Source organism: Gloeocapsopsis sp. IPPAS B-1203 (assembly GCF_002749975.1).
Taxonomy (GTDB): domain Bacteria; phylum Cyanobacteriota; class Cyanobacteriia; order Cyanobacteriales; family Chroococcidiopsidaceae; genus Gloeocapsopsis.
On the sequence record NZ_PEIG01000018.1, the window covers coordinates 1 to 57,671 of the forward strand.

Annotated in this window: 47 protein-coding genes and 1 pseudogene (1 of these 48 running past the window's edge); 27 read left to right on the forward strand and 21 right to left on the reverse strand. The window is 42.2% G+C overall.

Translation table 11 applies throughout. The features are described 5' to 3' along the window. From CSQ79_RS23405 to CSQ79_RS23415, 3 genes are all read left to right on the forward strand, one after another. On the forward strand, positions 1–273 hold a 273-nt coding region (locus CSQ79_RS23405; RefSeq protein WP_502693961.1), incomplete at its 5' end, for an NADH-quinone oxidoreductase subunit D-related protein. Then, positions 273–1,460, forward strand: a complete 1,188-nt coding sequence (locus CSQ79_RS23410) for a class I SAM-dependent methyltransferase (RefSeq protein WP_099703526.1) — start codon at positions 273–275, stop codon at positions 1,458–1,460. The genes CSQ79_RS23405 and CSQ79_RS23410, both read left to right, overlap by 1 nt. An 844-nt stretch (positions 1,461–2,304) precedes the next feature. Next, positions 2,305–2,751 (forward strand): CAAD domain-containing protein, encoded by a 447-nt coding sequence (locus tag CSQ79_RS23415; protein WP_099703527.1) that lies wholly within the window; start codon positions 2,305–2,307, stop codon positions 2,749–2,751. Positions 2,752–2,987: 236 nt separating this feature from the next. On the opposite strand, the gene CSQ79_RS23420 is transcribed toward CSQ79_RS23415, so the two are convergent. From CSQ79_RS23420 to cpcD/petH, 3 genes are all read right to left on the reverse strand, one after another. Further along, entirely contained in the window at positions 2,988–3,977 is a 990-nt protein-coding gene (locus CSQ79_RS23420) for an S-layer homology domain-containing protein (RefSeq protein WP_099703528.1), read from the reverse strand. A 115-nt stretch (positions 3,978–4,092) separates the two neighbouring features. Further along, entirely contained in the window at positions 4,093–5,409 is a 1,317-nt protein-coding gene (locus tag CSQ79_RS23425; protein ID WP_289501493.1) for a homoserine dehydrogenase, read from the reverse strand. A 214-nt stretch (positions 5,410–5,623) separates the two neighbouring features. After that, the gene (cpcD/petH, locus tag CSQ79_RS23430; RefSeq protein WP_099703530.1) at positions 5,624–6,928 is read right to left on the reverse strand and encodes a bifunctional rod-capping linker CpcD/ferredoxin--NADP reductase PetH; all 1,305 of its coding nucleotides are present in this window, start codon (positions 6,926–6,928) and stop codon (positions 5,624–5,626) included. A gap of 527 nt (positions 6,929–7,455) precedes the next feature. Here cpcD/petH and CSQ79_RS23435 point away from each other — a divergent pair. From CSQ79_RS23435 to CSQ79_RS23445, 3 genes are all read left to right on the forward strand, one after another. Then, positions 7,456–8,469, forward strand: coding sequence for a phosphoribulokinase (locus tag CSQ79_RS23435; RefSeq protein ID WP_099703531.1), 1,014 nt, complete (start codon positions 7,456–7,458; stop codon positions 8,467–8,469). 111 nt (positions 8,470–8,580) lie between these two features. After that, positions 8,581–11,310: a valine--tRNA ligase gene (locus CSQ79_RS23440; protein ID WP_099703532.1), complete on the forward strand. Its 2,730-nt coding sequence runs from the start codon at positions 8,581–8,583 to the stop codon at positions 11,308–11,310. A gap of 90 nt (positions 11,311–11,400) precedes the next feature. Next, positions 11,401–11,841 (forward strand): HmpF-related protein, encoded by a 441-nt coding sequence (locus CSQ79_RS23445; RefSeq protein ID WP_099703533.1) that lies wholly within the window; start codon positions 11,401–11,403, stop codon positions 11,839–11,841. A 63-nt stretch (positions 11,842–11,904) separates the two neighbouring features. Here the strand turns inward: CSQ79_RS23445 and CSQ79_RS23450 are convergent, their stop codons facing one another. Then, positions 11,905–13,944, reverse strand: a complete 2,040-nt coding sequence (locus CSQ79_RS23450) for an ABC1 kinase family protein (protein ID WP_099703534.1) — start codon at positions 13,942–13,944, stop codon at positions 11,905–11,907. Positions 13,945–14,249: 305 nt separating this feature from the next. Between CSQ79_RS23450 and recN the strand changes: the two genes are divergently transcribed. Then, the gene (gene recN / locus CSQ79_RS23455; RefSeq protein ID WP_099703535.1) at positions 14,250–15,983 is read left to right on the forward strand and encodes a DNA repair protein RecN; all 1,734 of its coding nucleotides are present in this window, start codon (positions 14,250–14,252) and stop codon (positions 15,981–15,983) included. A 79-nt stretch (positions 15,984–16,062) separates the two neighbouring features. Here recN and CSQ79_RS23460 read toward each other — a convergent pair whose 3' ends face one another. Continuing rightward, a complete protein-coding gene (locus CSQ79_RS23460; protein WP_099703536.1) occupies positions 16,063–17,478 on the reverse strand; it encodes an AAA-like domain-containing protein in 1,416 nt (471 codons plus the stop codon). 1,377 nt (positions 17,479–18,855) lie between these two features. On the opposite strand from CSQ79_RS23460, the gene CSQ79_RS23465 reads away from it, so the two are divergent. From CSQ79_RS23465 to CSQ79_RS23515, 11 genes and pseudogenes are all read left to right on the forward strand, one after another. After that, positions 18,856–19,719: a type 1 glutamine amidotransferase domain-containing protein gene (locus CSQ79_RS23465; protein ID WP_099703537.1), complete on the forward strand. Its 864-nt coding sequence runs from the start codon at positions 18,856–18,858 to the stop codon at positions 19,717–19,719. Positions 19,720–19,768: 49 nt separating this feature from the next. After that, a pseudogene (locus CSQ79_RS23470) lies at positions 19,769–21,474 on the forward strand (thiamine pyrophosphate-binding protein). Between the two features lie 192 nt (positions 21,475–21,666). Next, complete coding sequence (locus CSQ79_RS23475) at positions 21,667–22,077, forward strand: nuclear transport factor 2 family protein (protein WP_099703538.1); 411 nt, start codon at positions 21,667–21,669, stop codon at positions 22,075–22,077. Positions 22,078–22,140: 63 nt separating this feature from the next. After that, positions 22,141–22,836 carry an EthD domain-containing protein gene (locus CSQ79_RS23480; protein ID WP_099703539.1) on the forward strand — a complete coding sequence of 232 codons (696 nt, stop codon included), beginning with the start codon at positions 22,141–22,143 and terminating at the stop codon, positions 22,834–22,836. A gap of 36 nt (positions 22,837–22,872) precedes the next feature. Next, entirely contained in the window at positions 22,873–23,079 is a 207-nt protein-coding gene (locus tag CSQ79_RS23485) for a VOC family protein (protein WP_099703540.1), read from the forward strand. A 328-nt stretch (positions 23,080–23,407) separates the two neighbouring features. Then, positions 23,408–24,919: a GMC oxidoreductase gene (locus CSQ79_RS23490; protein ID WP_099703619.1), complete on the forward strand. Its 1,512-nt coding sequence runs from the start codon at positions 23,408–23,410 to the stop codon at positions 24,917–24,919. Between the two features lie 9 nt (positions 24,920–24,928). After that, positions 24,929–26,413 carry an ankyrin repeat domain-containing protein gene (locus tag CSQ79_RS23495; RefSeq protein ID WP_099703541.1) on the forward strand — a complete coding sequence of 495 codons (1,485 nt, stop codon included), beginning with the start codon at positions 24,929–24,931 and terminating at the stop codon, positions 26,411–26,413. A 254-nt stretch (positions 26,414–26,667) separates the two neighbouring features. Further along, positions 26,668–27,234 carry a DJ-1/PfpI family protein gene (locus tag CSQ79_RS23500; RefSeq protein WP_099703542.1) on the forward strand — a complete coding sequence of 189 codons (567 nt, stop codon included), beginning with the start codon at positions 26,668–26,670 and terminating at the stop codon, positions 27,232–27,234. A gap of 26 nt (positions 27,235–27,260) precedes the next feature. Further along, a complete protein-coding gene (glgX, locus tag CSQ79_RS23505; protein ID WP_099703543.1) occupies positions 27,261–29,354 on the forward strand; it encodes a glycogen debranching protein GlgX in 2,094 nt (697 codons plus the stop codon). Between the two features lie 170 nt (positions 29,355–29,524). Beyond that, positions 29,525–31,654 (forward strand): N-acyl-D-glucosamine 2-epimerase, encoded by a 2,130-nt coding sequence (locus CSQ79_RS23510; protein ID WP_099703544.1) that lies wholly within the window; start codon positions 29,525–29,527, stop codon positions 31,652–31,654. A 131-nt stretch (positions 31,655–31,785) separates the two neighbouring features. Further along, on the forward strand, positions 31,786–32,826 hold the full coding sequence (locus CSQ79_RS23515) for a ligand-gated ion channel (protein WP_099703545.1): 1,041 nt from the start codon (positions 31,786–31,788) through the stop codon (positions 32,824–32,826). 29 nt (positions 32,827–32,855) lie between these two features. Here the strand turns inward: CSQ79_RS23515 and CSQ79_RS23520 are convergent, their stop codons facing one another. The 6 genes from CSQ79_RS23520 to CSQ79_RS23545 all read right to left on the reverse strand — a co-directional run bounded on the left by CSQ79_RS23520 (position 32,856) and on the right by CSQ79_RS23545 (position 37,768). Then, positions 32,856–33,431 carry a DUF2808 domain-containing protein gene (locus tag CSQ79_RS23520; protein ID WP_099703620.1) on the reverse strand — a complete coding sequence of 192 codons (576 nt, stop codon included), beginning with the start codon at positions 33,429–33,431 and terminating at the stop codon, positions 32,856–32,858. Positions 33,432–33,698: 267 nt separating this feature from the next. Continuing rightward, complete coding sequence (locus tag CSQ79_RS23525) at positions 33,699–34,175, reverse strand: DUF4079 domain-containing protein (protein ID WP_099703546.1); 477 nt, start codon at positions 34,173–34,175, stop codon at positions 33,699–33,701. Between the two features lie 11 nt (positions 34,176–34,186). Then, on the reverse strand, positions 34,187–34,468 hold the full coding sequence (locus CSQ79_RS23530; RefSeq protein ID WP_099703547.1) for a hypothetical protein: 282 nt from the start codon (positions 34,466–34,468) through the stop codon (positions 34,187–34,189). Between the two features lie 67 nt (positions 34,469–34,535). Beyond that, the gene (locus CSQ79_RS23535; RefSeq protein WP_099703548.1) at positions 34,536–35,435 is read right to left on the reverse strand and encodes an NAD-dependent epimerase/dehydratase family protein; all 900 of its coding nucleotides are present in this window, start codon (positions 35,433–35,435) and stop codon (positions 34,536–34,538) included. A 26-nt stretch (positions 35,436–35,461) separates the two neighbouring features. Next, positions 35,462–36,832 carry an MATE family efflux transporter gene (locus tag CSQ79_RS23540; protein WP_099703549.1) on the reverse strand — a complete coding sequence of 457 codons (1,371 nt, stop codon included), beginning with the start codon at positions 36,830–36,832 and terminating at the stop codon, positions 35,462–35,464. Positions 36,833–37,057: 225 nt separating this feature from the next. Further along, on the reverse strand, positions 37,058–37,768 hold the full coding sequence (locus tag CSQ79_RS23545; RefSeq protein ID WP_099703550.1) for an SDR family oxidoreductase: 711 nt from the start codon (positions 37,766–37,768) through the stop codon (positions 37,058–37,060). A gap of 97 nt (positions 37,769–37,865) precedes the next feature. Between CSQ79_RS23545 and CSQ79_RS23550 the strand changes: the two genes are divergently transcribed. The 5 genes from CSQ79_RS23550 to CSQ79_RS23570 all read left to right on the forward strand — a co-directional run bounded on the left by CSQ79_RS23550 (position 37,866) and on the right by CSQ79_RS23570 (position 41,038). Continuing rightward, positions 37,866–38,402, forward strand: a complete 537-nt coding sequence (locus tag CSQ79_RS23550) for a LysR family transcriptional regulator (protein ID WP_099703551.1) — start codon at positions 37,866–37,868, stop codon at positions 38,400–38,402. A gap of 261 nt (positions 38,403–38,663) precedes the next feature. Then, a complete protein-coding gene (locus CSQ79_RS23555; protein WP_099703552.1) occupies positions 38,664–39,023 on the forward strand; it encodes a type II toxin-antitoxin system RelE/ParE family toxin in 360 nt (119 codons plus the stop codon). A gap of 2 nt (positions 39,024–39,025) precedes the next feature. Further along, a complete protein-coding gene (locus CSQ79_RS23560; protein ID WP_099703553.1) occupies positions 39,026–39,349 on the forward strand; it encodes a helix-turn-helix domain-containing transcriptional regulator in 324 nt (107 codons plus the stop codon). Positions 39,350–39,500: 151 nt separating this feature from the next. Continuing rightward, a complete protein-coding gene (locus CSQ79_RS23565; protein ID WP_099703554.1) occupies positions 39,501–40,364 on the forward strand; it encodes an AraC family transcriptional regulator in 864 nt (287 codons plus the stop codon). Positions 40,365–40,546: 182 nt separating this feature from the next. Next, entirely contained in the window at positions 40,547–41,038 is a 492-nt protein-coding gene (locus CSQ79_RS23570; protein ID WP_099703555.1) for a hypothetical protein, read from the forward strand. A 55-nt stretch (positions 41,039–41,093) separates the two neighbouring features. Here CSQ79_RS23570 and CSQ79_RS23575 read toward each other — a convergent pair whose 3' ends face one another. The 3 genes from CSQ79_RS23575 to CSQ79_RS23585 form a co-directional block, all read right to left on the reverse strand. Further along, positions 41,094–41,387: a TMEM165/GDT1 family protein gene (locus tag CSQ79_RS23575; protein ID WP_099703556.1), complete on the reverse strand. Its 294-nt coding sequence runs from the start codon at positions 41,385–41,387 to the stop codon at positions 41,094–41,096. Further along, positions 41,387–41,782 carry a TMEM165/GDT1 family protein gene (locus tag CSQ79_RS23580; RefSeq protein ID WP_099703557.1) on the reverse strand — a complete coding sequence of 132 codons (396 nt, stop codon included), beginning with the start codon at positions 41,780–41,782 and terminating at the stop codon, positions 41,387–41,389. The genes CSQ79_RS23575 and CSQ79_RS23580 overlap by 1 nt, the downstream gene beginning before the upstream one ends. 94 nt (positions 41,783–41,876) lie before the next feature. Beyond that, positions 41,877–42,227, reverse strand: a complete 351-nt coding sequence (locus tag CSQ79_RS23585; RefSeq protein WP_099703558.1) for a YkgJ family cysteine cluster protein — start codon at positions 42,225–42,227, stop codon at positions 41,877–41,879. A gap of 205 nt (positions 42,228–42,432) precedes the next feature. Between CSQ79_RS23585 and psb30 the strand changes: the two genes are divergently transcribed. Then, positions 42,433–42,573, forward strand: coding sequence for a photosystem II reaction center protein Ycf12/Psb30 (psb30, locus tag CSQ79_RS23590; protein ID WP_289501499.1), 141 nt, complete (start codon positions 42,433–42,435; stop codon positions 42,571–42,573). Positions 42,574–42,790: 217 nt separating this feature from the next. On the opposite strand, the gene CSQ79_RS23595 is transcribed toward psb30, so the two are convergent. From CSQ79_RS23595 to cysH, 7 genes are all read right to left on the reverse strand, one after another. Beyond that, positions 42,791–43,351, reverse strand: a complete 561-nt coding sequence (locus CSQ79_RS23595; protein ID WP_099703559.1) for a sugar O-acetyltransferase — start codon at positions 43,349–43,351, stop codon at positions 42,791–42,793. Positions 43,352–43,356: 5 nt separating this feature from the next. Continuing rightward, on the reverse strand, positions 43,357–44,025 hold the full coding sequence (locus CSQ79_RS23600; protein WP_099703560.1) for a VOC family protein: 669 nt from the start codon (positions 44,023–44,025) through the stop codon (positions 43,357–43,359). A 66-nt stretch (positions 44,026–44,091) separates the two neighbouring features. Then, positions 44,092–46,191, reverse strand: a complete 2,100-nt coding sequence (gene recJ, locus CSQ79_RS23605; RefSeq protein WP_099703561.1) for a single-stranded-DNA-specific exonuclease RecJ — start codon at positions 46,189–46,191, stop codon at positions 44,092–44,094. A 372-nt stretch (positions 46,192–46,563) separates the two neighbouring features. Further along, positions 46,564–48,813: a two-component system response regulator gene (locus tag CSQ79_RS23610; RefSeq protein WP_099703562.1), complete on the reverse strand. Its 2,250-nt coding sequence runs from the start codon at positions 48,811–48,813 to the stop codon at positions 46,564–46,566. Then, on the reverse strand, positions 48,810–51,572 hold the full coding sequence (locus CSQ79_RS23615) for an ATP-binding protein (RefSeq protein ID WP_099703563.1): 2,763 nt from the start codon (positions 51,570–51,572) through the stop codon (positions 48,810–48,812). The genes CSQ79_RS23610 and CSQ79_RS23615 overlap by 4 nt, the downstream gene beginning before the upstream one ends. 424 nt (positions 51,573–51,996) lie before the next feature. Further along, a complete protein-coding gene (gene sbcD, locus CSQ79_RS23620; RefSeq protein ID WP_099703564.1) occupies positions 51,997–53,301 on the reverse strand; it encodes an exonuclease subunit SbcD in 1,305 nt (434 codons plus the stop codon). A gap of 246 nt (positions 53,302–53,547) precedes the next feature. Continuing rightward, positions 53,548–54,273, reverse strand: a complete 726-nt coding sequence (cysH, locus tag CSQ79_RS23625) for a phosphoadenosine phosphosulfate reductase (RefSeq protein WP_099703565.1) — start codon at positions 54,271–54,273, stop codon at positions 53,548–53,550. Positions 54,274–54,385: 112 nt separating this feature from the next. Between cysH and CSQ79_RS23630 the strand changes: the two genes are divergently transcribed. The 3 genes from CSQ79_RS23630 to CSQ79_RS23645 form a co-directional block, all read left to right on the forward strand. Continuing rightward, on the forward strand, positions 54,386–54,658 hold the full coding sequence (locus CSQ79_RS23630; protein WP_099703566.1) for a glutaredoxin family protein: 273 nt from the start codon (positions 54,386–54,388) through the stop codon (positions 54,656–54,658). A 153-nt stretch (positions 54,659–54,811) separates the two neighbouring features. Continuing rightward, the gene (locus CSQ79_RS23635; protein WP_099703567.1) at positions 54,812–56,308 is read left to right on the forward strand and encodes a UDP-N-acetylmuramoyl-L-alanyl-D-glutamate--2,6-diaminopimelate ligase; all 1,497 of its coding nucleotides are present in this window, start codon (positions 54,812–54,814) and stop codon (positions 56,306–56,308) included. 127 nt (positions 56,309–56,435) lie between these two features. Then, on the forward strand, positions 56,436–57,671 hold the 5' portion of the coding sequence (locus tag CSQ79_RS23645; RefSeq protein WP_099703569.1) for a DICT sensory domain-containing protein. The gene runs 171 nt beyond the window's last position; only the first 1,236 of its 1,407 coding nucleotides appear in the window; it begins with the start codon at positions 56,436–56,438; its stop codon lies beyond the right edge, outside the window.

The window sequence follows — 57,671 nt, forward strand, 5'->3', positions numbered from 1 at the left end:
AATGGCTTTGATTACCAGTATATTGGCAAGAAAGTCGCACCCACGTTCAAAATCCCCAAAGGCGAACATTATGTTCGGATAGAAAGTGGCAAAGGTGAGTTAGGCATCTACATCATGGGTGATGATCATGTCTTTCCTTGGCGGTGGAAGATTCGTCCAGCAGATTTCAATAACTTGCAGATTTTGCCGCACCTTTTGCGGGGTGTCAAAGTAGCTGATATTGTGACAATTTTGGGTAGTGTAGATATCATCATGGGTTCTGTAGACCGTTGATGACGCAATCGGTGAGTGATTCTAATCCAGCGTTGTGTGAGGCGATCGCGCTGCGGATCGCCCAAAGTCCGCAGCACCGGATTACCTTTGCGGAATATATGGATTTAGTGCTGTACCATCCTCAGTACGGCTACTACAATACTCATGCCACGAAGCTTGGTAAGCAAGGCGATTTTTTTACTTCACCACACTTGGGCACAGATTTTGGCGAATTACTCGCCGAACAATTTCTCCAAATTTGGGAAATTCTAGAAAAACCTGTTCCTTTTACATTACTGGAAATGGGAGCAGGGCAAGGTATCTTAGCGTTAGATATCTTGAACTATCTCGAAGGGTGCTATCCAGATTTTTTAGCGGCACTCAGTTATGTCATTATTGAGCGATCGCCTTCTTTAATTCAAGAACAGCAACAGCGACTTCAAAAATACCATAATCATATTCAGTGGCAGACACTCGAAGAAATTCCAGTAAACTCGATAGTTGGTTGCTGTTTTTCTAACGAATTAGTAGATGCGTTACCTGTACATCAAATTGTCATCGAAAACGGACAATTACGCGAAATTTATGTCACAACCCAGACAGCAAGTACTTCTCACGCAACATTTACAGAAGTCGTAGGCGAACTTTCAACAGCGAGAATCATCGAATACTTTGACTTAAACAAAATTGCCTTACCTTCTCCTACCTATCCTGAAGGCTACCACAGTGAAGTCAACTTAGCAGCTTTAGATTGGTTGAAAATGGTAGCAGCACGCCTACAAAGAGGTTACTTGTTAACCATTGATTACGGCTATTCAGCTAACCGCTACTATAATCCCATTAGGCAAGGAACGCTACAGTGTTACTATCGCCATCATCGCCACAACAATCCATATCTATATATTGGGCAACAGGATATCACTGCTCATGTAGATTTTACAGCGCTGCAAGCATGGGGTGAATTGTGTGGTTTAACAACAGTAGGTTCAACTCAGCAAGGATTGTTCTTGATGGCTTTAGGGTTAGGAAATCGCATTGCTGCACTGAGTACGTCGCCACAGCAATCACTAGAAAAACTGCTACAGCGCAGGGATAGCTTACATCAACTCATCGATCCGATGGGGCTTGGTGGATTCAATGTCTTAGTACAATCTAAAGATGCGATCGCGGATACGCAATTAAAAGGTTTAAGTTTGCCTTTAATCTGAGCCACGGATCGCAAGCAATCTGCTAAAGTTGGCAAGAGAGGTAAATGTAATCTTATGTCTTGTTGCGCTGATTAAGCTTCTATTCTTCAATCCAGCCTCGAAGACTCTGTTTGCTAACTAACTGAACTTAGAAATTTGATATCCTTCAGTTCGAGACTTTCGCACTTGGAAACTCTGGACGTGTAGTTCTTTCAATGAAAGCACGATCTTTCGCAAGTGTGAGTAATTTTTCTATAACAGTAATTAAAGTAAATCTAAAGTTCTCAAAGGAGACAAGATGAACACTCATGACTTGTTAATGCTGATATTACTACTTACTCCTGGTATTCTTCTTTCAGTTTTGATTATGGCTACTTTTGCGGCTGGAGGCTGATATTGGCTTGGAATGTAGTGTATTTGTACTTTAAAGTGTTACCTCAGTGCGAACGTTAATTTTAGTACAGTAAGCTAAACAGCACATCACTTATCATATAGCCACAGCGCATAGCCATCAGATAATGATTTTCACAACGCGCTGGAAGAGAAAAACAGATGATATGCTAAGCAAAACTAGTTTTAGAGCAGTAATTGCATAAAAAACAGTAATTGAAGGCTGAAAATTTAGTAAAATCAGCTATCTTAGTTTAAGTGTTTACACGCAAAAGGAGGATATATTACTCTGTCTTCTGACTTGATTTACAATATCACCTCTCTATCTTGGAGTTGATGAAGCAGATTTGTGAGTCAAGTATTGTAAAAAGAAATCGAAAAGACTTTATCTTTGTCAATCTTAGCGGTGCTATACGTTTAAAGTATCACCGGAAAACACTCGTCAAAGTTGTCATTTGAAAACAACGTTAAAACTATGGAATCACAAGTGCAACCACCGGAATACGCAAACCCTACTTCTTCGGAAACGATAGGGGTATCAGATTCAGCACCTTCAGGATCTTTAGCCTTGCCACCTTCTACACAAGACGAACAATGGCGGCGAGTTGGATCGCAAATTTCTGAATTTCTCGCACAGCTACCTGAGTACATTGGCAGATTTTTCAACGAGTACAAGCAGCCAATTATCACTGTTGGTTTAATCCTGGCAGCTATCATTACCGTCAAGGTAGTTCTAGCTGTATTAGACGCACTGAATGATATTCCACTACTCTCACCAACTTTTGAATTGGTGGGTATTGGTTATTCAGTTTGGTTTGTGAATCGATATCTACTTCAAGCTTCCAAACGGCAAGAGTTATCACAAGAACTGCAATCGCTTAAAAAGCAAGTAATCGGCAGTCAACAACTACCAGAATCATAAATAGGTCTGAAATTACCAGCATAAAAGATATAAGGGCGAGGGGATTTGTGTCTTAGCAAAACCTACGCCCATTTATTGTGTCAGGCATTTATCTTATAGTGATTTATGTCTTGAAGCTAACGCTTTTGACTACAGCTATCGAAACAAAACCGATCTCTACTGGTTTTTTCTTTATGAGTCCACGTCAAGAGACCTAGTTTGTATAGCTGCGAAGAAAGTTGCTAAGTATTTTGACGTCACTGTTGCACTACATATTGAGATTGAATTGGTTCGACTCTACCTGCACGAACTAAAGCTTGGTAAATAGAGGCAGTCACTTCAGCACGACTAGCATCGCGGTTTGGTTCTAGGACATTGGTTTCAGGATAATTAACGACTAAACCAGCATCAGTTGCAGCAGCTACCTGTTCAACTGCCCACTTAGGAGTTTGATCGGCATCTCCAAATATACCCAGTACTTGAGTAGGATTTTGTGGAGTTGGTAGATTTAAACCACTGGCAAGGGCAACTAATACTTGGGCACGAGGAATTTGTTGTTGTGGTTGAAAGATATTTCCTGGGTAGCCTTGCATAAAGCCACTTCTAATCGCACTACCAATCGCTGGAACTCCCCAGAAATCAGCAGGGACATCAGTAAAAGCGATCGCCTGTTCTCCAGGACCTAGCTGCTGATCAAAAGCAGCTTGTAAGATCGCCGCAAATTCTGCACGCGTTACGGGTTCATCGGGACGAAAATAGTCGCCAGCAAAGCCACTGACAATCCCACGTGCCGAAAGTTCGTCAATGAATGGACGCGCCCAGTGATTTTCGGGAACATCAACAAAAGCAATTGGTTGCAGTTGTTCTGGAGTAGGAGAAGGAGTCGGTGTTGGTGTCGCTTGGGGAACGGGTGCTGGAATTGGAACAACGCCAGCAAAAGGTCGTGGTTGTGCGGGTGCAAGTGCTTCAGGTGACGGTATGGTAGGAGCTACTGTAGGGAGTGGTATTATCGGTGCAACAGTTGCAGTTGGTGTTGGAGTTGGGGCAACAGTAGGACTAACAGTGGGTGAGGGCGATGGAGTTGATAGCCCAGGAAGACCAACCCAGTCAAAACCGCGATCGCGACGACCAATTGACCAAAATAAAATGGCTCCGATGGCGCTAAAAGCAACCAAAATGGCGATAAACTCGTCAAATCCTAAGGGACTTCTTGGCGATGACGGTGGGTCGGGAGGGAGATTTGTCATCTGAATTACCCAGATAAGCGTAAAATCTAACTCTTAAAAAATTAACCTACAGGTGCAAATTTTGAAATACTCCATTTTGGAGAGTTTTACTGAAAAATCGCGGATAAATTTGCTTTTAAAGAACTCGTAGTACGCTAGGAATGCTGTCTACTGCTTCGAGGGTGCGAATTTCATCCAAAGATGAGTGAAAATTGCCTTCGCGGACATTGTGGGTGACAACAACAATTTCGGCTAGATCGCCTTGCAAACCAATTTGGACGATCGATTCTAGGCTAACGCCGTAGTTGCCAAAGCAAGTTCCTAATTTCCCGATCACACCAGGGCGATCTTTGGTGAGAAAACGAGCATAAAATCGCGTTGTCAGTTCAGCCATTGGGGCGATCGCACAATAATCTTGATGCGAACAAGCAAGTAAAGGATTGGATTGCGTTTGTACCTGATTACTTTTTGTTTTCAAGACTGCGGCAATATTCATAATATCTGAGACAACAGCACTCGCCGTCGCCCCAGCCCCAGCCCCAGGACCATAAAACATCACTTGTCCTAAGGGTTCACCTTCGATCAGAATCGCGTTATAAACTCCATTAATACTTGCTAAAGGATGCGATCGTGTTACCAGTGTGGGGTGCACTCTTACTGAAAGTGCTGAGGTAGGTTGTGTCCGTTGAGCAATCGCTAGCAGTTTAATAACAAACCCCAGTTTATCGGCATACGCAATATCTGCTTGGCTAACGCTACGAATTCCTTCACTATAAACTTCTTGTAGCTTGATACGTCCGCCAAATGCCAAAGAAGCTAGAATCGCAATTTTGTCTGCGGCATCTAAACCATCAACATCTGCACTCGGATCGGCTTCAGCATAACCAAGTTTTTGAGCATCGGCTAAAACTTCATCAAAGTCACTGCCTTCAGTTTGCATCCGTGTCAGGATGTAGTTTGTTGTGCCATTAACAATCCCTGTTACTGCCTGAATGCGGTTAACGCTTAAAGCTTGCTTGAGTGGTTGAATCACAGGGATACCGCCGCCCACTGCTGCTTCTAGCATGACGTAAACTCCAGCCGCATTTGCCGCTGTAAAAATTTCATCTCCGTAACGCGAAATTACGGCTTTATTGGCAGTAACAACGTGTTTGCCGTTCTCAATTGCTTTAAGGATGAGCGATCGCGCGGGTTCCAATCCCCCTAAAACTTCAACAACAATATCAATTTCCGGATGAGAGACTATTGATTCTAGATCAGTTGTCAATATCTCTCTAGGGAGGTTTAAAGTACGGTCTTTATCAAGCGATCGCACTCCAATTCGATAAATTTCAATTTCTTCTAATAATGGATGGCGTCCAGCAGTATCAAATAGTACCTGTGCAGTACCCGTGCCGACGGTTCCTAATCCTAGTAAACCAACCTTAATCACAGTTTTTTCGTACCAGTTCACCAAAATTGAGGAGTCAGGGGTAAGGGGTCGGAGGTCAGGGAATTATCTTGATGATATTCCTGAAATCGTGACATCTTATACCTTGAAATACATCTTCAGGCATAAATTTCTTGGTCTTCTCCACGAATAAATCCGCTTTTTTGAAAACCAATTATTATGCTACAGGAATACACTTTTGTTCTTCCCCTAACCTCTGACTTCTGATTCCTGACCTCTAGTACGTTTCTACGTGCCAGCGACCAGCCTTTTTCATTTGCTTTTGGTAGTCCATCCAGTCAACGCCGTCTTTAGCAGCAGCAGCTGATAGCGCCTCATCGATGCCACCTTCCATGCCTTTCAAACCGCAAATATAAGTATGGGTGTTATCCTGTTGAATCATTTTCCATAATTCATCAGCATGTTCAGCCACGCGGTCTTGAATGTACATTCTACCGCCTTGAGGATTCTTCTGTTCGCGGCTAATAGCGTATGTCAAGCGGAAGTTATCAGGATATTTTTGTTGAATTTCTTCGAGTTCTTCCTTGTATAGGACATTGGGAGTCGTAGGAATTCCAAAGATTAACCAAGAAAAACCCTTAAATTCATAATCTGGGTTTGCTGCTTTTTCCTCATCCTTAAACATGCGCCACAAGTAGGCCCGAAAAGGTGCGATACCTGTTCCTGTAGCAAACATGATGACATTAGCGTTGGGGTCGCTCGGTAGCAGCATTTCTTTACCGACAGGTCCGGTAATTTTCACATCTGCACCAGGTTCGAGATGACACAGATAAGTTGAGCAAACACCGTAGACAGTTTCTCCTGTTTCTGGATGCTTGTATTCTAGTTGCCGGACACAAAGCGATACCGTTTTATCGTCAACATGATCTCCATGCCGTGTTGATGCAATCGAGTATAACCGTAGTTTTTCTGGTTTACCCTTTTTATCAGTTCCAGGGGGAATAATACCAATACTTTGACCTTCAAGATATCGTAAATCTCCTTCAGAGATATCAAAGATCAGGTGCCGGACAGTACCGATACCACCTTCACCAACTAACTCTTCATTCGAGACACACTTACCAACAAAAGGAGCATTCGGGCGATAGATGTTAACTGGAACATCAGCGTGCGATTCTTTAGCCTTTGCTTGAGTCATAGGCTTGCCTTTTTTTTCAGAATTTAGCTTTTGATCATCTGATTTGATGGCATTACCTTCGCTTGTAGTAGTCGTAGATGTGGCTACAGCGCCATTTCCTTGACTTTTACTTGCTTTCATCTTCATTACTGAAGAACCATTTACTGCGCCATCAGCGCTCAGGGAGTGAATGCTAGCAATTTTGCCGCCCATCCGAGTGATCCGCCGCATTTCTTGATTCATACGGCTGTAAGGCACTCTGATAAAGACACTACCGCTTTGACGGATGGGATAGTTAGTTTTGTCAGTTTCTTCGTTCTGACGTAATCCCACTACTTCGTAAATAAAAACGCGGCTACCAGATACTGTATTGGCAGCACCATCAGCGGCGCTTGAATTGTACATCGATGAATTTTCTCCGAACCCTACTTAACTTGTTACTGAACAAATCTGCCCACAACAAATTTTACTGCCGGACTTGGTAGTAAAAAATATTTAAAGACATTAGCTTTGTTCATATGAACCCCTACGACGCTCACTCGCTATTGATCAGCAATTGCAGCAATGACACCTGAGCTTTTATCACCCTATCGGGTAAACAACTTGCATAATGTCAAGAGTGAGTCAGTTTTGAATTTTTTTATAAAAATGCGCAACTAAACCTTAGCATAAGTACTGAGACAGAAGATAACGCTTACATCAGCCTTGTAGAGTAGTTTACATTCTGGTAGGATCTACTATAACAGTAGGACTAAATACTTAACAGCTATATCTCCCGTCTCCCAAGTTGGGGATTGCTGGAGTGTAACGCAAATATGCTGTCTCCTGTAAAGAGTTCTGTGGACAAGCCACCACAGAAAGCGGATCAACAGAATAACCTTTGGGCTAGCGAAAACTTAGCAATTGACTCATCTTGTTGTTAGAGGACACCTATGACCAGTAAGCCGGACCGCGTGGTTCTAATTGGCGTTGCCGGAGACTCCGGATGCGGGAAATCCACATTTTTACGCCGTTTAACAGATTTATTTGGAGAAGAATTTCTCACAGTTATCTGTCTCGATGACTATCATAGTTTGGATCGCAAACAGCGTAAAGAAACAGGAATAACTGCACTTGACCCTAGAGCAAATAATTTTGACCTAATGTACGAGCAGATTAAAGCGCTCAAAAATGGTCAAGCGATTGATAAACCGATTTATAACCACGAAACCGGCATGATCGACCCGCCAGAACGGGTAGAGCCGAATCATATCATTGTGGTCGAAGGTTTACATCCGTTGTACGACGAGCGAGTGCGATCGCTCCTCGATTTCAGCGTTTATCTTGATATCAGTGACGAAGTCAAAGTCGCGTGGAAAATTCAACGCGATATGGCAGAAAGAGGTCATCGTTACGAAGACGTGATGCAAGCCATCAATGCCCGTCGTCCCGACTTTGAGGCGTATATTGAGCCACAAAGAGAATTTGCTGATGTGGTTTTGCAAGTGTTGCCCACCAATTTAATCAAAGACGACAAAGAGCGCAAAGTATTGCGGGTACGAATGCTGCAGCGCGAAGGTAAAGAAGGCTTCGATCCAGTGTATCTATTTGACCAAGGTTCAACAATTCACTGGACGCCTTGTGGTCGAAAACTGACCTGCTCATATCCTGGAATGCGATTATTCTACGGCTCAGATGTTTACTATGGTCGCTATGTTTCGGTGCTAGAAGTCGATGGTCAATTCGACCGATTGGAAGAAGTCAGCTACATTGAGACGCATTTGAGCAATACTTCAACCAAGTATCCTGGCGAAATGACGCATTTATTGCTACAGCACCGCGAGTATCCTGGCTCGAACAATGGTACGGGATTGTTCCAGGTGTTAACAGGCTTGAAAATGCGGGCGACTTATGAGCGCTTGATGGCAGCTAAAAATAAAGAAGCAAAGGTTGCTGTTCAGGTTTAGAAGTGAGTGCTTCATAAGTTTTCTGGGGGCGCAGCACAATGCGTCCTTTTTTTTCTTCCATCACCCTGTGGCAAAATCTTATATAAGCTGTCCTCATTTAGTCTTCCCTCCATGACCGCAACTGTGACAAATCTGCCCAGCCTCTACGAACCCTTCTCCACTGAAGCCAAATGGCAGAAATCGTGGGAAGAAAACCAAGTTTACACAGCTAGCCCTGAAAATGGCGGCGAACCATACTGCATCGTGATTCCTCCGCCAAATGTTACGGGTAGTTTGCACATGGGACACGCCTTTGAAAGTGCCTTAATTGATACGCTGGTGCGCTACCACCGCATGAAGGGACGCAATACGTTGTGGCTTCCTGGTACGGATCACGCGAGTATTGCGGTGCAGGCAATTTTAGAAAAACAACTGAAGGCTGAAGGCAAAACGCGCTACGACTTGGGACGCGAGAAGTTTCTCGAACGCGCTTGGCAATGGAAGGCAGAATCAGGTGGCACAATTGTTAACCAGCTACGACGTTTGGGTGTGTCGGTAGATTGGTCACGGGAACGCTTCACAATGGATGAAGGCTTATCGAAGGCGGTTTTAGAAGCTTTTGTGCGGTTGTATGAAGAAGGGCTGATTTATCGCGGAAACTACTTAGTAAATTGGTGTCCGGCTACGCAGTCGGCAGTGTCTGATTTGGAAGTGGAAAGTCAGGACGTTAACGGGCATTTATGGCATTTTCGCTATCCATTAACTGATGAATCGGGTTATGTAGAAGTCGCGACTACGCGCCCTGAAACAATGCTGGGCGATACAGCAGTGGCAGTTAATCCGAATGACGATCGCTACAAGCATTTGATCGGCAAAATGCTGAGATTACCAATTCTCGGTCGGGAAATTCCTGTAATTGCGGATGAATTGGTTGAGATGGAGTTTGGTACGGGGTGCGTTAAAGTGACTCCCGCGCACGATCTGAATGATTTTGAGATGGGCAAGCGACACAATTTGCCGTTTATCAACATTATGAACAAGGACGGTACGCTGAATGAAAATGCCGGACTGTTTCAAGGACAAGATCGATTTGTTGCCCGTCAGAATGTGGTGCAGCGGCTAGAAGCGGATGGTGTTTTAGTTAAGGTAGAGGAATATAAACACACAGTACCGTATAGCGATCGCGGTAAAGTTCCCGTTGAACCGCTACTTTCAACGCAGTGGTTTGTCAAAATTCGCCCCTTAGCCGATCGCACTCTGGAATTTCTTGACGATCGCAATTCACCGGAGTTTATCCCGCAGCGTTGGACAAAGGTTTATCGCGACTGGTTGGTTAACCTCAAAGATTGGTGTATCTCGCGTCAATTGTGGTGGGGGCACCAAATTCCTGCTTGGTACGCTGTCAGTGAAACGAATGGAGAAATTACTGATACAACGCCGTTTGTCGTAGCGCAGAGTGCGGCAGCTGCTCAAGAAAAAGCGACTGCACAATTTGGGAAAAATGTCAAGCTAGAGCAAGACCCTGATGTTTTAGATACGTGGTTTTCTTCAGGATTATGGCCATTTTCGACTTTGGGCTGGCCTGAGCAAACTCGTGACTTGGAGTTTTATTATCCTACTTCCACCTTGGTGACAGGCTTTGACATCATTTTCTTCTGGGTTGCCCGCATGACAATGTTGGCAGGACATTTTACCGGACAAATGCCATTCAAGGATGTGTATATTCACGGCTTGGTGCGGGATGAGAATAACAAGAAAATGTCGAAGTCGGCAAATAATGGCATCGACCCATTGATTTTGATCGAGAAGTATGGTACTGATGCACTTCGCTACACTTTGATTAAAGAAGTTGCAGGCGCAGGGCAAGATATCCGGCTCGAATACAATCGCAAAACGGATGAATCAGTCTCAGTAGAAGCATCGCGTAACTTTGCGAATAAACTGTGGAACGCCGCGCGGTTTGTGATGATGAATTTAGACGGGCAAACACCACAACAGTTGGGTTCACCTATTAGCAGCGAATTAGAATTAAGCGATCGCTGGATTCTCTCGCGGTTCTATCAAGTCGTGCAGCAAACAAGCGATTACATTGATAAGTACGGATTGGGTGAAGCAGCGAAGGGACTTTACGATTTCATCTGGGGTGATTTCTGCGATTGGTACATTGAACTTGTGAAATCGCGTCTGCAAAACAAATCAACAACAGCTTCGCGACAAGTAGCTCAACAAACACTAGGATATGTTTTAGAAGGCATTCTGAAACTTCTGCATCCATTTATGCCACATATTACTGAAGAAATTTGGCATACGCTGACACAAGCAGATGCAAATCAATTTTTAGCGCTGCAATCGTATCCAGAGGTCGAGCAAAACTTGATTGATTCAGAATTAGAACAAAAGTTTGACCTACTGATTGGTACTATTCGCACAATTCGCAATCTACGTGCTGAGGCGGATATCAAGCCTGGAATTAAAGTCACAGCAATTTTGCAGAGTGAAAACGCTAATGAACGTGAGACTTTGACACAAGGGCAATCGTATATTCAAGAACTAGCAAAAATCGAAACATTAAATATTACGGCTACTGTAGATCAACTTGAATCAGCGATTGCTGGTGTAATTGGTACGATCCAAGTACTGATTCCACTAACAGGTGTCGTTGATATCGAAGCCTTGCGAGCAAAGCTCAAGAAAGATATTACAAAACTTGAAGCTGAAGTAAAGACACTTTCTACACGGCTCAATAATCCTAACTTTGTTAACAAGGCTCCAGCTGAAGTTGTCCAAGGAGCAAAAGCAGCGCTCACAGAAGCTGAAACACAGCTACAAATTCTCCAAGAACGGCTACGTCGTTTGGCTTAACTTCTCTTGTTTTTTAACGAACCCCTAATAAAGTGTTACAGATAAAATTACTCACCCCTCACCCCTCACCCCTCACCCCTCTATCAGGCAATGCGACATTTGGCTCAAGTGCAAAAACACCAACTTTCTGGTAAGTTGAGTCTCCGGTTACTGGCGGTTCAAGAAGCTGAGTATACTTGGGTCATTCTCACTGAGGAGAAAGTGATTCCTCCTGCTGAAGTACTAACAAGCCCTGATGCTGAACAATTGCATGAAGGTTTACTGGTTTTATTAGAGTTATCTCCTAGAGGGGAAATTAAACAGATTGAAAATGCAACAAACTGGGTGCTGGAGTTAATTAAAACTTATTTAACCAGTGGAATTACACCAACATTTTTGCAGCAGGAAACCGAAAGAGCAGAACAATGGCGGCAGACTTTAACTTTACAAACGCAGGAATTGGCACGGCGATCGCTCGAAGTTGAAGCGCGTCGAGAACAAATTCAAGCTTTAGAAGAAAGTTTGAAGAGGGAGAGAGAAGGAGAGAATTGAGGAGCGAGGAGTTAGTGAATAGTGAAGTTAAAAGAGAGGAATGTCTTCCTCTCTAAATATTACCTACACTTTTGCTTTCGCTGGAATAGAAACAAGTGCAGGTCTGGGTTTAACTTGACCGTTAGTGTATGCTGGTTCGGGTGAGACGAGTACTTCTCGAATCAAACGGGCGATCGCACGCTGGGCTAGGCGGCTAGCAACTTGTTGACCCATGCGCTGTAATTCAGGTTTTAACAGTAACTGTGGTATCTGGGGCGCGATTTTTGAGGCATCAAAGCCTTGCGTGTCTTGAAGGATATTCCAAACACGCTTAATATGTTCTAACGTTTGTTCTTGCTCAACGGATGCATTTGGTGTTTCCTCAATTGCCCAAGCGAGGCGATTAGCTAGAGGCGCTTTAAGAATGCGATCGCGTAGGTTACTTGTGACATTTTGTAGAGTATTCTGACCTAAAGCGTCAATACCTTTAACAATTTCATCCACCAGATTATTGCGAATAAAAGCACCGCGTTCGGAAGAGAGAAACTCAATTGTTTGATCTAGAACTTGATTGAAATCATATTCTTGGCTACTACGTGCATTACGTAATAAGTTCTCTAAGCGATTCCAGCGAAAACTACCGTCTCTAAAGAGAAGATCGCGTAAAGACGCGCGTAATTCTGGGGCTGGATCTGTTAATAAACGCTTGGCAACATAAGGATAAGCTGCACTCAGAACTTTAAAGTTGGCATCGATATTAATGGCAATTCCTTCTAGCGTCACCAGCGATCTAATAATCAAGGCGTAATATGCTGGAACGCGGAAGGGATATTCGTACATTAACGCTGATAACTCATCAGTAATATTTTTAATGTTTAACTCTGCAACACTTGCGCCTAAAGCATTGTTAAAAACTCGTGCTAAAGCCGGAATAATTGGAGTTAAATCGGTGTCTGGGGTGAGAAAATCGAGCTTGACGTAGTCGTGAGCTAAACCCTCAAAATCGCGGTTAACCATGTGAACAATCGCTTCGATCAAACCATAGCGTTGTTGCGGTTTGATTTCGCTCATCATGCCAAAATCGAGATACGCTAGTTTTCCATCAGGAGTCGCTAGTAAATTGCCTGGGTGCGGATCGGCATGAAAGAAGCCATGTTCGAGTAACTGGCGCAGTGAACATTGAACACCAACTTCCACAAGATAACGCGCATCAATGCCTTGGGCGCGAATCGCTTCTGCTTGAGTTAGTTTAGTTCCTACGATCCACTCCATCGTAAGGACACGACGCTGTGTATACTGCCAATAAATCTTGGGAACATAAATATCTTTAATGTGACCATAAAGCTGGGCAAAGCGTTCGGCGTTTTCTCCTTCGTGGATGTAATCCATCTCTTCAAAGATGCGATAACCAAACTCATCTAGAATTGCGACTAAGTCGCTACGCACCCGCTTGATGTTGTTTGCCCATGTAGCAATGCGGCGTAGTATGTAGAGATCTACTGTGATGCATTCACGTAAATCGGGGCGCTGAACTTTAACGGCAACAGTTTCCCCAGTTTTTAACTTGCCTTTATAAACTTGTCCTAAAGAAGCCGCAGCGAGTGGCTGGGGTGATAGTTCGGCGTAGATGTTTTCGGGGCGATCGCCGAGTTCTTCTTCAATAAATTGATAGGCAATTTCGTTGGGAAAGGGCGGGAGTTGATCTTGTAGCTGTGTTAATTCTTCTAAATATAAAGGGGGAACTAAATCAGGTCGAGTCGATAATGCTTGACCAATTTTGATATACGCAGGTCCCAATCGAGTTAGAAGTTCGCGTAACTGAATTGCGCGACGCCGTTCATTTTTGACTGCGCGGCTACGCTGTTTGTCCCACCATAAACCAAAGGCAAAGCTGATAACTGGGAATAATACTCTGAGTATCCGCCCAAACACTTCGAGTGGTCTATGGCGAAAATACTCGGCGATCGCAATGGGATCGTAGCGTATGGTTTCTGGTTCTACGTTACTTGCAATCACTGAATGATGTGGTATTCGTTCCTCTACTACGGTTAGATTATTTCCTTGCATAACTGGGGTTGGCACACGCTCATCAAGTCTTATTGAAGGTGAATATTTTCCGTTCATGAATCTCTAACCGCTGTAGCGGAACTATGTTAATAATTGTAACAAATTTTGCGACAAGCTTCATGTTTTTAGTTGTTTTGTTGGGGATACAGTAATTACCGCGTCGCACAGTTATAAGTTAAGAAACTTCTTTTAACTCAAAACTCTCAAAGTACCTCGTCAAAATGCGTTAGTTTGATTTTGGTATCCAAATCAGCGATCGCCCAAAAAAAGTGAGCGAGCTTGTCGCGCGTTCCTCATAATGAAAGATAGTGTCTCCTAAATTGCCAGCCTGCGGCATCTGCCCTCACGGTGAATTCAACATTATGTTAATCTGCCTGCGGATCGAAAACTTTGCTTTAATTGATCAGCTAGAACTAGAGTTTGGGGCTGGTTTAAATGTTTTAACGGGCGAAACTGGTGCGGGAAAGTCTATTATCTTAGATGCAATCGATGCGGCTTTGGGAGGTAAAGTTTCTAGTCGCGTCATTCGCACTGGTACAAATCGGGCGTTAGTAGAAGCAACGTTCAAACTCGATAGTATGATTCCTTGGTTAACTGCCCAAGAAATCGAATTAATCGATGAAGATTGTCTTGTCTGTAGTCGTGAAATGACGACAACAGGTGGTAGCCTCCGCAGTCGTTCGCGGGTGAATGGTATTCTCGTGAATCGCCAATTAATGGCAGAATTGCGCGATCGCATTGTCGAAATTACCGCGCAAGGGCAAACAGTACAAGTAGGACAACCTGCACAAGTTCGCGATTGGTTAGATGCTTACGGTGGTGCAGCCCATGTACAACAAAGAGAAATTGTCACCGCTGCATTTGCAGACTATCAACAAGCAAAAACCGTACTCGAAAAACGACGACAATCTGAACGCGATCGCTTGCAACAACTCGATTTATTGACATATCAAGTTCAAGAACTGAAAACCGCAAATCTTGCCGAACCTGATGAATTTGAACAACTCGAACAAGAACGCCAGCGATTAAGTCACGTTGTCGAGTTGCAGCAATTGAGTTACCAAGTTTACCAAGCGTTGTATCAAAGCGACGATGACGCGCCTGCTGGTGCTGATTTACTCGCGCAATCAGAAGCAACTTTAACCGATATGGTGCAGTATGATGCGCAGTTGCAATCAATTTTGGATTTGGTCAGTGAAGCTTTAGCAAGTGTAACAGAAGCAGGACGGCAAATTAATGCTTACGGTGAAGGATTAGAAGCCGATCCGCAGCGACTTGTTGAAGTCGAAGAACGCATTCGCGAACTCAAGCAAATTTGTCGGAAATATGGTCCAACACTACAAGATGCGATCGCCTATTATCAGAAAATTGCCGCCGAATTAGAAGAACTGAATAGTAATGAATACTCGGTTGAAGCTTTAGAACAACAAGAACAAAAATATCTCAAGAAATTAAGTCAAGCTTGTCACAAATTAACAGATTTACGCCAAACTGCGGCGGCAAAACTAGAAGCGCGATTGATTGCAGAACTTAAGCCTTTGGCAATGGAAAAGGTACAGTTTCAAGTGGAAGTGACGGCGACATCTCCTACAGCAATGGGCGCAGATAAAATAACGTTCTTGTTTAGTCCGAATCCTGGCGAACCATTACAACCGCTGACAGCGATCGCTTCAGGTGGCGAAATGAGTCGCTTTTTATTGGCATTGAAATCATGTTTTTCCGAAGCCGACGCTGTGGGAACATTAATATTTGATGAAATTGATGTTGGAGTTTCCGGAAGAGTTGCACAGGCGATCGCTGAAAAATTACACCAACTTAGTCAACATCATCAAGTTTTGTGTGTCACACACCAACCTCTAGTTGCAGCAATGGCAGATCGGCACTTTCGTGTTGATAAAGTTGTGGAGGAAACTTCCACAACTTCTGATTTGCGTACCCTTGTGCGAGTCACCGCACTTAATAACTTCATGACACGCCGTGAAGAACTCGCAACTTTAGCAGGTGGTAAATCGGCACATGATGCGATCGCATTTGCAGAATCGTTACTGACGCAAGCTGCACAACGTCGCGTACCTTTGCGAGAATTGGAGCGCTAATAATAGTCTTGATATAGTCAGTATCCTGCTTTGAGAAATAATATCTCTTTAGCCAAACAACTAGACTATCATCGAGTAGCTAGTGATTTAAGCGGCATGCCTCACTACCTGCTTGTGTTGAAGCTAAGCATTGCGTTATCCTTAAAACTTCCAAATTGCCGCTGAAGTAAGCGCGAAAATATTGACCATATAACTTGCAAATGGGTGTTACCTGATTGCCTTGCAAATGCACTAATCCCATACGTTGCAACTTAAAAGCCTGTATTAAATCTATCTCCACTGGCGATGGTGCAGCTACAACCCGACCAAAAGCTATTGCCAGTTCTGGATGCTGTTGTAGATGCCACAATTGCTGTTGCAAGTGATTGCGATAAATTTCAAACGAGATATGAGATGTTTGCAACAATTGCTCCAAGGTGACATCGTGATGCCAAATATGATATAGCGCTAACTGTACCAAATAGGGATGCCCTCCTACTTGAGCTATCAGTTGCTCCGCCTCTTCAGATGACCAATCTAGTCCATACCGCAATGCTAAATCTTGCACTTGAGAACTTGTAAACGCACGTAACTCAATCGGCAACCCCACATTAAACGGCGATTTATTCACATTCAAGGGGATATATATTTGTGTTGAATGCGCAACGACTAACCGGAGTCTTTTCCAAATTTCTCGATTTTTAGCTTCCTCATGCCAAGTTCGCAACATCCCAAAAAATTCGTCAGCTATCTCAGGATATTGGAACAAGAGGTCAACTTCGTCTAACCCTAATACTAAAGGCTGTGTTGTTTCAGCCAGCAGATATTGCTCAAAATACATTTTGCTGCTGATTTTACTGCCAAACGTCTCACTCCAATAGTTTGCTAACTGATTAGGCATTTGTACACTTAATCCAACACTGGCACAGAACCACTGCAAAAATTTATTCAAATCTTGGAAAATTGTCTTATCTGCTAGCTGAAAGTTTAAAAGCACAGTTCGATAGCCTTTTGTTGCTACCTGATCCAAAATCCGCGCCATCAACGAAGTTTTTCCCATTCGCCTAGAAGCTTCGATCCGGATTAGTGCCCCTGGCTGCACAATTGTTTTGTAACAATCAGTGTCACTAGGAAAACGCTCGACATAAAAAGCTGAATATAAAGGTACTTGACTTCCTGGAAATTCCGGTTCTAACTCAAGTGTTGATTGTGCAGTATACATCGCCTCCAATTGCTCAATTTGTCGTGCTGGTTGGAAATAATCACCAGGCTCTAAAGACAGATTGAAAGCCCTAAAGCAGCACTTTAAAGTTTGCTTATCGACTCCAGATTCGCATTTAAATACTTTCATTAGGGTGTCCACAGACAATCCTGTGTACTCGTTCAAGGCTTCGAGTGTATAACGGTTGCCAGCATTTTGCCATGTTTCTGCATGGGATTTAGCTGCTTGGAGTTTCTGAAATCCTTGAGGTGTTAATATTACACCCCGCCTACGCCTGTATTGTTGTCCATTCATCTAGCATCGTCACTCCTTGATTTTAGTTTGATGTGCTTAAGACTTATTTTCATTTTTCCTAAGCACAGTTAGTTGTCCTGCACCAAACTAGCTTTGGTTCTAAATTGCGTTTATGTTTTTTCAAAAAAGAAAAATTATTTTACACTCGATAACATCTCTTGATGAATATTAATAATTTAGTTATATATTGTTTCTATTTGAGTTATGCACATCCGCTAGGAGTTGCTAATAGTAATTGTTCATGACTATAAGCTCTTAGGTTCTCTTCTATGTATTGATTCACGAATCATTTAAAAGCACTATATATCTTGAATACATTCATTCGCTGGAAACGATAACTATTGAACTTACCTTCAAGAGTTGTAGAAAGAATAAAGTTGAGAAGTCGGTGGGCGTAATTATGTATCGCAAATTTTACGTTTTTTAATGGTTAATTGTTGCTCTGCTGATCATTAAATATTGACCGATAACATCTTTTAATTTCTTTTTTTTACTTATTTATTTTGTTTGAAATATTCTATAGATTCAATCTTGTGTACCAAATTCATCAGATTTAATTTGAACGTGATAACAGTTAATAACAACACGTTTTAAACATCTATAAAACTCAATTGCTGTAGTTATTAATATAAGCTAGTTTGTTTAGCACTAACAACCAGAAAAAGTTGGAAAAGGTGCGCACTTCAAACCATTGTTTTTAACGTTTTGTGAAAAAATTGATAAAAAGTAAGATTTAGTTGCACAGATGTCTGAATTAAATTCTGCAGAACGAGTGGCGATTGCTTACTAACACGCCAATACTACGGTAAAAAATCTTGAAGTGAATATAGTGCATAAGTAAGAGAAAAATGTAGTTCCACGCTGCGATCTCTATCACAAGTATTTTAGCAATTGCATCACATTTCATTAATTTATCCATAGAAAAAAACACAATTTCTGCAGATAAGAAAACTTTTCCGATTTTAAGCAAACTTACACTTGCAATCAATTCACTCTAATAACAGTTGAAACCTTTACTGATGCTGGATTTGGGAACTTTCTGAATATAAATCCTTAAATTTGTCCTTAAAAGCCTAAACTTTGGTTGATCAAAATGAGTTGAGAGTAGAAGCTAGATTTAGTTTTTCAATGAATCGATTACAAATCAAATAACTATTTATCAACTTATTATCGCTGAAGATGAAATAAAGTTAGCTAACAAATTTCTTCGCTTTGCGATCGCACTGTTAGTAGTCGTACTTTTAAAGCTTTCAGATGGGTATTTAATCGCTAATTCAACTTATTGCCTAGGATTTCGCTTTTGAGACTGGCGATCGCAGTTACAAGGTATGACAAGCAGACTAATCGCAACAAGATTACGTAAAAGGAGAAGAGTGAGTGAAAAAGATTTTATTTGCTTTATCAGAGTGGGGATATTGGGGCGAAGAACTGATTGGTCCCTTAGAAGCATGTGATTTAGCAGGATACGATATTACGTTCTTGACCCCAAACGGAAAGAAACCAACTCCATTATCAGTCAGTTGCGCACCAGGCTACATCGATCCGCCTTTGGGACGGTCGGTTACGTCAGAAGAAATGGCTGAAAAAACACGCAAAGTGCACGAGTCGGAGCGACTGGATAATCCTAAGAGTCTTGCTGACTGGTTTCCTCAGCGAGCCTACCCCAGTTCTGCGACCTACCTCAGAGACATGGAAGCTTATTACAAGGAAATCGACAAGATTATCACCGAGGAATTAACTGAATACGATGCTCTCGTGATTGTCGGTGGCAGCGGGGCAATGGTCGATTTAGCTAATAACCAGAGATTGCATGACCTTATCTTAGGTTTTTACAAGTTACAAAAACCAATTGCTGCTGAATGCTATGGTGTTGCCTGCTTAGCATTTGCACGAGACTTTAGAGAGAAAAAGAGCTTAATTTGGGGTAAGCACGTCACTGGGCATCCGATTGATTATGACTATCTAGATGGTACGGGATTTGAAGGTCATCATGCAATTGATGGTACTAACAAAGGATTTGGAGATGGGTATATCAACTTTGGTCCTCCCTTCTATCCGCTAGAATTCATTCTCCGCGATGCTGTTGGCTCAGATGGTGCTTTTATCGGCAATGTAGGGCATCAAACATCCGTTCTTGTTGATTTTCCTTTCATTACCAGTCGCTCAACTGCTTCCTCTTGTGAGTGTGGTCGGATATTAGTGCAAGTGCTGGAAACAGGACTGACTCGTTACGGGTGGTAGCCCAATGAAAACGCTGAAAGAGCTACAGACCATGCACAAGGCAGAATTTATGACACGCAAAACTGGATGCTTTGCCATTTTAGAGCAATTTCTGGCAGATGGTATTCGTTACATTTTTGGCAACCCTGGTACTGTCGAGCAAGGTTTTCTAGATGCTCTGCGGGCATACCCAGATTTGAAGTATATCTTGACATTGCAAGAAACAGTTGCAGTAATGGCAGCCGATGGTTACGCGCGGGCAACCCAGAAACCTACTGTAGTTCAGATCCACAGTAGTCCTGGATTAGGGAATGCGATCGGAGCACTTTACCAAGCAAAGCGGGGTCACTCACCACTAGTGGTTATCGGTGGAGATGCTGGAATTAAGTATCAGGCAATGGATGCTCAAATGGCAGCTGACTTAGTAGCTTTCGCTGAACCAGTGACCAAATGGTCAACGATGGTGATGGAACCATCCTCGCTTCTGCGCGTGCTGCGACGAGCGATCAAGATTGCTGCGACTCCTCCTATGGGACCTGTGTATGTTTGCTTACCGCAAGATATTTTAGATGCGCCTGTGGTTGAAGAAGTAAAACCAACTTCGTTCCCTTCTACCAAAGTAGTGCCCGACGAGGATTTACTCAAGGCTGGAGCGACGATGTTGGCAGCGGCTCAAAAGCCGATGATATTTGTGGGCGATGGAGTGGCGTTTTCTGGCGCACAAGATGAACTAACTCGCGTTGCTGAACTCTTAGGTGCAGAAGTGTGGGAAGCCGATGCAGGGGAATTGAATATGAGCCATGTCCATCCTTTGTATCAAGGTGCAACAGGGCATATGTTTGGCGCTCAAAGCTTACCTATTGTATCTAAGGGAGATGTCAACTTAGTTTGTGGAACTTACCTTTTACCAGAGGTCTTTCCTGAACTAGGTGATATCTTCGCTTCTGAGGCTAAGGTGATGCACATTGATCTCAATGCCTACGAGATTGCTAAAAATCACCCTGTTGATATCGGGATGGTCAGCGATCCGAAACTGACACTTGCGAAGTTGGCAACCAACCTAGAAGCAATAATGACAGCAGAACAGAAAGCAGAGGCTAAAGCTCGAACTGCTGAAATTGCTACAGCGAAAGCAGCTAAACGCGAAAGTGAGTTAGAACGCGATCGCCACCTTCAGGATGCGGTACCTCTATATTTGTCTCGTTTTATGGCAGAACTGGCAACGCAACTACCAGAGGATGCAATTATCTTCGATGAAGCTTTAACCAATTCACCTGCGGTGACGCGCTATCGACCAACACTAAACCAGGGCACTACTTCCTGACTCGTGGTGGTTCCTTGGGCGTGGGCATACCAGGAGCGATTGGTGCCAAAATTGCCAACCCTGACAAGATAGTAATTGGCTTTACAGGTGACGGTGGAGCGATGTACACCATTCAAGCACTTTGGACAGCGGCTCGCCACAATGTAGATGCTAAGTTTGTTGTCTGCAATAACAGATCTTACCGCATATTGCAGTTGAATATCCAAGCTTACTGGCAAGAGCAGGGTATTTCAGAGCATGATTTTCCGCTGAGTTTTGATTTGTCTAAACCTGCTATCCGCTTTGATGAAATAGCGCGATCGCTGAGTGTTGAAGCTGTCCGAGTTGAAAAACCAGACGAGATTGCTCCGGCTATCAAGCAAGCTTTGTCACATAAGGGACCATTTCTCATTGACCTGGTTTTAGAAGGTAATGTGCATCCAGAGATGATTGGGGTTAGGTGTGGACAGTAGAACCAGACTCTCAGCGCTGGTTTTAAGTGGTCTTCGTCCTTATTTCAATTTAAATCTCCGCCCATATACCTAAAGCATCACTTTCATCCAAGGATACTAAGGATACTATATGCTCCCCTTTAGACTGTTTTATATCAGCTTATCAACCCCAAACATTGATAGATCTGTCAACTGGTATAAGGATATCTTGCAATTCGAGATCTCAACGCCCGTCATTTTTATGCCCTCGATGGACTCAGTAGCCTTATTCCTGGCGATCCTGGTACTAATTGGGCAGCGACATTCACACCCGATGGCACATTTTCTATTGTCAGAGCCAATGGAGACGTTGTTATTAAAGCGACAGGAACTCAAGAATTACTTCGTGCTTACAAAACTTTTCCAGATGTGCAAACGACTCGGCACTGGATCAATGACCTGATCGTAGAGCCGAATACTCAAGGTGCTAAAGGGGGGTGCTACATCATTGCCATGAATATCAAGAATGACCCCGCTACTGTTATTAGAACCGGAGTTTACAGGGATCAAATCGTAAAAATGGGTAGAAATTGGAAATTTAAAAGCCGGACTCTCATCCTTGATGCAAATAGCCCAGCAGGTTGATTGAGTTTGATTTTCCAGTTAGAACCACCCATCAGGACAGCTAATAACTTCTAAGAGGTTTCCATGATCCATCAACTTATATTTGCCCACCCTAAGCCAGGCATGAGTGAAAAGGAATTTCAGAACTACTGGATTAATGTTCATGCCGTTAAGTATGCTAGCCGAATTCCTCAGATTAAGCGTTACCTAATTGATTCTCGAATTCCATTTGGTTCAGAGCCACAAGACCCGCTTTTTAGTGGTGTCGCTGAAATATGGTTAGAAAATGAAGAAGAGCAGTTAGCTTCACTGCAATCTAAAGAGTTCTTGCAAGGCGCCCGTCTCGACGAACCTAACTGGGCTGCATTCTGGCGCACTGTAGTGTTAGATACAAACACTCACGTCTTGATGGCAGGAGAACCACTTAAAAAGGACTCTACCATGATCAAGATATTCGCTCTGGTTAAGCGTAAAGCTGGAATGCCGTTAGAAGAATTTCGGAAGTACAGCTTAGAAATTCATGGACCTAAAGACCTCAAGCTGCCTGGTTTACGGCGTTATATTCAATGTCACGTACGCGACTCATTCTATACCGTTGGTGAATCAATTTTAGATTGTGTTTCGCAGTTGTGGTTCGACGACATCCAAGCTATTGAAAAAATGCTGGAGTCAGATGAAAACAAAGAATCTGCTGCCGATTTAGCAAACTTTGTTGAACTCAAATATGCTCACAGCTTCATTACAGATGAGCACTGGATTATTGGACCAGAATCCCGCTAGCAATCTAAGACATAGTGTTTGATTTGGACGACAATTATGATACATCAAAGTGAAGTTATAGCTGCTGTAAAGAATCTTGTCGTTTCTATTGCAGTGTTTAATTTAGAAGAAACCGCAAAGTGGTATAAAGAGCAATTAGGTTTTGAGGAAGTCGTCAGAAGAGAGTTTCCAGAATTTGACACTCGGATTTTATTAATAGAGGCAGATGACGTCAGAATCGAGTTAATCGAAGAAAAGAATTAGCATTTTGATTCCTTTAAACCTGCTATAAACTCTTCGATATATTGTTAAAAAGATCAATTTAAAAAAGTTTCTTTTAGAGATAATAAAGTCAGGGATATCCAGTTTATGGAGACATTTAAATCTCTAAATAATTAAAAAATTAGGTGAAAGTAAGCATCATTTAAGGGCTGTTATCGGTCAATAGTCAATGGTTAGTGGAGCAAAGATTAATCATTAATCAGCAGAAACCGATCAATAATTTGCCCACCTACTTAGTAGTAGCACTTATTAAAGACTAATCCTGATTAATTTAGACAATGATTGCTGCAACATGAGCGAGACACAAATCATGACTGATATTAAAGCAATTGTAATTGGCAGTGGCTTTGGTGGGGCTGTAGCTGCATTGCGTTTAGGGCAGGCTGGAATTGAAACAGTAGTACTAGAAAGAGGGCGTCGCTGGACGATTGAAGACCCGACTAAGAATGCGACTTTTGCAACATTTAGAAATCCAGATGGGCGGGCAGAGTGGTTAAATACAGTTACAAAAACCCCAGGTTATGAAGGTATTCCGATTGAAAAATATACAGGAGTGCTCGAAGTACTGGAAAGAGGAAACTACAAGTTTCTCGTAGGTTGTGGTGTAGGTGGTGGTTCTTTAGCCTATGGAGGCATTCTGATTCAGCCACCGCAAAAGCTATTTGAGCAGGTATTTCCTGGCTCGATTAGTTATGAAGAGATGGATGCCATTTATTTTCCGCGAGTACACTCTGTTATTGGTAGTGCACCTATTCCAGATGACGTTCTAGAAAGTGAATATTACCTGGGACTAAAGGTGTTAGAACAACATGCACTCAAGTCAGGATTGCCTTATGTTGAATCAACTAATGGCTTAACTAATGGCATTACTCGATTTCCTATGGGAGTGGATTGGGACATTGTCCGCGAGGAAATTGCAGGAAAAAGGGTTCCCTCGGTAATTGCCGCTGAATTCTGGTTTGGTAACAACAGCGGTGGTAAGAAAACTCTGGATCAAAACTACCTGAAGTCAGCTGAGGAAACAGGTGCAGTTGAAATCCGCACGCATCATCTTGTAACCAAAGTGGCTGAAAAACTCGAAGGTGGGTATGCAGTTGCGGTAAACATTATTGATGATTCGGGTGAAATCATTGACCAGCAAACATTAACTTGCCAGTACCTGTTTATGGCTGCTGGCGTGATGGGAACTTGCGAACTTTTGATTAAAGCTAAAGCCAAGGGCGATTTACCAAGAATCAATCATTATCTAGGTGAGGGATTTGGTAACGATGGCGATACCTATGCCTTCCGCACTAATCTCTCAGAAACAACCAATCCGCATTTAGGTGGTCCAGGCGCGATCGCGGTTCTCAATTATGAAAATCCGATCTTGCCCTGTGTGATGATGCGCGCGCCATTACCAAGATTTGAACAGGATTTTCCCCAAAAGAATGTCATTGGTAGCTTTGTGTTTGCGATGACTCCTGATCGCGGCAACTTTAGCTACGACTCTGCTTCGGATACAGTTCAATTAAATTTCGCCAGCGACCCCAAAGCGAAAGAAGCTGCGAAGTACTTAGCCGAACTACTGAGCGACAAAAACGGTGGCGAAGTGCCTCCGATCGCCTCTCAAACGACTGGTCATCAATTGGGGGGGGCTTGTATGGGTCAAGTTTGCGATGATTGCGGGCGCGTAGTAGGACATCCAAACCTATATGTAGTCGATGGTGCATTAATTCCAGGGTCGAGTACTTGTGTCAATCCGGCGTTGACAATCGCCGCGATCGCCGAACGTTCCCTGGAGCGGATTTTAGCTGAAGACATTAAACATTCATATTTGTAAAGGTCAACTATGAGTCAGGAAGAGACACAGCAAGTCGCCGAGAAGTGGTTTAAGGCACTCGATCAAGCTGATTATGCAACCGCAATGAGTTGTTTGGCAGACGATATCGAATGGATCAATCTTCAACCCGTCAAAGGTGTTAGCGATATCATTCCCTGGATTGGTACGTCCTACGGAGTTGCAGAGGTAACGAAATCATTTCAAACACGCGATCGCATTGCTCAAGTCAAGGTTTTCAAACCCGTCGATCTCATTGTGCAAGGAGATCAGGCATTTGGCACAGTGCATGACATTACAACCGTTACAGCAACGGGACTCACCTTTGATATCACTTTTGCCACCTGGATGCAGATTCGCGATGGCAAGATTGTCAAATGGAAATCTTACTGCGACCCATCACCGATTATTGCAGCATTTCGGGGAGATATGCGATCGCGTTTAATTGAAGCTGTCGAAAATGACGATCTAGAGACAGTGACAAGTCTTTTGCAACAGGGTGCCGATCCTAATACGCGCAATCCAGAAAATGGTTTAACTGTATTAATGACCGCAGCTTGTCATGCCAATGTTGCAACGGTGAAATTGTTGCTCAATGCTAGCGCTGATGTTTTCACGACAGACAGCAAAACTGGAGCAACTGCCTTACATAAAGCTTGCCAAGGCGGTAGTGTAGAAGTTGCTCAGTTACTACTAGATGCTGGGGCATTTATTGATGCTGTAACGCCGACAATGGGGCATACCCCAATTATGGATGCTCTGTGGTACAAGTGGCCAGAATTGGTAAGGTTACTTGTTGAACGAGGAGCAAACCTCTATTTGAGTACCCACTATGGCTTTACCTTAGAAGATCACCTCAACTTTGAACTTAACGTCAATCAAGGCGAAGAGAAGCAGAAGTTTATCGTCATTCAAGAAATCATTGATGCGGGTAGAAAAGCTGCACGCGAAAGCATTGACTCTCAGAAAGTGATGGCAGCAACTAATCAAGGAGATCTAGAGACAGTTAAGCAGTTAATCGAGAATCAAGCTGATGTTAATACCGTCTACCCTCATATGAATTCTTTCCTAGATGGACACACCCCCCTATTAGTTGCTGCACGCGACGGACATATAGAAATTGTCAGAGAACTTCTCAAAGCAGGCGCTAAAGTCAGAGTTGAAGATTGGGTGTTTAAGGGTGCTCCCATCCACAAAGCAACTTACAACGGCAATCCTGAGATTCTAAAAATGCTTGTTGAACATCCTGACATCGATCTTGACGTTCAGGGACCCATCAATGGTTATACCCCACTTCATGATGCCCTATGGCATGGGTATAGCGAATGTGCTGAAATTCTGATCAACGCTGGAGCCAAATTAGAACTCATAGGACACGACGGTAAAACACCATTAAATATCGCCGTTGATGTATTTGGTAGTGATGGTGAAATTCCCCAATTGATTCATTCAAAATTGGCAGACACTAATATAGCGGTTAGCAATTTCTTCTGTTAGCTATTAGCTTCTTTAAAAGCTTGAGCGCGCAATACATGTACTCAATATACTTGTCCTCACCTGAATGGGTCTTGCTATAGAAGTTGAAAAAAACTACGCTAACCTCCTAAATTCCCTCCTTACTAAAACTTACACAAGATCTCTCTGAACCTCTTATTCCTTTGCGAGCTTTGCGTACTTTGTGGTTTGTTTCTTAAATGCTACGTCTATAAAAAAATACTCACATAAACTCAGCCAAAAAAACAAAACAGAATATGAACCTTAAAGGTAAAAAAATCGGCATCTTACTAGAAAGCGACTTTTACGAACACGAGATTTGGTACTACCATTATCGCTTTCCCGAAGAAGGTGCAGAACTCCACTTTTTAACTCGCTTATGGGGTCAACCTTCTCTCACTTTTAAAGGACATGAATATCATGCACCCTTTGAATGTAATGAAAGCTTTGAAGATATGAGCGATGAAGAACTTAAAAGCTATGCAGCGATCATTGTGCCATCCGCTATTGTCTCCGATCGCCTCAGATATACAGATGATATTCATAAACTCCCACCAGCAACCGAGTTTCTCAAGCGAGCATTTGCTGAAAAAAATATCATCAAAGGAATTATTTGTCATGGAATGTGGCTAGTTTCTCCTGTACCAGACTTAGTGCGAGGTCGTCCCGTTACTTGTCACAATAACTTGCACGGCGATGTTATCAATATGGGCGCTATTTACACTGATTACGATGTCGTTGTCGATGAAGATTTGGTTACAGGACGTACAGGCGCTCACTGTCATCTGTTTGCCAAAAAGATTATAGAAATGCTCGCAGCATAAACTTAAGATTACGCAGAAATTAAGCTATGACTTTAACAATAGATGCACCGAAGATAACATATCAAATAGAAAAGGGAAGCCCTCATCCTTTAGGGGCAATTCCAGATAATAATGGAGTCAATTTTTCAATTTTTTCAGAACATGCTACCTCAGTTGAATTATTGTTGTTTGATGAGCATGACGATCCAGCACCAATACAAATTATTGAATTAGATCCAAACGTAAATAAAACATTCCACTTCTGGCACATTTACGTTAAAGGATTGCCCTCAGGAATGCATTATGCCTATCGGATAGATGGTTCTCCCGATCGCAGTGCAGGTCATCGCTTCGACAAAGACAAAGTTCTGATTGACCCATACGCCAAAGGAAACAACAAAACGCTTTGGAAACGGGGTAATGCTTGCGTACCTGGTGATAATCTTGCAACCTCGATGCGTAGCGTAGTTATCGATACCTCAGATTATGACTGGGAAGGCGATCGCCCGCTGAATCGTCCAATGAGTGAAACAATTATCTACGAGATGCACGTTGGCGGGTTCACCAAGTCACCCTCTTCTGGTGTCCAGTATCCAGGAACTTTCACTGGAATTATTGAGAAGATTCCTTATCTCCAAGACTTGGGAGTCACAGCGGTGGAACTGATGCCTGTATTTGAGTTCGACGATACGGAAGTGCGAGAGGTTAACGGTAAGCTGCTCAAGAACTACTGGGGCTATAGTACTATGGGCTACTTCGCTCCGCATACAGGTTATTGTGTCAACCCAGAAGAAGGACAGCACGTCCAAGAGTTTCGTGACATGGTTAAAGCTTTGCATAAAGCTGGAATCGAAGTCATCTTGGATGTCGTGTTTAACCACACTGATGAAGGCAACCATCAGGGACCCATCTTCTGCTTCAAAGGCATCGACAATAGCATTTACTACTATTTGGTTCCTGGAGATAAGCAGTATTATTACGACTACACAGGTTGCGGCAATACGTTTAACTGCAACCATCCGATTCCTGAAAAGCTGATTCTTGAGTCTTTAGAATACTGGGTGCAAGAATTACACGTTGACGGTTTCCGATTTGATGAAGGTTCCGTCTTATCACGCGGTCAAGATGGAACACCGCTGCAATATCCACCCGTAATTTGGAATATCGAATTATCAGAAGTTTTGGCTGATACGAAAATCATTGCCGAGGCGTGGGATGCAGCTGGATTGTATCAAATCGGCTATTTTCCTGGTTATCGGTGGGCGGAGTGGAACGGACGCTATCGCGATGATCTTCGGCGCTTTGTCAAAGGCGATCCTGGAATCATCGGTGCTGTTGCTACGCGAATGACTGGTAGCGCTGACCTCTATCAAAGTCACGGTCACTTGCCAATTAATAGTGTTAATTTCATGACCGCCCATGATGGTTTCACGCTAAATGATTTAGTTTCATACAACAACAAACACAACGAAGCAAATGGCGAAGGCAATCAGGATGGCATCAACGAAAATTTAAGCTGGAATTGCGGTTTTGAGGGCGAAACAAGCGATCGCTGGGTGGAAGATCTGCGCGATCGCCAAATCAAGAACTTCGCCACGATTCTTCTCCTTTCCCAAGGCGTACCGATGATTGTGATGGGAGATGAAGTACGACGCACTCAAAAAGGCAACAATAATGCCTACTGCCAAGATAACGAGATTAGCTGGTTCGATTGGAACTTAGTTACTCAAAACAGCGATATGTTCCGCTTCTGGAAATTGATGGTTCACTTCCGCAAACGCCATTCGATTCTACATCGCGGGCGTTACTCTACAGGTGCAGTGAATGAGCGTGGTTTAGCAGAAATTTCCTGGCACGGCTGTCGATTATACAGTCCTGGTTGGAATGACACTAACGCGCGTGTTTTAGCGTTTACGTTGGGAGGATTCAACGGCGAAGCTGATATTCACGTCATGTGCAATATGTACTGGGAAGAACTTGATTTTGATATCCCACCTGTAGAAGGCAGACAGTGGTATCGAGTTGTAGACACCGCACAAGCTTCTCCTTTAGACATTGCAGACTTGGGTAACGAAACTTTGATTACAGGTAACACCTACTCAGTTCAAAATCGCAGCGTTGTTGTGCTGATTTCTCAATAGACCTCCTGCATGAAAAGAATTGCGAATAATTTCGCTGCTAGATAAACGAAGTCCACCTTTGTGGACTTTGCTTGGGTAGCCCTGACTTCAGTCGAAGGGCATCTGCGATTCATGCAGGAGGTCTTCGGTTCAGATAGCCCCGATCTCTTCATTATTTAAGACAAACAATCATGAATACAATCGACTTTACTTTCTCGGATCTCATTGCTGGATATGTAACGCACTTCGACCAAACTCAAGACACTTTTGGCTTAAAAACCTCTGATGACCGAGAGTTCTTAGTTCATTTAACTTCAACTGCCTTTGGCGAATTGGTACGCAACTTAGGAGAGGCGTATCGCGATGCTACAGCCCAGATGCGCGAGATGTTGATACCAGGACGATTTGTATTTGCCTACGGTATCTTCTACCCAGATGGAGAAAACGGTGACTACAAGTTTGATGCTAAACACATTGTTTTTCTAGGTCGTAGTGAGAATGAGTATTTGTTTGAACAACAAAACTGGTGGATTAAGCAGGTACGGGAATTAGCTAACTTCTACCTGAAAGCTGAGTTTGGCGACGGCGAAATTGACTACTTTGAATACCGTACTAACTTAACTATTACAGGTGATAAGCAAAAATCGGGACGCCAAGAAACTGATACGATTTCCCGTTTGGTTTATGGCTTTGCCTCAGCTTATTTACTGACTGGAGAAGACCGTTTTTTAGAAGCTGCAGAAAAAGGTACGAAATATCTGCGCGAACATATGCGCTTCCGTGATGAAAGCGAAGGTATCTGCTACTGGTATCATGCTGTTGATATTAAAGATGACGGTACTGAGCAAAAAATCTTTGCTTCTGAGTTTGGTGATGACTACGACGCGATTCCTTGCTATGAGCAGATTTACGCCTTAGCAGGTCCAACCCAGACATATCGAATCACAGGCGATCGCCGGACGATGGATGACATCAAGGCAACGGTCAACCTGTTTCACCGCTTCTTCAAAGACAAAAGTGAAAAAGGCGGCTACTATTCCCACATCGATCCGATTACTCTCAGCCCTTATAGTGAATCTCTCGGACGCAATCGGGCTAAGAAGAATTGGAACTCTGTTGGCGACCACGCCCCTGCGTATCTGATTAATCTCTGGCTAGCAACAGGCGAACAAGAATACGCTGACTTTCTAGAATATACTTTTGATACGATCGCCAATCATTTTCCTGATTATGACGAAAGTCCTTTCGTTCAAGAGAAGTTTAATGATGATTGGTCAAAAGACTACCAAACAGTGCAGCAGAATCGGTCAATTATTGGTCATAATCTCAAGATTGCCTGGAATCTGACGCGGATGCATAGCCTGATGGCTAAAGAAACATACAAAAGTTTTGCGGAAAAGATCGGTCACGTTATCCCTGCGGTTGGTTGCGATCGCCAGCGCGGTGGTTGGTATGACATGGTAGAACGAGTGTTAGCCCCAGGTGAAAAATTTCATCGACTCGTTTGGCACGATCGCAAGGCTTGGTGGCAACAAGAACAAGGAATTCTTGCCTACTATATTATGGCTGGTGTCTATCAAGACCCTAATTTTATTCGGTTTGCCCGCGAAGGTGCTGCCTTTTATAACGCATGGTTCTTGGATACTGAATCTGGCGGTGTTTACTTCAACGTTTTGGCAAATGGAGAACCTTATGCTTTAGGGACTGAACGTGGTAAAGGTAGTCACTCAATGGCAGGTTATCACTCATTTGAGTTGTGCTACTTAGCAGCTGTCTATACCAACTTGCTAATTAATAAAGAACCTATGGATTTCTACTTCAAGCCAACACCTGGAGGTTTTCCAGATAACATCCTGCGAGTGCAACCAGATATCCTGCCACCAGGTAGCATTCGGATTGATGAAGTATGGATTAATGGACACAAGTATACTGATTTTGATGCCGAAGCGCTGACAATTAAACTGCCTACCGATCAAGCAGAAATGAAAGTCAGAGTGCGAATAGCGCCAGCTAGCGTTGATTTTGACGCTGACTTAATCGAAGTTACCGATGGAGTAGCGAAGATTGATTTGGCTGGTTCTCTAGAGCCGAGTATGTTGAAGTATTTCAAGGAAGAACTAGAGAAAGCCCACGCAGTAAAAGGTGTTGTCTTGAATATGCAAGACCTCAACTCGATCTCTAGTGAAGCATTACGATATCTTGCCTTCTACAAACAAAAAGCAGGCAGTGATTTTAGCATCACAGCGTTAGGTGTCCAAGGAGCAGTAAAAGAAGCAATCGAGCAAAGTGAATTGAATGAAGAAATCGTAGTAGCTCATTAAATTTTAAATGTGGGGTGGGCATCTTGCCTGCCCTTGCCTATTGATACAACAAAGCAGGCTATCTCACATTTAATGAAATTAATTTTGTTGAAAGAAACTCTTCAAAACTTCATAGCTTGGTTGAGAGAGATATGCATCAAAAAATTGTTTGTTTATTTACTTTTTTCTCCCTTTATCTACCTATTAATGTTCCAAAAGTCATAGCACAAGAAGTTTCACAGCAAGAAACTACATATCAAATAAGCCAAAGACCTGATACTGATAACCCTACGGAAGTTGCGGTAGGAGTTTATCTAATTGATTTTGATACATTTGATGAAATCGATGAATCTTTTAAGTTAAATGGCTATTTGTTTTTAACTTGGCAAGATCAACGGTTAGCATTTAATCCCAGCCAAACTGCGGTAAATAGTAAAACTTACAACATCGGAGAAATCTGGACACCGAATATAAAATTCTTGAACATTGAGAGTGTTCGAGAGACAGCTTATATACTATTGAAAGTAGAACCTGATGGCACAGTTCATTACAAAGAGCGGTTTACGGGACAATTTAATTCAGAAATGAATCTGCAAAGATTTCCTTTTGATCGCCAAAAACTTAGAGTTATTGTTGAAGCGTTGGACAATATTGAAAACATAGTTCTTCTTGCAGATAATAGCAAAACAGGCGCAGCCAAAGATGCTTTTTTAACAGGATGGAGAATAAGAGACTTTCAAGCATTCCCTAGGGTAAGAGTATCTGAAGTTGAAGAAGAAAGTTTTTCCGAATATGTATCTGAAATTAATATTTTGCGTTATCACAATCCCTATATTTGGAATGTATTTCTACCACTATTATTTATTATTATTGTTTCGTGGACAGTATTTTGGTCTAGATCTTTTGAATCAAATACTGTAATTGCTACTAGTTCTTTAGTATCAGCGATCGCTTTTAATATAGTTGTTGTAGAAGAATTACCAAAAGTTTCTTATTTAACCTTCATAAATGGATTTATTTTGATAGTTTATGTGTTTATCTGCTTGGTCATCATCTACACAGTAGTAAAACACTGGCTCGATTTAGAAAAAAAGAAAGAGCTATCTTTAAAAATTGATCGCACGGCACGCTGGCTAGTTCCAGCAGTATTTGGTGTATCCAACATTATCCTGATAGCAGCTTCTCTACTTTAAATCACACTCAAGATTACTATACCTAACGTTCATCTCCATAAGAAAAACGGTCGATCGTTACCATAGAAGTGAAACCGCCCAAAGCCGAGAAATTGACCGTGGGCTTTTTCGCCTGGAGGAAACGCTGTAACGCCAAAGAGATAAACTCCAGAAAATAGCGGATTACGGACAGGGCGTAAGCCGATTGTAATCGTTTTTCCTGGAGCAACTGGCGGATCGAATATGACTTCAACAGTTCTAGAATCGCGATCGCGCGTCACTTCGCCTAAAGTTAACGGTTTTCCTCGGCGATCGCGCGTACCCTCAAATGCAAAGCTATCATTAAGTCTATAACGAATATTACTACTACCATCCCGCTGTTTAATGGTGACTCTTTGCAATGGTTCATCGGCATTCGCAGGAACATTAATTGTAAAGTAGTATGTTGCACCCCAAGCATTAACGCTATTAAATGTTGTTGTTGCATTAACCAAACTTGGTGGTTGCACAAAGTAAACTGTACCGTCTCTTAAACGAACTGCTTGCGCCATTTGTGGTGTTATTTCACTTATTCCTGCAAGCATTAGTGTTGTACTGAGTAGAATACTAAGTTTTGGTAACTTCATTTGATAATTCACAACATTTATACAATAAATAACTCATATTATTATTTTGCCTAATTAGTCAGTACACCTGCTGCTTGAAGGCGCTGATATTTAAATAAAGTCTATTGCTCTTTAAATTCACACCAGTGGCTTTAATAGGGGCGACAAATTCTGCGATCGCGCCACCCCCACAACGCAGTGGATTCCAAAATATAGGGGATTTTGAACTACTTTTCCTTCAGTTCTAACACCTAGAAAATAGTTTAGATAGCAATCATTAGCAAAACATTAGGAAATCGTTAAAAGTTCTTGCACAATTTGTAAACCTGTAATCAATTGCCAGCTAAAGAATATTAAAAGACAAAGATTGATGCTAATATGGAGATATCGCGCCCAGTTGTTACCACGTTGCATTAAAGGAGCAAATGCGGCAGAAATTGCAATTAACGCTGTCATTGCTAAACCAACAAATAAGTGAGCATTGACTGGAATTTCACCAGCACTTAAGTAGGTAATGATAATACCTCCTACTGCACCAGTTACCATCAGCGCAAGCGCGATCGCTCCTGATTGATAATGTCGAACTGGATATTTACCTTGAATTAATTCTTTTTTACTATCACCTTGAGCATTCCGAGTGCGGCGGACTTGAAAGCCAAGATACGCAGTATAAAGCAAGTAAGCAAACAATCCAAGCATCAGTACAGGATGAACCAACTGTATCAGAAAGCCAAAACTGAGAAAATTAACTGTTGTTGCTTCCATTGCTTATCTCCTTACTTCTGCTGATTGCTAGGAATAAAAAGTACAGAACCAAGAGTAAACAAAATACTTGCTGATATGTGCAAAAGCGATGAAAAGGAAACACCTTTAACGTTCTCTAAAATGGCATCGAAGGTGAACATAATAGAACCAACAAAAAATAGCCAACTGACCAACAATTCGCGGTCAATTTTATCTCTAGACTTTGTGTTTTCAAGATGCTGATGATGGTGTAAGGGAATGATTTTTTCGTCTTGTTGCTGAGATTGATAAATGAATTGTTGATTTGGTGACATGACAATTTGTCCTCTATCAGTCAAAGTTCAAAAGGTACTAAATTCATTTCTTCAGATTGCTATTGAGCTACGGCTGACGACGTGTAATATCTTCTAGCAAAGACGAGGTGGTTTGTGGTTGCCAACCGAGTTGTATCGCTTTGTTTGCTGATGTTTGATTATTAATTGAGAAAAAAGCTGCAATTCCACGTCCCCAATGTTGAGTTGCTTGTTCTAAAGAAATGCCTTTGATTTTGCAACCGACAACATCGCCGATTCTTTGAGCGATCGCTTTTTCAGAAATTCCTGATTCTGTCGCCGCATGAAAGATTGAACCCGCAGGTGCTTTTTCTAAAGCCAACACATACAATTGAGCAACATCATCAACATCTACCGCAGATACTTGATGTGCGCCTGGTGCAATGTAATAAGCAACACCTGTTTCTCGCGCTTCTTGTACGCGCATCGGAATGTAACTCGTACCACCGCCACGCCCGTAAATATAAAGTGGTAGACGCAAGACAACACTGCGGATATTCTGCTTGCTGGCGTGGATCGCTGCGGCTTCAGCTTTGGCGCGTTCTGCGAGAAAGAAGTTTGTGGCAATTGCATAGTTTTCATCGGCAATTTCTGCACCTGTATCACCGAGTACGCTTGTATCAGACGTGGCAATTAAAGGTTTACCCGAACCTGCTAAAGCAGAAGTCAATGCTGCGATGACTCGACAATCAGTTTGTACCGCGCCTACCCAATCATCGAAATCGTGGATGAATGCGGTGTGAATTACACCATCGGTTTGTCTTGCAGCAGCAATAAATGATTCAGGATTTTGTAAATCGCCGATACAAGGCTCGATATTCCGCTTTGCAAGTTTTTTGGCAGTCGCTTCGTTTCTTGCTAATCCGACAATGGTATGTTCTGCGGCTTGGAGTTTTTCGGCAACAACACTCCCTATGTAGCCTGTTGCACCTGTTAGAAATACTTTCATATTCCGTTTTACTGTATTGATAATGACTAGCGCAGTATTTGATGTGCAATTAATTTATAGAATCGCCAGGTAAATAGCGCTGCAACAGTGGCGATCGCCACTGATTGTCCTATCCACAACCCAACACTACCCAAGTTGAACCAAAAGCCTAATCCATAACCCACCGACAAACCGACACCCCAGTAACCTAGTACATTGAGCAACATCGGAATTTGCGTATCTTGAAGTCCTTGCAGCGAACCATACACCGCCTTTTGAAAACCATCCAAAACTTGGGCGATCGCAGCAATCATCAATAGTGGTAAGGCGATCGCAACAACTGCTGCATTCTCTGGATTTTGCACATCTAAATAAATTCCCACAATCTGTTTTGGGAATAGCAAAAAGGTAATTGAGACACCCACCATAAAGACTGTAGTAATACCCATACTCACCCAAGCGGCTTGCTGAATACCGATGCGCGATCGCCGCCCTAACCATTGTCCAACGCGCACTGTGGTTGCATAAGAAATTCCCAAAGGAACCATGAACGCCACAACAATTGTTTGAAATACAACCTGATGCGCTGCCAAAACTTCAGTACCCAATGTTCCCACCAAGAACGTAATCACCAGAAAAAATCCGATTTCTAAGCCAGAAAATAATCCAATAGGCACGCCTACCCAAATTAATTCCCAGAGAATGCGCAGTCTCACGCGGTGGAGTTCCTGAAAAATACGATAGTTCTGCAAATTTTGATTTTTAAAGACATACAGCGCTAATGCAAAGAACATTCCCCATAGCGTCACAACACTCGCGACTCCCAATCCTGCAAGCCCCATTTGCGGAAAACCAAATTTCCCAAATCCTAAGATGTAGTTCCCGATAATATTAAAAGTCGTTCCAGTCACCACAATCATCATCACTGGACGCGCCTGCGAAAGCGCGGAAACTGTAGCACGTAGTGCCGCAAATCCTACTGCGGGAAATAAACCCCACAGCATAATATCTAAATAGGTATTGACAAGTTGCACGGTTTGTGGGTTCTGTCCGCTGTGGCTGAGCCAGGTATCAAGATGTGCAGTGAAGATCATCAACGGTAGTGCAACTAAAAGTGCTAACCATAACCCTTGACGCGCTACTTGCTCGATGCGGGATTTTTGCCCTGCACCAAAGGCTTCTGCAATCAGTGGACTTACGCCCATGACAACACCACTCGCCGTGGTCATAATCGAGAGAAAGATAATTGCTGCCAGTCCTCCTGCTGCCAAAACTTCGGCTCCCATTCTGCCCATCATGACGGTATCAGCAAAGCCTGTCGCAGATTGGGCAACTTGGGCACTAGCAAGGGGAATCGCTAACTTCAAGAACTCTCGCACTTCAGTATGAATATGCTTTGGCATCTGCATGACAGTCATTGTAAAATTTCCTGGAAGACTTGCTACACCGTTACTTTAGAAAAATAAGCAACGTGAAATCTTTCTATTTTTTGCTGTTTTGTCAAAATCTTGCGGGTAATATCGTTGTGCTTTGAGGTTGTTACATTTAGGTAAGCAGGGGAGCAGAGGAAGCAGAGGGGCAGAGGAGATTGGATAGTTGCGACAAATCACAACTTTTGATTAAATTGGGGTAATTTGTTGTGATTAAATTGCTGCCGATCGCGCTTCATCAACTTTTAGTGTTGTTCCAGTGATAAACTTGGCATCGTCTGAAATGAGAAAAGCGACTATTTTTGCCAGTTCAGCATAAGTTGTCGGACGACTCCACATCAGATCATGAGGAACATTCCAGCCTGCAAGTTCTTCGAGGTTATCTGCTACAAAGAATGGAGCCACTGAGTTCATGCGAATGCGATCGCTGCTATACCGCTTAGCATAAAGTTTTGTGAATCCTTCCATTGCTGCTCGGAGCGTACCACTAAACGGAGTTCCTAAATCGGGTTCTTGAGAATCACACGCCGAAATATTGACAATCGCCCCGCCTCCTTGTTGACGCATCGGTTCTGTAACAAGCCGTACTAACCGCACCACGCTGAGAAACAGCATCTCAAAGTTCTGTAACCACATCTCGTCGGAAATTTCTAATAAATCTAATCGAGGCGGATCGCCAAAGCTATTCACTACAGCATCAATCCGCCCAAATTGATTTAATGTGGTTTGCACCAATTGCTCTAAATCATCTAGATTCGACATCGATCCTTGCATGGCAATTCCGCCGAGTTCCTGCGCTAAATCGAGAACAATTGGCGATCGCGCCAACAGTGAAACCGCATATCCCTGCGCTACTAACTCACGCGCACATCCTGCCCCAATACCGCGACTGGCGGCTGTTACAATCGCAACCTTTTGACTCATTGTTTGCCCTCTATTAATTTATTCTTTTAAGTTAATCTTTGCTGTCTTAGAACAGAAGACTTGATATTGGCAAAACATCTGTGCTGAAAAAGAACAAATGCTGAGTGTTTTTAACCAACTACCAGAATTAATCGCATTCGTGGAAAGTGTCGAGTGTCATAGTTTCAGCGCTGCTGCGCGATCGCTCAACACAACTCCCTCGGCAATTAGTAAACGAGTTGCAAAATTAGAAGATCGCTTAGGAGTACGATTGTTGCAACGAACAACGCGATCGCTCAATTTAACCGTAGAAGGAACCGCTTATTACGAGCGTGTATCGCGCTTACTGCGAGAACTCAATGAAGCAAATGATTTAATTATTTCTGGTGGGAAACCACGCGGTAAACTCACAATCTCTACATCGCTTGACTTTGGACAATGGCTTTTGGTGCAATCAATTCCAGAGTTTTTAGCACAGTACCCAGAAATTCAGATTGATTTACAACTGAGCGATCGCCTGGTTGATTTAGTTGTTAAAGGCATTGATGTGGCGATTCGATTAGGAGATTTAGAAGACTCTAGTTTAATTTGCAAACATTTAGAGCGCAGTGAATTGAATTGGCTCTTAGTTGTGATACTGAACCACTACAATTAAATAAAAGTAGCGGCACAACTCAAAGTTAGTATGTGATGTAACCAGTAGCTACCAGTTTTAGAAACAAACTGGATTGCTTCAATCAACTGCATTTAGATTATGGAATGATTGCAGAGTATATCCTAGTAAAAAAGTTATGGATACTATCTGTAAAGTCTACAATGCAAAACCTATAAACTTCTTAGCTTATGTAGAACTAGTGAAGCAATTCCCTAAGCGGGATTGACACATGGTAACATTAAAGTTACCATTAAGCGTAGTATGAATGTACAAGAATACATTAGAAAAGATGGCTCTAGTCCTTACCAAAAATGGTTTGATGAATTAGATGCAGTTGCAGCGGCTAAGGTAACAACAGCTAAAGCTCGTTTAGAAGGAGGTAATACATCAAATATTAGATGGTTTGATGGAATAGGGGAATACAAAATAGATTGGGGACCAGGATACCGGATATACCTTGTTCAAGAAGGAAAACAATTAATAATTCTATTTGGAGGTGGAACTAAGAAAACTCAGCAAGCGGATATCAAGTGTGCTAAACAACTTTATGAGGAATACAAGCAACGAAAGAAAGTAGAAAAAGGTAAGGGAGTCAGTCGCAAGGGAGGTAAAAAGAAATAATCATGGGGTTAACTAGAGATTTTAAAGAGACACTACGCGCAAGAGTAGAAAGAGAGCCTGAGTTTGTATCTGCTTTACTAAATGAGGCTATCGACCTCTTTCTTAATGGAGAAGCAGAAACAGCAAGAATTATATTAAGAGATGTTGTTAATGCAACAATTGGTTTTGAAGAACTTGCACAACTAACCTCAAAACCGAGCAAAAGTCTTCATCGAATGCTTTCACCAAAAGGTAATCCATCAATGGATAACTTAACAGTCATCATTCACGAACTAAGTAAAGAATTGAATGTAGATATAAAAACTCAAGTCGTTAGTTGTGTTTGAAACATAGTGATGATCGCCTAATCGGGAAAACTGAAATACAACTCTTAAATAAAATAGACTGCAATCTTTTATTTAAAATAAACTCAAACAGGGAAACTTACAGCTTCGGAATACTTGGATCTTGCTGCGGATATAAAAGGCGAGAACTATTATGGCACAAGCATTTCATGCTGCACCAATTGTTTCTAGTCGGGCGCTGGGTTGGGAACCTTTGATTGCCGAAGAATTTCAGCAACCACCAGGAGGAATAGACACGCCAGAAGCTTGGGAAGGACACGCGATCGCATTGTGTCTCGCCCCGAAGCCGCATCGCATTTTTCAAACTGTGGGCGATCGCCGTTACGTCGGACTTTACGGCAAAGGCGATCTTTCGATTACACCTGCGGGGCTTCCTGCAACTTATTGTGCTGAGGGCGAGGATTGCTATTTGCAGATTCAGCTAAAGCCAGAGTTTTTTCAACAAGTTGCGGCGGAAGCGATGGAAATTGATAGTTCGCGCCTTGAACTTGTTACGGAATTTCGCGTACGCGATTTGCAAATTGAGCAAACTTTGATGATGTTACGCACCCAATTACATCAAGGTGGTGGTTGGGGGCGATTGTATATCGAGTCTCTAGCGAATGTGTTAGCAGTGCATTTACTGCGTCAGTATTCAACAACACAACCGTGTGTGGCACACTATGAAGGTGGATTAGGCGATCGCCATTTATTTCAAATAACGGAATACATCAACGCACATCTAGAAGAAGATATTAAACTGGCTGATCTTGCAGAATTAGTAGGAATCAGTCAATTCCACTTCAGCCGTTTATTTAAACAATCAATGAAAGTTTCACCGCATCAGTATTTACTTCAGCAGCGTGTTGAACGGGCAAAACAGTTACTCAACACAACAAAATATTCTGTTGTTGAAATTGCTTTACAATGCGGTTTCAATAGCCACAGTCATCTGAGTAAACAATTTCGCCAGCTAACAGGGATGACACCTAAAGCTTATAGATTATCTATCTCCTAATTGCTGCATGATTTTTGATGAAATTAATGATTGTAGGCAGTTTTTAATCATTCTTATTTAAATTTTTGTAAATAAGTGACAATAACTTTTTCTTTCGTCTCCAAAATTTTAAAAGATATTTCACATTTGCATCACAATAAATTCGTTAAGCTAAAAATATAAAAGTAAATCACGGCAATTATATGACTGTTTCTAGTATTCAATTAAAGCGTTCGCCTTGGCAGAACGTTGCAATCTTAACTCTAGGATTCTGGCTGAGTAGCAGCATAATTTTAGACTGGGTAATTATGCCCAGTTTATACGTTTCTGGAATGATGACTCAAGCTGGATTTACGACAGCGGGTTACTTGATTTTCTGGAATTATAATCGCATCGAATTACTAGCAGCAGCTTTAGTGGTAACAAGTGTTTTAGTATTAAACAAAACACAATTTGTAGAAGATAATTGGCGACGAGGGACGACTGTTTTAGCTTTACTCTTACTGGCTGTACCTTTGCTAGCGACTTACGTCTTGACTCCACAAATGTCTGCGACAGGTGTGCAATTGAATTTATTTGAGTCAGCCACCGAAGTTCCTAGCACGATGAATTTGCTACACGCAGGTTACTGGGTATTAGAAGCTGTGAAATTTGTTGCTGGTGGTACTCTGTTATTTTGGGGAATCCGCAGATAAGCTGAGTTAAATTATGATATCTGTAAAAAAGCCTCTTACTTTATGTAGGAGGCTTTTAGTTTTCTTCATCTTGAGATAAATCAGGATGAAACCACAAGCGAATTGCCAGAAACGCAAATCCTATAGCCGCGATCGCTTTAGTTGTTTTTACAGGTAATAGTTCTGCTGCCCATCCACCGGCTAAAGCACCGAGTAAGCTTGTTAATAGCAATGCTGCGGCTGTCCCTAAAAATACCATACGGGGAAACTGAGAACGTCCGCTAAGGGCGATCGCTGCTAATTGGCTTTTGTCACCGAGTTCGGATAAAAATACTGTAATAAAACTTAGTCCGAGTAAATTCCAATCCATTATTGCACGACATCCCAAAGCAGCATCATTGAAATCAGCAGTAAACTCACACTTGCCAGTTTTTCTACCGTTCGCGGAGCAATTCGAGTTGCAATCCAGCATCCTAAAAGAACACCTAGCAAACTTGTTGTTACCATTGCGATCGCTGCACCTCCAAAGACAATCCAGGGAGATTGAGATTCAGCACTCATCAAGAGTGTGGATAGCTGGGTTTTATCGCCAAACTCAGCAAAAAATATTGTAACGAAGGTGGTTGCAAATACTGTCCGCGAAGATTGCCCAAAAGCTGAAGGCTGTTGTGACTCAGTTATTGTATCGGTATTTTCAAAGGCGATCGCAATATGCTCAGATTTAAGTTCAGCTTCAAGCAACTGGGTAGGCAAATCAGTTTTCACAGGTCTTCAAAACGTCGCAGCGCTTTCATATTTTTTTCATTTTCTCTGATCTTTGTTACAAAAATCAACCCCATAGTGCCAGGAAAGCGAAAAATTAGTCTTTAATAGCTCGCTCAAAACGCAACATTTCGAGGCTGCGATCGCCGTAAACACCACCGATTTGCTGCTGACAACACTCAATGGCAAAGTCATTTAACTCTTCAGGAAAGATACCGTACATATCCTGAAAAATTGCGGGTTCTACTCGACAAAAACGCGGACGATCTGGGTAAATGCGGCATTCGCGGGTAACGCGATCGTAGTTGATACACCAGCCATCCGCACCTACCATACTAAAATAGAGTTCTAGTTCTTCAGGTGATAAATAATCTTCAATATCTGGACGCTCTGCTGGATCGAGATTACAGCAGGCTCCACATTGCTTTACACATCGCCAGGTAGCCATAATTCAAATTTGGGCTATGATTTTTCTTGCACTTCGAGTTTAACGGTTTTAACCGATAGGCAATGACTATGAGAAAGGAGCAATGATTGTTTATTGTTTTTTATAGATTTATTAAGTTAGTTAAATTGAGTCATTGCCATCCAGGTAAGATCTAGTGCGGAGCTTTATCTGAGTTACTTATTCGGTTAGGTAATGGGAGGAAATAATGGACGTTGTATCTGGAATTTTTGAGGGAATCAGCACTTTTCAGTGGGAAACCTTTTTTCAGCTAGTCAGTGTTGCACTGATCATGCTTGCTGGTCCAATTATCATCTTTATTTTGGCAGCACGCGGTGGCAATATGTAGAAAAGCTGTGTGTACAGGAAATGGTGAGGATAGAGGAATGAACAAGGGCGATCGCCCTCTTATATCCTCACTCAGTTATTCAAAATTTGAGATAGTAAGCTCTAATACTGGATACCTAGTCATAACTGCTTGTCTGGTCAATTTCAGTTGCCAAGAAGAGATAGCTGTACTGTAAATAGCGAAAATCACAACTGCTCTACTATGGTTGCAATCATATCTAACTCGACAATCTCATGATTCTACAAGGATTTCCTGCCGCAACGACATTAGCAGGAATATCCTTCGTGACAACGCTTCCTGCGCCAATTGTGGTGTTGTTCCCAATTGTTATTCCTGGACAAATAATTGCTCCACCGCCGATCCAAACATCATCGCCAATTGCGATCGGTGCAGCCATCTCTAAGCCAGATCTTCTCATTTCAGCATCGAGTGGATGATATGCTGTGTAAATTTGTACTTTAGGAGCAAGCAACACATTGTTGCCAAGATAAACTTTATTGCAATCTAAAATCATGCAATCGTAGTTGATATACAAATTCTCTTTAGCGTAGATGTGGCAACCATAATCGCAACGAAAAGGTGGCTTAACTTCAAAAACTTGACCGACTGAACCAAAAAGTTTTTGCACAATCGCGCGCCGGAGTTCGCTCTCCTCAGGAAGTGATAGATTGAAAGTATGCAAGAGATTTTGTGCTTTTTTGTGCATACTTTCAAGCTCAGGATCGATGGCGATATATGGCTCATTTGCCAACATTTTCTCGCGTGCTGTTTTGTTCATCTTTATTACCAACTGATGGCAAGCGGTAATTCAGGTCGAAAATCCACCTGTTTTCCTTGCTGTTCGTCATCAAAACCAAGTTCTACAAAATACTCTGTTCCTAAACGAACTTTGAGTTGATCCGTGTTAATCACTGCTTGCATCTCTGGCGAAAGGCTATTCGCAGCAGGACTCACTAATTCTACACGAGTTATTTCGTGTAACCCTACAGAATCGTTGAGAGGTTGTGAGTTTTCAGCAGGATAATGATCTGGACGTTGACCAAATGGAATCTGAAAAAGCATTGGTTCAGTCAACACGTCGCTATTTGTTCCTACCATGATACTCATCGTTTCAGGTAGATAAGGTGGACGATATCCCCAACTAGAAAAAGCAACCGTATCGCCCGAATCCGTGCAACGCAGACAGAAACCAAACGGACAAGCACCATTGTTGCGATCGCGCCACCGTTCCCAAAGGCGAGTGGGAGCAATTGGCTCAGATTTGGCTTCTTCAGGATTGTGAATCCATAACAGTTCCAACATGGCGTTGTGGAAGAAAAAACGGCGATTGGCTGTACCTTGCCCAGCATGGGTGTTAGACGAGCCTTCAATCAAACCGAACGATGCTAAACGATCCGCCTCATCAGCCCCGACATCAGTACAAATAAAAAGATGGTCGAATTCAAATGCCATATGGACGTTGCTTGAGAGGGAACTTACGCAACACTAATAACCTAAGTCACCTAACAACAGAATAATTCACTTAGGTAACTGATTTAAAGCAGTATACGCTGCGATGACTAACTGATGAAAATGCGATCGCGTGATATCAACTTGTTGAGCATTTTCTCGTTTAGTGCCTAAAAACCCTGTAGAATCTCCTTGAATGATCGCCAATATTTGACCCTGATCGTTTTTAATTCGCAGTTCAGCCGTTGAACTACTAGCAAATATGCCACAGATATAACGGCGTTGATTATAATAAAATTCTGCAAAGTTGCGGCGATGCTCAAGCGAGGACACCTCGCCTGAAGCCGCAACTTCTTTTACAGGTTGCGATTCTCTTTTAGCGGGTTGTGTCGGCAAGCGCACGCCAACTAATTCTAGTTCAATTGTTGTGTTACCGTTCCAGGTATTTTCGCGCAAGCAGTAGGCAATATCAATTCGTGGTGGTAGGGGAAAATAATCACGCGCCTTTCTCCAGGCGATCGCACTTATTTGAAACCGTTGTGTATTTTCGTTTTGTGCTAACTTTAGCTTGATATGTCCCTTACCGACGATCCGCTGTTCGATCACCTCAACATTTGCACTCCAAAATAGCGGATTAGGATTATCAATACCGCAAGGATGAAGCGCGTCTAATTGTTTGTAGAGTTGACGATCAATCTGACTTAAGTGTACTTGTGCATCAATTTTGATGAGTGGCTTGAGGTGTTCAATTTGCAAGCATTGATGGGCAAATTCCCGCAAGCGCGATCGCAGTGCAGTTAAGTTCTCCGCAGGTAAAGAAAAACCCCCAGCAGCTTTGTGTCCGCCAAATTTACCTAACAAGTCCTGACAAAAGTCTAAAGCAGCAAAAACATGAAATTCGGGAATTCCCCGTGCCGAACCACGAATATGATGTTCATCTTCATACGTACCAATAAAGACAGGAACACCGTAGCGTTCGACTAACCGCGATGCAACTATCCCAATGACACCATGATGCCAATCGGCTTGCACAACGACTAAAACACGTTCTTGCAGTAAATCGATTTGGTTTTGTTCAATGTAGGCGATCGCTTCTTGTTCAATTTGTTCGCATAGTTGTTGACGATGCTGGTTAATTTGTTCGCACTGCATGGCACGTTCTAGTGCAGTTCCCATATCGTCTGTTGTCAGTAGATCGATGACAATTTGCGGATCGGCAATGCGTCCTACTGCATTAATTCTTGGACCTAGCCGAAAACCGATATCATCAGGCTTGAGAGATTTAGCATTGACGCTTGTGCTATTAGTGTTACTTTGTACGCCCGCAACTTGAATTAAAGCTTGTACTCCTGCTAGTTGAGATTGAGGAAGCAATCGCAATCCTCGCTTTACCCAACGACGATTCACGCCTGTTAGCGGGGCAAGATCTGCAATTGTCCCTAAAGTAAATAGTTCAAGCAAAGGTTTAACTAATCCTGCAATTTGCCCTAATTTTTGTGCTAGCGAAACAGCCAAAATATAAGCTACTCCGACTCCTGCAAGTCCGCGATAAGGAGAAGATTCTGGGATGAGTTTGGGGTTAAGAATAGCGTTAGCTGGCGGTAGTTGTTGCGGGATGTCGTGGTGGTCGGTGATGATGACTGTTAACTCTAGTTCTCTAGCTTTAGCGATCGCGTCAATTGCAGAAATGCCATTATCGACGGTGAGAATTAACTCGACGCCTTCACGCTTAAATTCTTCAACAATGCGCTGATTTATGCCATAGCCCTCGTGCATCCGGCTAGGAATTGCATAATCAACGTTTGCACCCAACCATCTTAGTGATCGCAGTAATAATGCGGTACTTGTCATCCCATCGGCGTCGTAGTCGCCGCAAATTGCAATTTTTTTGTCATGTGCGATCGCAGTGTTTAGCAACTCAACACTCAATGCTAGGTCAGGAAATTCCTCCACTGGTGAAGGCAGAACTTGAGATTCTGGCTCTAAAAATGCTTGTGCTTGTTCTAGTGTCTCAACTCCGCGATTAATTAATAATTGACCTATAATGGGCGATGTTTGAGCAACTTCAGCTAGCTTTTGTGCGAATTCTGCTGCTGAATAAATATGCCAACGCTGACTCGGCAGGCGTTGTGGACGATGAGATAATTCTGGAGTAGAATGCTCTAACACGCTTACCCAATGCGCAACTAGCCAAATATTTTAACTCTTAGTTGCTGTAGTTTGAAATATTTTTTTAACGTAGACGCGCAGCAGTGAGCAGCGCGTTGGGCGGTGCCGACTTGAAGCGACTGCGAACCCGAAGGGCATGCCGTAGGCTAACACTCTAGACGCAGATACACGGAAGAAAGAGTGAAAGGGGGATTCTCCTAAAATATATTAAATCTAGTTGATTAGTGATAACAAAAATGGTCAGTAAAAGTTACTAGTCACTAGTCACTAATAACAGCGTAACGATACCAATATTCAGGTTATTTAACCGGAGATGATATGATTAAAGATTGCCTAAATCAAAGCCATTATAATAATGATTAAAGCAGCTACTTAGAAAGGCTGATTTAGCTCAGTAAAATCTAACCATTGAGGATTAGCAGACATTAAGGCTGTAGCAGAAGCACAATTTAAAGGTCTAGAGAAAAGATAACCTTGACCAAATTCACAGCCTAACGTGCGTAATATTGCAAGTTGCTCGGTTGTTTCTGCGCCTTCTGCAACTACATCCATTCCTAAGGTATGAGCTAAGGTAGTAATTGTCCGAATAATTTCATAGTTTTCGGCATTTGAGTGCATACCACTTACAAAAGAGCGATCTATTTTTAAGATATTTATGGGAAAACGATGTAGATAGCTTAAAGATGAGTAACCTTGACCAAAATCATCAATGCTTAACTGAATTCGTTTTGATCTAATTTCTAATAGTGCATGAATTGTTTCTTGAGCATATTCAATCAGTGTACTTTCAGTCATTTCTAGTTGCAAATAACTACCGTCTAAGCCAGTTTCTGCTAAAATTTGCTCAATTTGCTCAAGAAAATTTGGTTCTCTAATTTGTTTGCCAGCAATATTTACGCTCATTTTAAGGGGCATCAAATGCGGAAATTGTACTTGCCAAGCGCGTAATTGGTGACAGGCGGCTCGTAATACCCATTCACCGATAGGCACAATTAAGCCAATATCTTCCGCAACGGGAATAAATTCTGTAGGAGAAATCAAACCTCGTTGGGGATGTCGCCAGCGGATTAAAGCTTCAAAGCCCTTGAGTTTACCTGTTGCTAAAGAAACAATTGGTTGGTAGTGTAGGCAAAATTCCTGGCGTTCGAGTGCTTGGCGCAGATCGCTTTCTAGCTGTAAAAGTTCTAGAGTTTGTTGATACATTGCCTGGTCAAAAATTGCATACCGTGCCTTGCCTTGTTCTTTGGCTTGATACATGGCAATATCAGCATCTCGTAGCAAATTTTGGGCTTGCGTACAGTTGGGAGAATTGAGGACAATTCCGATACTGGCACTACAAAAGATGGTGTGGTTTTCGAGTGTCAAAGGTGATACAAGTTGAGCTTGAAGTCGCTCAGCAATTTTAATTGCATCAGTAATATCTTTAATACCGTCGAGTAAAATAGTGAATTCATCACCACCGAAACGCGCAATTGTGTCTGTGGAACGGATACTTTGTTCTAAAAGATATGCGATCGCACAAAGTAATTGATCGCCGATCGCATGACCTAGACTATCATTGACAATTTTAAAACGGTCTAAATCGATAAATAAAACAGCAAATAAATAATCTTTATGACGCTTGGCTCGACTTAAAGCACTTTCAAGACGTTCCATAAATAAAGTACGGTTAGGTAAACCCGTAAGAGCATCATGCAGCGCGTCATAGATGAGTTGTTCCTCGGCGCGTTTACGTTGCGTAATGTCGTAAATAATGCCATCAATGCGCGCGGGGTTGCCTTCTTGATCGTAAATAACATAAGTGCGATCGCTCAACCAGCGAACTTCGCCATCAGGACGCAAAATTCTGTATTCAATTTCCACGCTGCCATGTTCGATGAGCATTTGGCGTGATTTTTGATATCTAGCGCGATCGTCAGGATGAATCACTTCTTGATATAACTCTGGGCAATCTAAAAATTCTGCAGGTGGGCGACCATAAACCTTTTGTACTGCTGGGTTAAGATAAATTAACTTTCCAGTTTCTGGAGCAAACGACCAAACAACATCTTCAAGGGAATTGAGAATACTTTCCAAGCGTTCTTCGCTTACTTGCAACGATTTTTGTGCTAGCTTGCGTTCTGCAATTTCTCTTCTTAATTGGCGATTAGTTGCTTCTAATTGGGCAGTACGTTCTTGAATTCGTTCTTCTAATTGAGCATTTAACTGTGAAATTTCTGCTTTAGCGGCTTGGAGAGCCAATTGACTTTTAACACGAGATAAAACTTCAGCAATTTCAAATGGTTTCATGATGTAATCGACACCACCAACCTCAAAAGCTTTCACTTTACCAACAAGATCGTCTGAAGCACTTAAAAAAATGACTGGAATGTTACGTGTTAATAGCGATGCTTTCAGCTGACGACACACTTCGTAACCATCCAAATCAGGCATTTTGACATCAAGTAAAATGAGATCGGGTGGTGCAGTTTTAGCTCCCATCAATGCCATGGCACCGTTTTTTGCACAACGAACTTGATATCCTTCTCCAGACAAGGTTTTGGATAAAACCAAAAGATTTTCTGGAACATCGTCAACGATTAAAATTGTGCGTGAATCGGTACTAAATTGATGGTTATTCATAATGATGACGAGGATTGAGCTAAGTCAATAAGCTGGTCAAAATCAAAGTTTTTTACTTTCTGTTGCAACACTTGTGCTAGAAAATCATGTTCGCTGGGAATTTGACCGATCAACTGTAATAATGCTTCGGCGTCAAGTTTAGCTGCTGCATGATGTAATTCGGCGATCCAGCCAGGAGACATCACGTTTAAGCTGTCAGTTTTTAATACATTGCGTTGTGGTGCTTCTTTTCGGTTAGCCAGTCGTTGGGTAATTTGGTAGCGATAGCGCACGCCGAGATGTTGTGTGAGTTTTTGCCAGATTGCGTGTTCTCGCACAGGCTTACGCAGAATATCGTCGCCACCTGCGGCTAAGATCGTATCTTCTTCTAAAGTACTAGCAGTTAAAGCAATAATTGTGACTTGACGAGTAGGATGCGATTTGATTTGTTTAATTGCTTCATAGCCTGAAACAATTGGCATGCGGATATCCATCCAGATCAAGTGCGGCTCCCAACTTTGGCTGATTGCGATCGCATCAAGACCGTTTTCGGCTTCACGCACCTCGAATCCCACATTAGTCAACATTTGCTTGAGTATGCGGCGATGTGCTAAATGATCGTCAGCAACTAAAATACGATACGTTGGCTGTCCTGGTGCTAAGCCAATCACCCGCCGAATTATTGATTGTTGCGATGCAGCATAGTCTGCTAGTTCTAAGCGAATATTAAACTGAAAGCTACTGCCTTTTCCTAACTGACTATTGACTGTAAGTTCTCCTCCCATGAGTTGGACAAAATTTTGGGCGATCGCTAAACCTAGCCCTGTTCCTTGTTCAGATTTGCGTCCGGTTTCGGTTTGAACAAAAGGTTCAAATAAAATTGCTAGTTCATGTGGCGCAATTCCTAGCCCTGTATCTTTAACCTCAAAGTACACTGTTTTGAATGCCGGAGAACCTTTGGATATTTCTTTTAATGCTTGTACGCGTATAGTTACATAACCTTCCTGTGTAAATTTAATTGCATTACTTAAAAGATTAATTAAAATTTGCCTTAGTTTAACTTCATCAGAGTAAACAAATCGAGGAACTTCTGCAGTATGCTCAACTTTTAGCTGCAAACCTTTCGATTGAGCTTTAAACTGAAACATTTCTTCAATGCTATTAAGTAATGTGTAAAGATCGAATTTTTTCTTGTTCAGTACACTGCGACCTGCCTCAATTTTAGACATATCGAGAACATCGTTAATAAGTGTGAGTAAATGCTCTCCACTACGGCCAATAATTCTCAAATTTTCTTTCTGTTCAGTGGTGATTGATGTGTCTTGATGCATCAATTTTGTAAAACCAAGAATTGCATTTAGTGGCGTTCGCAATTCATGACTCATTTTAGCTAAAAACTCACCTTTAGCTTGGCTAGCTGCCTCAGCTGCTTGTTTTGCTGTCTTAAGTTCTGCAGTACGTTGTTCAACTCTTATTTCTAGTTGTTCTAAAGATTCTTTAATCTGCAATGCCATGCGATTAAATGACTGTGATAAAACATCAAGTTCTTTAACTCCTTCAATTTTTACATTTTGGTCTAAGTTACCATTTGCGATCGCTTTAGAGGCTGTGCTTAGTTTTTGAATCGGTCGCATAATCCATTGCGAAGTTAGCGTTCCCACAATTATGGCAACGAATAAAGCTAATAAACACAGAACAATAGTCATCCGAGTATTTGTATTGATCTGTGCCATGAAGTCAGATTCAGGGACAACAATAACCACTAACCAATCCAGCCCAAGATTGTCATACCAAGGAGACACATGAACAAAATGACGTTGATGGTGACATTGAATGTTGAGCTTTTGACTGTGCTTAATTTTGGCAAAACCACCAAATTCATCGTAGATATACTTAGCAATTACTTGCATCAATGCATCTTGGCTTTGCAAAACATTTATTCTTTGTGCTTTACCTTGGAAAACAGTCAGTGGTTTTTCTTGACTTGAACTGGCAATTAATAAACCATTACGTTCGATGATGAAAATTTTTCCGGAAGGGCTAATATCTATACTGGCTAAGAATTTACTAATTTTAGTTAGCAGAAAATCTGCACCAATGACACCAAGTAATCGATTATTCTTATCATAAAGTGGACGACTTGCAGTGATTAAAAGATGCTCTGCAGGATCTTCCCAGGTATATACCGGAGTCCATATTGGTTTTCCTGCTTTGATTGCGTCGGCGTACCAAGCTTCTGCTAAAGGTTCGTAATTGTCGTAAACTCTTAAAACTTTAGTCCGGTTTCCTTGACTATCAGTAGCGTAAGTAAGTGCTTTTCGTTGAGTATTTACTGAAAGTTCGTCAATTGTAATTCCCTCACCATCTAAATATCGCCCAGATGCTACAAGTTCACCTGTTGTTAATGCATAGCCAATGTAGCTAACATCGAATACTTGCATTTGTTTCCAAAAGTAATGTCCTGTATCTTCAAAGCGATATACATCTAATATTCCTAGTTGAACTGCATCAACATTTAACTGGTTGATTTGATGTGGTGTAGCTAAGTAGCTATCAAGGTGTTGATCTACGAGTTTGTCAACTTTATCCATTAATTGATCTGCAAGTTCGTTGACGGCTTGTTGTCCATTACGTAGCGAAATATATCCTACTATTGCTACAGCAACAAAAATTTGCAGCACAAATGGCACAATTAGCAACTTGTGTAGTCCGATACCCTCGCTTTTATAAATATCATTATTGGCAATTTTCAGATATTGACGTAACTCCAACCACCTCATACAATTTAATTTCTAATTTTTTGAAATTAATAAGCCTAAGCAAATTATGATATCTCAATCTAGCAATTAATTTATTATAAGTATTCAGTAATCTTTGTTAGAGAATACATTAATTCTTAAATATTTATTTGCATATGATTTCAAAAAAAGATGAATAAATACGAGTTTATACTGAAGTCGAATTTGAACTTATTTGCTATGTCCTTTATAATTTGATATAAATACTTTCTACTACTCTACTTATAAAAGCTGCACATTAGTAAAACATCCGTGATTGTACGGAAAAGCTGTAAAGCCTAATCGCAGATGCCCTCCGACTCCCTTCGGGGCTACCCAAGCCAAGTGTACCTTCGTACACTGAAATAAGACTTTTATCTTTTATAGTAATTAACTAGAATTAATCGTTGCTACGAGTCAACGACAACTAAAGTAAACGTAGTTGTCCTTCAAGCTGTTCTCCCGAAGCGTGATTTGGCTCAAGTGTATCCAGATCAAAGTCTGACCATTCAGTTTCAGCTGACATCAATTTTTGTGCAGCCTCTAACATTGAGGCTGAGATATCTTTGAGATCTTCTCTGTTATTTAGATAAGTTTTTAAGGCTTCCATAGGGTCAATACTACTACTTGCACCTAGTTCGGGTATGCGTGGGCGTGCAAGTTGGCTAATAAGTTCGGGTTGAATTGTATAAGTATGTGCTGTGCTTAAAATACGATGCAACAATGCTGTATCTATTTGATCTAATTGGTCAGAACGCAGCTTATAAATAAGGCGTATAACAGCATCATCAATATTTTTTTTTGCGATCGCCTTTAATATTTTCTCTTGCGGATCAGCCACATTTGATACATCAACTTCAATTGTGCAAAATGTGCGCACTGGTAAAGGACAAAATTCCCATTGCACCTTACCGCGTTCGAGTTCCACCATCACATAGCCTTTGTCTTCTTTTTCCTCGCTAAAATCTACCCGTTCAATACTTCCTGGATAAATAATCGGCGGATCATTTGATTTATTCAGATTTTGGTGGCGGTGGACGTGCCCCAAGGCAACATAATCAAAACAGGGACGCGTAAGTAATGATAGAGGTACAGTGAAGCCTTTGCCAACTGCTAAAAAGCGTTCTGCACCGTAAGAAGCATTATCAACCATCAAGTGCCCTAGTAATACAGTTGGGACTTCTGGGTTCAGGCTGCGGATTTCGCCTTCGAGGGCAACTCGCAGACGATCAATGAGTAATTGATTAACTTCAGCTAAAGACATTCCTTCGGTTTCAGGGCGTGTCAGCAGTGTAGAACGAGTTAGCCAAGGTAGCGAGATAATTTGAATTGGACCATTATGGGTTTGGATATGGTGTGTCGTTAGGCGATCGCCGACAACAAATCCTGGTACTCCCAAAGTCCGATAAATACACAAACTTGCCCCACCTTGTCCTTGTGAATGCTGATCGTGATTGCCAACTAACAATACTGTAGGAACTTGCGCGTCTACTAAGCGGCGAAACTGACTTGCAAATTTTTCTTGCACAAATGGTGGCGGCGTTGCATCAGGAAAAGCATCACCACCAAATACAACAAGGTCAACAGGCTCAGATAAAGCACGGTCAATGCAGCGCGAAAGTGTCTTGACAAAATCCTCCAGTCGTGTATTTGTTCCAGTTTGAGGGTCAATACGTCCGTGGGAAAAGCTACTTCCCATGTGGATATCGGATAAATGGAGGATTTTGAGCATGAGTTTTGAGTTTTGAGTTTTGTTAGTGTAGCGGTGCGTTAGCACGTTTTGAGTTGAAGAAGTAGGATTTTTGAACGTGGAGAGAACTAGTGTTAGATAACTTAACTTACATAGTATTTCCCCCAGTTTCCCAGTCTTCCCATCTCCCTAAACCCCGATCTCTGAACCGAAGGTCTGCGAAGCGCGTCCCCTGACCTCTCTTCAGACGCTCAGCGCTAATCGCTAAAAGCTAAGTGCTAATCGCTGTTAAATATGAATTCCGCATTCGGTTTTACCTGTACCGCGCCAGCGTCCGGCACGTTCATCTTCGCCTTCAGCGACGGGGGTAGTAATTGGTTCATCGCCAATACTGGGATAACCTTGATCGTGGAGTGGGTTGTAGATCACACCATGTTGGAAGACATAATTCCAGGAATCTTTACGAGTCCAACTTGCTAAAGGATTGACTTTAAGACGCTGTTGAGCATCTATTTCAAATACTGGCATATAGGCACGGGTAACGGCTTGATCGCGACGCCGTCCTGTAATCCACGCAACCGCGTTCAGATCATCTAAACCACGCTGCAATGGTTCAATTTTTGTGAGGTGGTGAAATTTCTCAATATCTTTATCCCATAAGTCTGCACCATATTTAGCGGCAAAAGCTTCCCGCGTCTCTACCTCAGGAGTTTTGTAGATTCTCAAGTCAAGGTTGTAAATCTCTTTGGCTTTGGCAACTAATTCTAACGATTGCGGAAAATGATGCAATGTGTCGAGGAAAATCACTGGAACTGGTCGTTCAAGGTCGCGGTAGAAAATATCAGTGATTATCATATCATCAACATTAAAAGCACTCGTTTGCACCAGTCCTTCTAAAATATGCTCAACGCACCAAGCTAAAATCTCTCTGGGATGAGCAGTATCAAATCTCTGGTTAAGTTGCTCTAAATCAAAATTATCAATTTGGATGCGAGATTCAATGGAAAAGCTCATGTCGATTATTTTGTTATTTCTCTTACATCCAGAATATCTAAATTTGGTGTCGGTGAAAGCTTTTTAGTTGTTTGCGCTCAGCTTTGATTTTTTATGAAGTGGTATTTCTAAAATGCGATTAATCTTATACAGTAAGCCAGGTTGCCATTTATGTGAGGCATTGCAAGAAAAATTGGCACAAATTCACTCGTTCAGTTTTGATTTAGAAGTGCGGGACATTACAACTCGTGCAGATTGGTTTCAAGCGTATCAGTACGAAGTACCAGTCATCTGTAGAGACAATAATGGTAGAGAAGAGCAACTTCCTCGTCCTTCTCCTCGCGCTACAGTGTCACAGTTGGAGCAATTGTTACAGAAATATCTCAAAACTCATGGTTCAGAGTAAGAGATGTGTATTCACAGTAGGAGTCAGAGGTCAGGGTTAAAACAAGGGCAAGACAATGCCTTATCTGTAATTGGAGTAACGATTCTGAGCCTCTGTGAATGTCCTAAGTATATTGACGCTCATTTAGGTTTTTGTTGTGAGGAGTATGATGTCATGAAATTGCGTGAATTGTTAATAAAGATTGCAAGTCTTAAAGAAGTTCCCCAGCATCCAGCAATGGATAGGGAAGTCACTGGATTAAAAACGAATTCCCATGCTTGTCAACCTGGAGATTTATTTATTGGGATGCCAGGGACACGAGTCGATGGTGGTGAATTTTGGGAAAGTGCGATCGCTTCCGGTGCGATCGCAGCTTTAATTTCTGCAGATATAGCAAAACCAGTCACAAGCGATGCTTGCATCCTTGCTGCAACTGATATGATTCAAGCGTGTGCCCAAGCCGCAGCAGCTTTCTATGGCTACCCAGCAAAACAGCTAAAACTTGTGGGTGTCACGGGTACGAATGGCAAAACGACAACAACACATTTGATTGAATATTTTCTCGCACAAGCACAGTTTTCCGCCGCCTTAATGGGAACTCTCTACACGCGATGGCAAGGTTATGAGCAGACTGCAACACACACAACACCATTTGCAGTAGAACTTCAGCAACAATTAGCCGCAGCCCGCGATGCTGGTTGTCAGTGGGGAGTCATGGAAGTGAGTTCTCATGCTTTGGCACAAGGAAGAGTGAAGGGTTGTCCTTTTGAAGTTGGGGTGTTTACAAACTTAACGCAAGACCACCTTGATTTTCACAAGGATATGGAAGATTATTTTGCTGCCAAAGCACTGTTATTTAGCCCCGACTATCTCCAAGGACGTGCAATTATTAACGCAGACGATCCTTATGGGCAAAGACTCATAGCGCAAGTTTCTCATCAACAACTATGGCGCTACAGTGTCCACAATGGGGAAGAGGCTGATTTTTGGACAAGCGATTTGAAATATGAACCAACAGGTGTCAGTGGAACGCTGCATACACCCAAAGGAAATATTGCCTTTCGTTCGCCCTTAGTTGGCGAGTACAATCTCTCAAATATGTTGGCGGCTGTTGCTGCGGCATTACATCTCGGTGTAGATTTAGGCTTGATTGCGCAAGTTTTACCAAAATTTACCGAAGTTCCAGGACGGATGGAACGAGTGCAGATTGATTCTGAGCAAGATATTAGTGTAATTGTTGATTATGCGCACACACCCGATAGCTTAGAAAATTTACTCAAAGCATCACGACCGTTTATTCCTGGCAAAATGATTTGTGTGTTTGGTTGTGGAGGCGATCGCGATCGCACCAAGCGTCCGAAAATGGGAGCTATTGCAGCGCAACTTGCAGATATTGCCGTTGTGACTTCCGATAACCCGCGTACTGAAGAACCCGAACGCATTTTGCAAGATGTTTTAGCCGGAATTCCTGAAACAGTACATCCTCAGGTTATTTGCGATCGCGCCAGTGCAATTCGTACAGCAATTCTGCAAGCCCAACCAGGAGATGGTGTTTTAATTGCAGGTAAAGGTCACGAAGACTATCAAATTCTAGGAACTGAAAAAATTCACTTTGACGATCGCGAACAAGCAAGATTTGCTTTAAGTGAAAGACGAACAAAAAGAACTTAAGGTTGGTAATTGGTAACTGGTCATTGGTCATTGGCAGAATATCTACTGTTACCCATTACCCATTACCCATTACCCATTACCCATTACCCATTACCCATTACCTACTTCTAACCTTTATCCAATTGCTATGGATTCGCTTTATAAGTCTATCCTTAATTTACAGCAACCTCCACAACTTTTGGCTGTTAGTCCGGCTACCTTACTTTCACTGGTGAGGGCTGTTATTGATGCTTTAATTGACAATCAAATTTCAGCAACCCTGTGGCTTAAGCTACCGCCAGGAGAAATTTGGCAAGCAGAAATTCAGCGTTACTACAACCAAGTACAACTTCCACGGACAACTTACATTATTGTTCCTCAAGATCGCAGTAACTTAGATGCAGAGAAATATAAATTTCCTAGCATTCCGCTTCAACTGAAGTTTAATAACCAGTTGCGTCGTGAATATTTTCTTATGGTTACATCTCCAAGTTTTTGTAGCCTGATTTTTGCTTATCGACTAGGACCAAAACAACGGCAAAATAAAGCTAAAGAAAACACACTTGGTAAAGGTACTGCACCATTAACCTCAGCAACAATCCGCAAAAAACCTCCGTTGGTGGCACTTTATTCGTTTGAGGGACACATCGTTCAACCGATACTAAATAATCTCAAACTTGCCGGTGGAGATGAGGTACAAACAACAGTAGAAGTTGTACCAGCTATCCCTGAACCGTCATTTTTAAATCAAATCTTAACTAAACAAATTCATTACCAAGAACAAATCCGCAGTCGGACTAAATTTCGTCGCAACCAGGCACTCAATAAAGCTGTTCGGACAAAAAAGCAAAGTAGTTTTTCTGTCAGAGATGACTTCTTAAGTGAATTATGTCAAGAACTCCGAACACCTCTAGCACATATGAAAATGGCACTCAGTTTACTAAATTCTCCACAACTTAAACCAGCACAAAAACAAAGGTATTTGCAAGTACTGAGTACAGAATGCGATCGCCAAAACTCGCTAATTAATGGTCTATTAGACTTAATTCAACTTGATCGCGCAGTGCAAACGCCATTAGAATCAGTGCGCTTGAGTGAGATTGTTCCTGGTGTTGTTAGTACATATCAACCGTTGGCAACTGAAAAAGGAATTATGCTGGCTTACACTGTACCAGAAGATTTACCGCCAGTTTCTTGTGTTAATGCTTGGTTGAAACAAATTGTGATTAACTTGTTGCACAATAGCATCAAGTTTACTCCTACTAATGGTCAAGTTTGGGTGCGATCGCGTCTCCAAAACGATTTTGTCCAACTTGAATTTCGCGATACAGGTATTGGTATTGCACCCAGCGAAATTCCTAAGATATTCGATCGATTCTATCGC

Excerpts from the sequence above, each read along its gene's own strand:
- CSQ79_RS23410 (WP_099703526.1), top strand. The coding sequence starts at position 273 with ATGACGCAATCGGTGAGTGATTCTAATCCAGCGTTGTGTGAGGCGATC.
- CSQ79_RS23415 (WP_099703527.1), top strand. The coding sequence starts at position 2,305 with ATGGAATCACAAGTGCAACCACCGGAATACGCAAACCCTACTTCTTCG.
- CSQ79_RS23420 (WP_099703528.1), bottom strand. The coding sequence starts at position 3,977 with ATGACAAATCTCCCTCCCGACCCACCGTCATCGCCAAGAAGTCCCTTA.
- cpcD/petH (WP_099703530.1), bottom strand. The coding sequence starts at position 6,928 with ATGTACAATTCAAGCGCCGCTGATGGTGCTGCCAATACAGTATCTGGT.
- CSQ79_RS23435 (WP_099703531.1), top strand. The coding sequence starts at position 7,456 with ATGACCAGTAAGCCGGACCGCGTGGTTCTAATTGGCGTTGCCGGAGAC.
- CSQ79_RS23440 (WP_099703532.1), top strand. The coding sequence starts at position 8,581 with ATGACCGCAACTGTGACAAATCTGCCCAGCCTCTACGAACCCTTCTCC.
- CSQ79_RS23445 (WP_099703533.1), top strand. The coding sequence starts at position 11,401 with ATGCGACATTTGGCTCAAGTGCAAAAACACCAACTTTCTGGTAAGTTG.
- CSQ79_RS23450 (WP_099703534.1), bottom strand. The coding sequence starts at position 13,944 with ATGAACGGAAAATATTCACCTTCAATAAGACTTGATGAGCGTGTGCCA.
- recN (WP_099703535.1), top strand. The coding sequence starts at position 14,250 with ATGTTAATCTGCCTGCGGATCGAAAACTTTGCTTTAATTGATCAGCTA.
- CSQ79_RS23460 (WP_099703536.1), bottom strand. The coding sequence starts at position 17,478 with ATGAATGGACAACAATACAGGCGTAGGCGGGGTGTAATATTAACACCT.
- CSQ79_RS23480 (WP_099703539.1), top strand. The coding sequence starts at position 22,141 with ATGATCCATCAACTTATATTTGCCCACCCTAAGCCAGGCATGAGTGAA.
- CSQ79_RS23485 (WP_099703540.1), top strand. The coding sequence starts at position 22,873 with ATGATACATCAAAGTGAAGTTATAGCTGCTGTAAAGAATCTTGTCGTT.
- CSQ79_RS23490 (WP_099703619.1), top strand. The coding sequence starts at position 23,408 with ATGACTGATATTAAAGCAATTGTAATTGGCAGTGGCTTTGGTGGGGCT.
- CSQ79_RS23495 (WP_099703541.1), top strand. The coding sequence starts at position 24,929 with ATGAGTCAGGAAGAGACACAGCAAGTCGCCGAGAAGTGGTTTAAGGCA.
- CSQ79_RS23500 (WP_099703542.1), top strand. The coding sequence starts at position 26,668 with ATGAACCTTAAAGGTAAAAAAATCGGCATCTTACTAGAAAGCGACTTT.
- glgX (WP_099703543.1), top strand. The coding sequence starts at position 27,261 with ATGACTTTAACAATAGATGCACCGAAGATAACATATCAAATAGAAAAG.
- CSQ79_RS23510 (WP_099703544.1), top strand. The coding sequence starts at position 29,525 with ATGAATACAATCGACTTTACTTTCTCGGATCTCATTGCTGGATATGTA.
- CSQ79_RS23515 (WP_099703545.1), top strand. The coding sequence starts at position 31,786 with ATGCATCAAAAAATTGTTTGTTTATTTACTTTTTTCTCCCTTTATCTA.
- CSQ79_RS23520 (WP_099703620.1), bottom strand. The coding sequence starts at position 33,431 with ATGAAGTTACCAAAACTTAGTATTCTACTCAGTACAACACTAATGCTT.
- CSQ79_RS23525 (WP_099703546.1), bottom strand. The coding sequence starts at position 34,175 with ATGGAAGCAACAACAGTTAATTTTCTCAGTTTTGGCTTTCTGATACAG.
- CSQ79_RS23530 (WP_099703547.1), bottom strand. The coding sequence starts at position 34,468 with ATGTCACCAAATCAACAATTCATTTATCAATCTCAGCAACAAGACGAA.
- CSQ79_RS23535 (WP_099703548.1), bottom strand. The coding sequence starts at position 35,435 with ATGAAAGTATTTCTAACAGGTGCAACAGGCTACATAGGGAGTGTTGTT.
- CSQ79_RS23540 (WP_099703549.1), bottom strand. The coding sequence starts at position 36,832 with ATGACTGTCATGCAGATGCCAAAGCATATTCATACTGAAGTGCGAGAG.
- CSQ79_RS23545 (WP_099703550.1), bottom strand. The coding sequence starts at position 37,768 with ATGAGTCAAAAGGTTGCGATTGTAACAGCCGCCAGTCGCGGTATTGGG.
- CSQ79_RS23550 (WP_099703551.1), top strand. The coding sequence starts at position 37,866 with ATGCTGAGTGTTTTTAACCAACTACCAGAATTAATCGCATTCGTGGAA.
- CSQ79_RS23555 (WP_099703552.1), top strand. The coding sequence starts at position 38,664 with ATGAATGTACAAGAATACATTAGAAAAGATGGCTCTAGTCCTTACCAA.
- CSQ79_RS23560 (WP_099703553.1), top strand. The coding sequence starts at position 39,026 with ATGGGGTTAACTAGAGATTTTAAAGAGACACTACGCGCAAGAGTAGAA.
- CSQ79_RS23565 (WP_099703554.1), top strand. The coding sequence starts at position 39,501 with ATGGCACAAGCATTTCATGCTGCACCAATTGTTTCTAGTCGGGCGCTG.
- CSQ79_RS23570 (WP_099703555.1), top strand. The coding sequence starts at position 40,547 with ATGACTGTTTCTAGTATTCAATTAAAGCGTTCGCCTTGGCAGAACGTT.
- CSQ79_RS23575 (WP_099703556.1), bottom strand. The coding sequence starts at position 41,387 with ATGGATTGGAATTTACTCGGACTAAGTTTTATTACAGTATTTTTATCC.
- CSQ79_RS23585 (WP_099703558.1), bottom strand. The coding sequence starts at position 42,227 with ATGGCTACCTGGCGATGTGTAAAGCAATGTGGAGCCTGCTGTAATCTC.
- psb30 (WP_289501499.1), top strand. The coding sequence starts at position 42,433 with ATGGACGTTGTATCTGGAATTTTTGAGGGAATCAGCACTTTTCAGTGG.
- CSQ79_RS23595 (WP_099703559.1), bottom strand. The coding sequence starts at position 43,351 with ATGAACAAAACAGCACGCGAGAAAATGTTGGCAAATGAGCCATATATC.
- CSQ79_RS23600 (WP_099703560.1), bottom strand. The coding sequence starts at position 44,025 with ATGGCATTTGAATTCGACCATCTTTTTATTTGTACTGATGTCGGGGCT.
- CSQ79_RS23610 (WP_099703562.1), bottom strand. The coding sequence starts at position 48,813 with ATGAATAACCATCAATTTAGTACCGATTCACGCACAATTTTAATCGTT.
- CSQ79_RS23615 (WP_099703563.1), bottom strand. The coding sequence starts at position 51,572 with ATGAGGTGGTTGGAGTTACGTCAATATCTGAAAATTGCCAATAATGAT.
- sbcD (WP_099703564.1), bottom strand. The coding sequence starts at position 53,301 with ATGCTCAAAATCCTCCATTTATCCGATATCCACATGGGAAGTAGCTTT.
- cysH (WP_099703565.1), bottom strand. The coding sequence starts at position 54,273 with ATGAGCTTTTCCATTGAATCTCGCATCCAAATTGATAATTTTGATTTA.
- CSQ79_RS23630 (WP_099703566.1), top strand. The coding sequence starts at position 54,386 with ATGCGATTAATCTTATACAGTAAGCCAGGTTGCCATTTATGTGAGGCA.
- CSQ79_RS23635 (WP_099703567.1), top strand. The coding sequence starts at position 54,812 with ATGAAATTGCGTGAATTGTTAATAAAGATTGCAAGTCTTAAAGAAGTT.